The organism is Photobacterium proteolyticum (genome assembly GCF_001939735.1).
Classification (GTDB): Bacteria; Pseudomonadota; Gammaproteobacteria; order Enterobacterales; family Vibrionaceae; genus Photobacterium; species Photobacterium proteolyticum.
This window is the reverse complement of record NZ_MJIL01000076.1, coordinates 1-57,671: the sequence shown is the minus strand read 5'-3', so window position 1 is coordinate 57,671 and position 57,671 is coordinate 1. Positions and strand designations below refer to the sequence as shown.

The window sequence follows — 57,671 nt, the reverse complement described above, 5'->3', positions numbered from 1 at the left end:
CAGCAACGGCAGCTTTTTTCGGATCAGCCTCAGCTTCGGTCGCTGCAGGCTCAGGTGTTTCCTGAGCAGTTTCAGATGCTTGCGCGGCTTTACGAGCCTTGGCACGGGCGATGGCAGCAGCAACGGCAGCTTTCTTCGGATCAGCCTCAGCTTCGGTCGCTGCAGGCTCAGGTGTTTCCTGAGCAGTTTCAGATGCTTGCGCGGCTTTGCGGGCCTTGGCCCGTGCAATGGCAGCAGCTACTGCATCTTTTTTAGCATCGCCTGTTGTTTCCGATGCTGGTGTATCAGCGGTACTTTCTGTTTGTTTGACAGCTTTTCGCTCGCGAGCCAGACGCTTGCGTTCTTCGCGAAGTTTTGCCATCTCTGTATTGTCAGGCAAAGCTTCTTGAGAAACTTGGCTGTCACCGGACTGGGCTGCAGCCTGCTTGGCTTTTGCCCGGGCAATCGCTGCTGCAACTGCTGGTTTCTTGTCGGTGTCGGCATTGGTGCTGGCCGCTGCTTGTTTGGCTTTAACACGTGCTATAGCAGCAGCAACCGCATCATCGCCTCCGGAAGCTGCCATTTCTTTGCGGCGATCATCAGCTGCTTTCTTAAAGCGGTTCTCTCGCTCAGCCTTGTCCCGCTCTAAACGGGCTTTCTTGGCTTCAAAGCGTTGTTTGGCTCGCTCGGCATTCTCTTCATCTTGCTTACGCTGACGAATTTCTGCTTTGGCCTGGCGATAGTATTGAACCAGCGGGATTTCACTTGGGCAGACATACGCACAGGCTCCGCATTCAATACAGTCAAAGAGATTGTATTCCTCGCATTTGGCATAGTCCTGATCTTTGGCATACCACTGTAGCTGTTGCGGTAGCAGGGAGACCGGACAGGCCTCGGCACACGCTGTACAGCGGATGCAGGACATTTCATGGTTTGTCGGAGAAATTTCCTTGCGTGTCGGAGCCAGAATACAGTTGGCAATCTTGGTGATTGGAACATCACAGTGTGGCAGGGTAAAACCCATCATCGGGCCACCCATGATCACGCGTGGTAGTTTCTTATCGGCTTTATAGCCAAAACGCTCCAGCAGGAAATTTACCGGTGTTCCTAACAATGCCCAGGTGTTGCCAGGCTGTTTGAACGTTTTGCCGGTGACGGTAACAACACGCTGAATCAAGGGTTCGCCGTCAACTACGGCACGCTTGATTGCATGCGTGGTTCCCACATTGTGCATCATGATGCCAATGTCGGCAGGTATCCCTTTAGTCGGAACCTCTTTGCCTGTCAGCACCTTGATTAACTGCTTCTCGCCACCGGAAGGGTATTTGGTCGGGATTGCACGAATAACAATACCGTCATCTTCGCTGATACAGCGTTGAAGCGCCTCGATTGCTTCCGGCTTGTTATCTTCGATACCGATGATAGTGAGCTTGGGGACAAGGATATGATTCAGGATCCGAATGCCTTCAACGACATCGCGAGCGTTATCTTGCATCAGGCGATCGTCGGCAGTGATATATGGTTCGCACTCAGCAGCATTAATGATCAGGATATCTGTTTTTCCCAAACCACTTTGAAGTTTACGGCCGGCTGGAAAACCTGCACCGCCCATGCCGGAGATCCCTTGGAGGCGGATATGATCAATCAGATCTGCTGTTTCAGTCTGGCGATAGTCAGCGATGATTGTTTTCTCACCCCAGGTATCATTGCCATCCGGCTCAATAATGATACAAAGATCAGATAAGCCGGAAGGGTGGGCGATAGTATGAGGTTTTACCGCCTTAATTGTGCCTGAAGTCGGGGCGTGAACCGGTACACTCAGTGCTACATCGGCATGCGTCAGTGGCTGACCTTTGAGTACTTTGTCTCCGGCTGTGACCAATACATCACCAACGGCGCCGATGTGCTGTTTTAGGGGCAGCACCAGCTCACCAGGGATCTTGGCTTCGGCAATTTCAGAATGGCTGGACAGGGCTTTTTGCTCTGGTGGATGAATTCCGCCCGGGAAGTCCCATAGCTGACCCTGTTTTATTTGTTCGATGATTGACAGCATGGTTACTCTACCTTGTTGGCGCTTGTATCAGCAGGAATATTGACGACGGGGATTTTGTTAAGCTCCCACTTCCAGCTTTCCGGGGTCATTTCTACCGGAACCATTTCGATACAGTCGGTCGGACAAGGTGCGACACAAAGATCGCAACCGGTACACTCATCTTTGATGACGGTGTGTAGCGCCTTAGTGCCGCCGACGATCGCATCAACAGGACATGCCTGAATGCACTTGGTACAGCCGATGCACATGTCTTCATGGATAAACGCGACTTTTTTCAGGCCTTTGTCATCATCGTGAGCCGAGTCCTGAACATCTACCCCCATCAAATCAGCCAGCTTCTCTATGGTTTGCTGGCCGCCGGGAGGGCATTTGTTAATATCATCACCGTTGGCAATGGCTTCCGCGTAGGGACGGCAGCCAGGGTAACCGCACTGGCCGCACTGGGTTTGTGGCAAAATGCTATCGATTTGCTCGACAATCGGATCGGCTTCTACCTTGAAGCGGATCGAGGCAAAGCCAAGGACCAGGCCAAAAATCGCGGCAAGTACTGCGATTGCAATAACTGCAATTAATATTCCGCTCATTTTATAGTTTCACCAATCCAGTAAAGCCCATAAAGGCAAGAGACATCAGGCCGGCTGTGATCATGGCGATTGAGGCGCCTTTAAAAGGACTCGGAACATCCGCTGCGGCAATGCGCTCACGCATAGAAGCAAACAGCACCAAGACCAGCGAGAAGCCAATAGCAGCACCGAAGCCATACACCACAGATTCAATGAAATTGTGGCGTTCGTTGATATTCAGGAGTGCAACCCCCAAAACCGCACAGTTTGTCGTGATTAGTGGCAGGAATATCCCCAGTAGACGATAAAGCGTCGGGCTGGTTTTATGGACGACCATCTCGGTAAACTGAACCACGACAGCGATCACCAGAATGAAGCTAAGTGTTCGAAGGTATTGAATGCCAAGAGGGACGAGGATATAGGCTTCAACAAGATACGCGCATACGGATGCCAGGGTAAGTACAAACGTTGTCGCCAAACCCATGCCAATTGCTGTTTCCAGTTTTTTAGACACGCCCATGAACGGGCAAAGGCCTAAAAATTTCACTAGTACAAAGTTGTTAACCAACACTGTACCGACAAGTAGTAGTAGGTATTCAGTCATACCGTCTTAATTATAATTTGCTAGAGATCTGCATATTATCTTCCTTTGCACAAGCTATAACAACTCTTGTCTTGCAGGGTTTTTCAATATTGCTGATTTTTTCATCAGTTATTAATTGGTTAAGGCCGGATCAAGAAGAAAGCTCTATGGATGTCATGCACAAAACATGTGTATTGTCTGATTGAAATTCGCAGTGTGTCGACATGCACTCTGGGCTTCAAGAAATGGTTGTTGAGTATATGTATGACAATTGTGATTACCTGTTGAACATGTGTGCCTGCGGATGTAAGTGCGTTGTTTTCTTTCTATTATTGATGAACTGCGTTTTAGTGATATCTGTTGCATAAATTCAACCTTGCTAGTATAACGTCTGGTATATGTGCGTGAGTTCAAAAATATTCCACTAGTTGTTGGGCAGTATTGCCGAGCAATTTTTTGGAGAATTTTGATCTTATGGAATACTTATTCACCCTTGCTGTGGTTGGTTTGGTCGCATATTCAATGCTGAAGAAATTCAACCCGCAAGCAACATTAATTACAGCCGGTTTATTGTTACTCGCATTCGCGCAGCTTTCTGACATTTCTCCCGTACTGGCTGATGGGAAAACTCACGGCGCGTTATTTTTTGACTTATGGCAGCGCTTTACCGAAATCACCAATAGCCGGTTAGGCAAAGTGGGCTTGACGCTGGTTTCTATCGCAGGTGTCTCTACATATCTGAATCATATTGGCGCCTCTCAGGCACTGGTTCGTTCCACTTCCCGCCCTGTTATGGCGGTGAAGAGCCCATATGTCTTGCTGGCATTGGTGCTTGTCTTCGTGTCGATTATGTATGTGTTTATTACCGGTGCAACATCGCTCTCTTTGCTGCTGATGGGGACCTTGTATCCGGTACTCCGTAATGCCGGTGTGAGTGCCAAAACCGCTGTTGCCACGATTGTTATTCCCACTGCATGGGAATACGGGCCTGGGCAGATTAATGCGGTGATTGGTGCTAATGCCATCAATGTTGAGATCATGGATTTTGTAGTAAACCACCAGACTCTTTTCCAGGTACTGCTGCTGGCCGTTATCCCGTTTGCCAACATTGCCTGGCAACGCTACTGCGATAAGAAAGAAGGTTATGAACCTGCCCAGGATCGCGGGAAATACCTGGAAACCCTCGAAAAAAAACATGACGATAATGACAAGGTGCCGGGCTTTTACGCATTACTGCCTGTACTGCCGTTTGTCTTTTTGTTCGGCTTCTCAAGTATGGTGATGGAATCTATTACTATGACGATTCCAATTGCGATGATGTCGACCATTACTATCTGCATGGTGATTGAAGCGATCCGTTTCCGTTCAATTCAGCGCTCTTTCGATAACTTCGAAGCCTGGCTTAAAGGGACTGGAATGATTTTCGCCAGTGTTTTAACGCTGATGATAGCGGCTGAGTTCTTCTCTGCAGGCCTAAAAAATATCGGTGCGATTACCGCGCTGATTGATACTGCCAAGTCGTTTGACCTTGGCCCAAGTGGCATAGTGATTGTATTCTCAGGGTTTATTTTGTTAACGGCGTTTATTACAGGTTCCGGAAACGCACCGGTAATGGCGTTCATTCCGATTGTGCCGCAAATTGCGACTAACTTCGGCGTAAATCCTCTGTTGCCGCTTGTGCCTATTTTGTTTGCTGCCGGTATTGGCCGAACTATGTCGCCGGTTGCTGGTGTGATCATCACAGTGGCTGGTATGGCGAAAATCACGCCGATAGATGTCATTAAGCGGACATCGGTACCAATGTTCAGCAGTATGCTGGTGGTATTGGTGCTGGCCGTTATTAAGTATTCGTAAGGGGATTAGAGATGGATATTTTGATGTTGAGCAACGGCAAAATTGCCGGTAACGAACATGTCATGGGATTTGCCAGTGAAGCTATTATCGAGCAGGTTAAACGAACCGGCGCCAAAAAATGGGTACTGATCCCATATGCGGTTATCCGTTCAAGCCATGATGATCGTGTAGCCATGGTTCAGCAGACATTTGATGCTCTCGGGCTGGATTGCCAGGTTACAGGCCTTCATCAGGCCAAGGATCCTGTTGCGGCACTCAAGGCGGCAGATGGCATTTTGGTTAGCGGCGGAAATACCTGGGTACTGAACAAGACACTGCATGACTTGGGGCTTGTCGGTCCAATACGCAAAGCCGTGCTTGACCGTGGTGTTCCTTATATTGGCTGGAGCGCAGGTACGAATATTGCCTGTCCGACTATTCGGACTACCAACGATATGCCAATTATTACCGGTGCCGTCTTGCCGTCACTGAATTTGGTACCGTTCCAAATCAATCCGCATTATCTGGAAGCGAAAGTTGAAGGTCATAATGGCGAAACTCGAGATGAGCGTATTCAGGAATTTCTGGAAGTGAACCAGCACGAACCCGTTATCGGTATTCCTGAAGGAACCTGGTTGCATTTACATAACGACCAGCTTAGTTACCACAGTGCAAACGGCAAAGATCTCAAGCTCTTTAGCTATGGTAACGAGCCTTTATATTATTCTGAGCAGCAGAATATTCAGTTCCTGATGGCACATAGCTGCTAGATAGCTTTTAGGTATAAGAGAGCGGCAGGCTACGGCTTGCCGTTTTTTTGTCGAGGTGAGTGAATACCGATAATAACTGCACAAAACTGATTTCTAAAATTGCGATTAAAATTCACTTGATTTTGTTCGGCCCAGACTTGGCAAGGGGTTAGGCGAGTTATCCACGGAAACTGTGGATAAGTGTGTTGATGGATGTTTGGAAAATGCCACGACGGCGATAGGTAGACCGCTGTGGTTATATTTTGTACAACATGGTCGTAGAGAGAATAAATAGTTGTATTATAGCGATATAGGAATTTACGGCAGAATATATATGAATCAATTAGAATAAATACTTTAGAGAATGCCAAGTATACAGTTGCTTGTGAATTGATTTGAATCAATTGTGGGAAAAGCTGTGGATGATCGCTCTTGAGGAGAGTGTTTTTAAGGAATTTTATAGGCCTGCTATCAACAGCCTGAAGTATAGCTGAACAAAGACATTCTTGTTCGTGGGCGGTGATAATACGCCTAAGGTTAAAATTGTTCAATCCTTGATTTTAATTTTTTTAAGATTTTTCTCGATGCTAGCAAGCAGCACGTGAGTAACGGACAAGCGTGCGGAGTAGAGAAGGGGTGAACTGACAGTGATTATTGACAAGCCTTACCATAACAGCAAAATGTCCCATAACCCCTCTCTACTACGGAACGCAAGTATGAGCAAAACGTTTAACTTATCTTCCCGCTTTTCTCCTTCCGGCGATCAGCCCACAGCGATAAACCAGTTGCTGGAAGGCTTGGATGCGGGGCTTGCTCACCAGACATTGCTGGGTGTGACGGGCTCGGGGAAGACTTTTACTGTAGCCAATGTTATAGCAGAAGCGGATCGGCCCACCTTGATCCTTGCCCCTAATAAAACCCTGGCGGCCCAGCTCTATGGTGAAATGAAGGAGTTCTTTCCGAATAACGCCGTGGAATACTTTGTTTCGTACTATGATTATTACCAGCCGGAAGCCTATGTTCCGACGACCGATACCTTTATAGAGAAAGATGCGTCGGTGAATGCCCATATTGAGCAGATGCGCCTATCGGCAACTAAGGCACTGATGGAGCGACGTGACGTTATTATTATTGCTTCCGTCTCTGCGATTTATGGCCTGGGTGATCCGGATTCATACCTTAAGATGATGTTGCATGTTCGCCGTGGTGACATGCTGGATCAGCGTGATATTCTCCGTCGGCTGGCTGAACTGCAATATACGCGTAATGATGTCGCTTTTGAGCGAGGCACCTTCCGCGTCCGGGGGGAAGTCATTGATATTTTTCCGGCTGAATCGGAAAAAGATGCTGTACGGATTGAACTGTTCGATGATGAGGTGGACTGCATCAGCGCATTTGATCCGCTGACGGGAGCCGTGCTAAAGCGAGACCTGCCTCGCTGCACCATTTATCCTAAGACTCACTATGTCACACCGCGTGAACGTATCCTTGAGGCGGTAGAAAAAATCAAAGTAGAGCTCGAGGTTCGCAAAAAGCAGCTTTTAGAAAATAACAAGCTCGTGGAAGAGCAGCGCATAGCTCAGCGTACCCAGTTTGATATTGAAATGATGAATGAGTTGGGCTTTTGTTCTGGTATCGAAAACTACTCGCGTTATCTCAGCGGACGAGCTGAGGGTGAGCCGCCTCCGACATTGTTTGACTACCTGCCAGCCGATGGCCTGCTTATCATTGATGAGTCGCATGTTACCGTCTCGCAAATTGGCGCCATGTATCGCGGTGACCGCTCTCGTAAGGAAAATCTTGTCGAGTACGGCTTTCGATTGCCGTCTGCCCTCGACAACCGTCCGCTTAAGTTTGAGGAGTTTGAGTCGCTGGCACCGCAGACCCTCTACGTTTCAGCAACGCCGGGCAGCTATGAAATCGAGCAGTCGGGCGGTGATATTGCCGAGCAGGTTGTGCGCCCGACAGGGCTGCTTGATCCGCAGATTGAAGTTCGCCCGGTAGCGACCCAGGTTGATGACCTGTTGTCAGAGATTAGGATCCGCGAGGCCAAAGGCGAGCGGGTTCTGGTTACGACACTGACAAAGAGGATGGCAGAGGATCTGACTGAGTACCTGGATGAGCATGGTGTTAGGGTACGCTATCTTCATTCGGATATTGATACGGTTGAGCGGGTCGAGATCATCCGGGATCTGCGTCTGGGTGAGTTTGATGTACTGGTAGGGATAAACTTGCTGCGAGAAGGCCTTGATATGCCTGAGGTTTCTCTGGTGGCGATTCTTGATGCCGATAAAGAGGGGTTCCTTCGCTCGGAGCGCTCGTTGATCCAGACCATCGGACGTGCTGCCCGAAACCTTGAAGGTAAGGCAATATTGTATGCTGATCGCATTACGGGTTCGATGGAGCGGGCCATGAACGAAACCAATCGCCGCCGGGAAAAGCAGCAAGCCTATAATGAAGAGCGTGGCATTGTTCCTAAGGCGCTTAACAAAGCGGTATCTGATATCATGGAATTAGGTCAGCCGGGTAAGCGTAGCAGGCCAAATAAGGCGGCTCAGCTTCATCAGGTTGCCGAACAGAAAGGTACGTACACGACCATGTCACCGCAGCAGTTGGAGATTGAAATTCAGCAGTTGGAATCAGAAATGTATGACCTGGCGCAGAATCTGGAATTTGAGAAAGCCGCCGAGCTGCGCGATAAGATCCACTCGATGCGAGAGCAGTTCATTGTAAACAGCTAACGTCACAAGGGCCTGGTTAGGCTCTTGCGCTTCTCCCGCCCCTTCATAAAAAAAAAGCCAACCGAGAACAGATTCGGTTGGCGTCATTGTTTTAGTGAAAAAATTCCACAAACAACGTCAGTTGGCTAGGTTGACTCTCAGGAAAGAGTCAATGTAATCAATGCAGACTCCGTGCCAACTTTTTTGACCTTGATAATTGGACTTTTTTGCGACGCTTAACGAGTAATTTGTCACCGTTTTCTCTATCTATCGCGTTGTTATTTGCATTTTGCAAATCAATATGCGATTCATAATGGGAATTTAGAAAGTTTGAAATTTCTCATAACAGTTTTTTTTCTATTGATTACAATTAGTTTAGGAAGAAAGGCTTTGGAGGGGCAATGGACAGCAGGTCAACTCAGCGACAAGTTTTAATGGTAGAAGATACCGCCTCGGTTGCGGCCTTATACAAATCTTACTTAAATCCCCTGGGGTTAATGGTCAGTATTGTTGGAACCGGGACGGAAGCACTTAGCTTCGTCAAAGATATTACTCCTGACTTAATATTGCTTGATCTTCGACTGCCTGACATGACAGGCATGGAAGTGCTGGAATCTGTTCGACGAGATCATGGTAATATTCCGGTGGTGATCATGACCGCACATGGTTCCATCGACGTGGCCGTAGAAGCCATGCGCCATGGTGCTCAGGATTTTTTGATCAAGCCGTGTGAAGCGGACCGTTTGCGGATCACCGTTAACAACGCGCTTAAAGAAGAGAATAAAGCACCGAAAGAGCGCCAAAAGTCCAAACAGGGCGGGGCGCAGTACCAAGGGTTTATTGGTAACAGCCTTCCAATGCAGGCTGTGTATCGAGTGATTGAGTCTGCGGCTTCTAGTAAGGCAACGGTATTTATTACCGGAGAAAGCGGCACAGGTAAGGAAGTCTGTGCAGAAGCAGTGCATGCGGCAAGCCCGCGGAATGATCATCCTTTTGTGGCTTTGAACTGTGCGGCGATTCCGAAAGAGCTCATAGAAAGCGAACTGTTTGGCCATGTTAAAGGGGCGTTTACCGGAGCTTCGACCGAAAGGCAGGGAGCCGTTGAGCTTGCTAACAAAGGGACACTGTTTCTTGATGAGCTTTGTGAAATGGATTTGGATTTGCAAAGCAAGTTACTGCGCTTTATCCAGACCGGAACCTACCAGAAAGTCGGTTCATCCAAAACGAGTACAGTGGATGTTCGCTTTGTATGTGCAACTAACCGTAATCCATGGGTTGAGGTTCAGGAAGGGCGTTTTCGTGAAGACTTGTATTATCGCCTGCATGTGATTCCCGTCACCTTGCCGCCGCTTAGGGATCGTGGCGAGGATGTCATTGAAATTGCTCATGCTTTACTGGCTCTGATGTCAGTAGAAGAAGGCAAGAACTTTAGCCGCTTCTCTCCTCAGGTCATCAATCTGTTTCAGCGCCATAGCTGGCAGGGGAATGTCCGTGAACTGCAAAATGTGATCCGAAACATTGTGGTATTGAATACCGGTGAAGAGGTCACGCTGGACATGGTACCTCCGCCTATATCTGGTGGAGGTGGCGCAGAAATTGCACGTACTGTTCAGCTAACTGCTGAACCGCAAAATGATGCGGACGCTCGTGATGGGGTTTCTCACAATCATTCCATCGATAAATCGCAAATTGAACCCTTGTGGGTTGTTGAGAAACGCGCCATTCAGGCCGCGATTGATGCGTGTGAGGGAAATATTCCCCGAGCAGCGGGTTTGTTGGAAGTCAGCCCATCGACGATATACAGAAAATTACAGGCCTGGCAGGAAGCGGCAGGTAGTAACAGGGAGATAAAATAAATGGCAATGAGTATTAATGCATCTACAATCAAACGCTTATCTGAAGAAGTTGGTCAGGACACAGTAACATTGTTGCTAAACGTCTTCAGTGACGAGCTGGAGCAGTACTTACGTCAGTTATCAGATCAACCTACTATCAGTCAGGTCCGGGAAATTAGTCATGCGATAAAAAGCAGCGCTGCAAGTTTTGGTGCTGATGAACTAGCTGAAATGGCACAAGAGTGTGAATCTCGGGTTAAGCAAGGTCAGGATCAGTGGATGAATGACCACCTGTCTGAATTCACACAGATGGTCAAAGGGATGGCAATAGAATACAAGCAGTTAGCTAGCAACGATGAGCTTATTAATCGCATGCTTTAATTTCTCCCGATCATGGCGCCATTCGTGGTTGCTCGAGGCCAGATCTTCAATCACCTGGTGATATCGCGGATCTAATTCAGAGCGGTATTGATCCGACAGGACGCCATCAACCTGGCGTCCGCCCATTGCCCTTTCACACCAATGCAGCATCACATCAAGGGACATCATCCCGGCAGGTCCATTTTCTTTATCTAGGTTAGTGACAAAGACGATGTTGGCGTTGCAGTTCTTAAGAGCAAGTTCTATTTCTTTGAGTAATAGCGGTGGCATGACACTGGTTAAGAAGCTGCCCGGCCCCAGTAAAATCACATCTGCTTCCTCGATGGCGGTGACAGCTTCCTTTGTGGCTGGAACGGCTGGTTCGACATAGAGTCGCTGTGGCACTTCCTGTAACTCATCAACGCTGGTTTCGCCGCTGATTATTTCGCCACTTTGAATCATGGCTGCCAAATCGGCAGGGTGCTCAGACATAGGAACGATATGGGTTTTCACTTTGAGCATGTCACGGATCAGGTTGATAGCTTCTAGAGGACGAATAGAGAGGTTATCCAGAGCTTTAAGCATCAAGTTACCGAGATTATGACCACTTAACTCACCATTTCCTCGAAACCGGTATTCGAAGATCATTGAGCCTACTGAGGGCTCGGTAATGAGTTGGTTGATACAGTTTCGGGTATCTCCCCATGCAATTCCTCCCTGGCAAGCTCGAATACGGCCAGTAGAGCCCCCATTGTCGGTTGTTGTTACAATTCCTGTAACCTGAGAGCCATAGTCAGAGAGTGCAGACAGGATCCTGCCAAGGCCGTGTCCGCCGCCAATGGCAACAATTTTAGCATCAGCAATATTGGTTGTAGTCATAGCCGTAGTTGCATAAATCTGTTATCAAAATAGAACGGTCAGTGTATACAAATCGCTATGTGAATTACAAATAGGTCTGGACGAGATGGAGTATAAGTCACGTATGGTGCTAATTTGACAATAAAAAACCTCCCGTACCGGGGCACGAGAGGCGAACACACATAAAACGACAGTGTATTGGGATGAAACGCGGCTAGTGCGGTTTTTGCATAATACTCATCAGATAGTCGTAGGTATCCTGGCAGTTAGGCGTGTTAAGCAGCGCTTGCTTTTCGCTTGCAGGCACAGGCAGTATTTCTAGCCAGCGCTGACATAGCCAGCTTAAATTGTTGAATTCTTTATTTAAATTAAGTTGGTTGAGTTCAGGGTGCTTGTTGAACATCTGCTTGAGCTTGTCTGCCAGAACAATTTGGTCGTTGCGAATCTCGACTTCCGGCCACTGTGGGATAATGTCATATTCACCGGAGAAGACACCGCTATCGTCTTGTTCCAGAGCGTTGATTCGGAAGTTTTCATGGCCGTAAACAGTAACAATCAGTGAACCATCCAAGGCTGAAGTGTCTAAATCTTCAACAGTTACTCGAGTTCCGATATGGAAGAAGTGATGGCCATGTTCGGCTTCGTCAAACATACAGATACCAAAGCCAATATCAGAGGTTAGGGCAGCCTTGAATGCATCCATTTGTGGACCCGGGGCAACACGTATTGGCATTCTCCCACCGGGTAACACATGGCGCTGTTGAAAAAGTAGCGGTATAGACTGTTTCATAATCGGCTCCAACTGTCGTTATAGTTGTCAGGTAACTTAGACAATGCAATTGTGATGCCGGAATTTTATACCGCTATTTTGGCCGTACGGTGGTGCTTTAAAATTGATTTAATGCGTGCAATTGCATATTGCGAATCTCACTGCAATTTGCACTGTGCATTATGCGAATTATTTCTGATTCGCAATGATTTTCAGTGCATTGTCACTAGGCAATAACTCAAGATGGCTTTGTTCGTTGAAGTACCAGCCTTTAATGATCCCCTTTTCCATCATGTCGTTGAAGCCATCAATGACACGCATCGCCTGCTCATGGGCACGCTTCGCATCCAGTCCTTCTTCTCGCTGCAAATAGAGTGCAATATCGTCAACAGTCGCAGATTCAATAATGTTGGACATAATTCCCCCACTTTTTATGAGAATTTTTTACTATCTTCCCTTTAGTAGTATTGTCGTGAATTCTTACGAAAGGTAGAATGCAACACGTTTTTTTCAGAGATTTGTCAATAAAGCACTTTCTCTGATAGGTTATAATAATTAAGCCGCTGCACATGTCGCTAGGCGATATAATCATGTGTGCAGCAGCCATAACTCCGAGCTTTATTCACTAAGTTGCAGCCTTTCGGGGATGACAATAGGTGAATGAAGCCAGTGACAGAGTAGTCACCAGGGTCGACAAAGAAATGCATCGGCCTCCCGTATTTGGAAAGGTGTTCCGTGGCGAATCAATTTGAAGATAATTTTCATCGTAAGTTTTATTACTTACGACTCTCAGTGACAGATGTCTGTAATTTCAGATGTACATACTGCCTGCCAGACGGCTATCAACCTGCAGAAAGGAAGAAGCCTTCTTTTCTGACGCTTGATGAGATCAAGCGTGTAACAGGAGCGTTTGCTGACTGTGGTACGACGAAAGTGCGTATCACAGGTGGTGAACCAAGCCTGCGCCGTGATTTTACTGATATTATCGGTACAGTGGCTTCCCAGCCAGGTATCAGCAAAGTAGCAACCACCACTAACGGCTATCGTATGGCGAAGCACGTTGCTGAGTGGCGTGATGCCGGGCTGACCCACATCAACGTCAGTGTCGACAGTCTTGACCCGAAGATGTTTTACCAGATCACTGGTGAAAATATGTTCCATCAGGTGATGGCAGGTATCGATGCTGCGTTTGACGCTGGTTTTGAACAGGTAAAAATCAATACTGTCCTCCTAAAAGATCTTAATTCACAGGAGCTGCCTAAGTTCCTCGACTGGATTAAGACACGGCCAATCCAGCTTCGATTTATCGAGCTAATGCAAACAGGTGAAATGGACAACTTGTTCAAGAATCATCATGTTTCCGGTGTTAGTATCCGCAACCACCTTATCGCGAATGGTTGGCTTCTTAAAATAAGAAGTAACAATGACGGGCCGGCTCAGGTTTTTTGCCACCCAGATTACCAGGGCGAGATCGGTCTTATCATGCCGTATGAAAAAGACTTCTGCCAAAGCTGTAACCGTTTACGCATTTCGGCCAACGGTAAACTTCACCTTTGCCTGTTTGGCGATCATGGCGTTGATTTACGCGATTTGCTGGAAGCTGATACTCAGCGAGCAGATTTGATCGATCGTATCCAAAGTGGGTTGCAGCAAAAAGCCGTTGGGCATTTTCTTGATGACGGTAATACGGGTATGACGCCGCACCTTGCCTCAATCGGCGGATGATATTGAGCCCTGATCAGTATTGGATACTGGTCAGGCTGCCTACATTTCAACTTACTACTACTTCAGTTTGGGAATTACTGTAATGGGTCATGCAGAAACTGCGTTTGAACCAGCACATGTGGCTGTATTGACGGTGTCAGATACGCGCACCGAACACAATGATACTTCTGGCCAGTACCTTGCAGAGTCGCTGCAAGAAGCCGGTCATAAACTAGCCGATAAAAAAATCGTAATCGATGATGTTTACCAGATCCGTGCGATTGTCTCTCAGTGGATTGCTGATGAGAAGGTACAGGCGGTACTGATCACTGGCGGAACTGGCTTTACCTCAAGAGATAATACGCCAGAGGCGTTGATCCCGCTATTTGATAAACAGGTCGAGGGATTTGGCGAGATTTTCCGTATGGTGTCCTATCAGGAGATTGGTACTTCAACAATCCAATCCCGTGCCGTTGCTGGTATGGCCAATAAGACCGTTATCTTTGCTATGCCGGGCTCAACAGGTGCCTGTCGTACCGGCTGGACGAAAATTATCAAAGAACAGCTGGATGCCAGCCACCGTCCGTGCAATTTTATGCCTCACCTAGGGAAATAATACGATGAACCAATTTACTCATATCAATGCTTCCGGTGAGGCCAATATGGTCGATGTCTCTGGCAAAACGGAGACCGTGCGTGAAGCCCGGGCGGAAGCGTTTGTCCATATGGCACCGGAGACGCTTGCTCTGATTGTTTCCGGCAAGCATCATAAAGGCGATGTGTTCGCAACGGCACGTATTGCCGGTATTCAGGCGGCCAAAAAAACATGGGATTTGATCCCGCTATGCCATCCGCTGCTGCTATCGAAAGTCGAAGTGCAGCTGGAAGCGATAGAAGCCGAGAATATGGTACGTATCGAATCTTGCTGTAAGCTGGCGGGCAAAACCGGGGTTGAGATGGAGGCGCTGACCGCGGCTTCCGTTGCTGCGTTGACCATTTATGATATGTGCAAGGCTGTGCAAAAAGATATGGTTATCGGCCAGGTCCGATTGCTTGAGAAAACTGGCGGTAAATCAGGTCACTTTAAGGTAGAAGCATGATTAATGTACTTTTCTTCGCTCAGGTAAAAGAGCTGGTAGGCGTTGATCGCCTTGAAATGGATGCCGGGTTTACAACGGCTGAGGAACTGCGTACTCATCTGTGTGAGCGTGGTGACAAGTGGCAACTGGCATTGGAATCCGGCAAGTTGCTGGTCGCGGTCAATCAGACTATTTGTCCGTTAGATACTGTTATCAAGGATGGGGATGAGATTGCCTTCTTCCCGCCGGTTACCGGAGGCTAATTATGATCTCTGTTCAGTTTGAAGATTTCTCGGTTGCTGATGAGTATGCCAAGCTTGCCGAAGGCACTGATGCCGGTGCTGTTGTGACTTTTATCGGTAAGGTACGAGATTTTAATCAGGGCGATAGTGTCACTGGCTTGTCTCTAGAGCACTATCCGGGGATGACGGAAAAATCGTTGGAAGAGATCGTCGAGCAAGCCCGTGAGCGTTGGCCATTGCTGCAAACTCGGGTTATTCACCGGGTCGGTGATTTGGAACTGGGTGATCAGATTGTCTTTGTCGGCGTGTCGAGTGCCCATCGTGGCGCAGCTTTTCAGGCGTGTGAGTTTATTATGGACTACCTGAAAACACGTGCCCCGTTCTGGAAAAAAGAGCAGACACCCGAAGAGTCTCGCTGGGTCGATGCTCGTGAGACCGATACCTCTGCTGCTGACCGCTGGGTAACAGATCAGTAAAGCCATGCGGGTACTTGGTTTTCTTGCTCAGGGCAGAACTTAGGTTCTGCCCTGTTTGTATTGAGTGATTGTGCCTCCCTTCTTTCTTTTGTTGCATAACTCTTCGTTTTGGCATCTCGCCAGGATTGAATAACTACCGCCTTTGGCTATTTTGGTCGTTTGGCCACTCTTATATGGTTGTTTCTTGAACCACCGCCGGCTGGCAGCTTTGCCGCTGTGAATAATCTTTCTCTAATATTCTCATGTTCTTTCATCTTCTCCTGTGCTAATTTCAAATTAACGGAATAATTAACCTTTCAAAGTGAATGGTTATGGTTTTACACTGTTGCTCGGTGCAGCAGTTTGGCAATAGGGGGACGTAGTTATGATCAGGAGCGATCGATTACTCTATGAATTAGCACCAGATGGTTTTGGTAGTCGGCATTGTGAACCTTGGGAGCAATGGCGCGAAAGAGTACATGGTGTGTTACCCCAGTTTCCGGAAGAAGTGCTTGAGCAGTGGGTATATCGTCATTGGAAAGGCGTGCTTTGTAATTGGGGCTGGTTAGATTTTCAGGCCATGAGCTTTACAAAGGAGCGATGGAGTACCGATGACATTATTAACCAAATCAAGACACCGCATGATGATGTGGTTAGTAAGTTCTCCAGTCGAATGAATAATCCGTTGTTTCAGCGTAGCTGGCTTGTTCAGAATATGCAGGATAATGGGACCTGGCCTGTTGCCCCCATTGTACTGCAGTATGAAAGAGATCTATATGCGACGAACGGACGGATATTAAAGGCACCATTTAATTTGCTTGAGGGCCATCATCGCCTCGGATATTTAAAGTCAATTGCAGAAAATGGTGGGTATTTACAAGACCATCATAATATATGGTTGGTGCGTATTGCGCTTCATTAGAAAATAATCTATTCGTAATTAGAATATAGTGGCGTCCAATTATGGGACGCCATTTTTTATTTGGCGTTAACTATCGTTTTCTCTTTATTCTATATTAGTTAACTTTGTCCTAAAATTGACTCAGATTTAGATCTTTTTAGTTATTGATAAAAAATAATTTATATTTTTTTTCTTCTTTTGTTTATGTCCTATTCTATTTGGTTATCGATATAAAGTTCCTTTTTTTTCAAGTTTTGTGAATTAAATTTCAATACTTGGTGTTGTTTTATAAATTCACTGAATAATCATTCTCTGTATGGGCTTTATGTAATGGATCATGATGCTGCTGATGTGGCTATTTGTGGTGTTTTGTGGTGTTGCGGTGTTTTTTTGTTGTTGATATGTTTCTTTTCGACTCAGGAAGGGTTGGAAAATACAACAAAATATTACAGGAAAGTATAATGAAAAAAACACTATTAGCAGTAGCGGTTCCTGCCGTTATCTTTAGTAACGCTGTTAGCGCAGTAGAACTTCTTAAAACTGAAGAAGCCATGGTTGATTTTTATGGCCAGCTTCGTACTCAGATTGAAAAATATGAAGATAAAGATGTCACCTTAAACGCGGGATCTTCGCGTGCAGGTGTTAAGGCTGAATATACACTTACCGAGACAGTGGATGTATTTGGTAAAGTGGAGTTTGGCCTGAACTTTAAAGCTGATGGCTCTGACTACACGATGAAAAACCGCCTGCACTATGTCGGGTTAGATACCGATTTTGGTAAGTTTTCTATCGGTCGTCAATGGATTGTATCGGATGACATGTATGGTGCTGAATATTCATATTTCTTTGGAGGAAACGGAATTCTCCATGCCACGCTATCGAAAGCACGTCATGACTCGCTGGTTAAATATAATTATGAAGGCGAAAGCTTCCTACTCGCGGCTAACTACGGTTTGACAGAAGATGACAACAACCAGGAGCTGGCTGAATTGTTCGTCTCTTCGAGCGTCGGTAATTTTAACTTTCACTTCGGAGGCGGTGTTAACCGTGATAAGTCATTCAGTGTAGGTACTAAAACGGTAACGCCTAATCCGGCAGTGCCGGAGTTTACCAAAGAAGAGAAAATCACTGCCGATATCGAAAATACCTTCTTCGAAGGTACGCTTGAATACACGGTTGGACCGGTGCTACTGGGGTTCACCTACTATAATTCGGAACTGGCGAAAAAAGGGTCCAACGTTACTATCGACGGAGATGGCTTTAGCCTGGGAGCTACGTATAGCTGGGCAGATAATGCAACGGCGTACACTGGTGTTGGCTATGCTGCACAGGAGTCGAATGCACTTCAAGAAGACGGTGACGGAAAAACCTTTTATATAGGCACTGACTATAATTTCAATAGCTGGTCACGTATCTATGTGGAATATGGTTATGAAGACGGGGATACACTTGGCTACACCAATAAGGCAAGTGATAGCTTTGTCGGGGTTAAGTCAACTGACTCTGAAAGCAAATTTGCTATCGGTGCACGAGTTTACTGGTAATTGATACCATTTCCAGTGTTTAGCCCGGTCATTGCCGGGCTTTTTTGTATTGGATAAGCGTTTAATCGAATTTGGCGAGCTGCTGGTAACAGCTGCGCTCGGCTGAATTGAGCTCCATCATGACAGAGTGAATATCGGCTTGTTGTTGCTGTAGAAGGTTTTGCCGATGCTGGATGGTGTTCAGCATGGATTGAAGCTGTTTCTTGTTGCGCTTCTCAGAGTCGTAGAGATGAAATAGCTCGTGGATATCGGTAAGACTGAACCCTAGCCGTTTACCCCGTAATATCAACTTCAGGCGTGCTCGGTCCTGACGTGAAAAGATCCGTTGCTTTCCCTTTCTGGCTGGTTTTAGAAGGCCTTGATCTTCATAGAAGCGGATACTTCTGAGTGTCACCGAGAACTCTTGTGCCAACTGTGAGATGGTATAAGTCTCTGCATTATCACGCTTATCTTTTTTCATCCGTTGTCGTTCCATTTACTATCTAGATCCACGTCCCTGGATCGGCGAAAAGATCATTTCATACCGTGCTGAAATTGACAAGCCGATTTGCTGACGGGGTAGGAGATAAGAATGAAAATAGCCCCTATGAGAAGGGGCTAGGGTGGTGTTTTAAGCTTAAGACGTGGGCTTACTTGACACCGTTAGTGTCGCCTTTGGTCTTATGTGACGGTGGCACATAGCCGTGACGAACACGGGAAGGACTTGGACGTGAGAAACAACCAGCTGGTCTCATATATCAACTCTCAAGATAGAACGGAACGGGAACGGAATATTGAAGTACACACCTGATATCTCTGGCTTGGCGGGTCGCTTCAATAGAAACGATAGTAGCGTTATTGGCCTGTTATAGGTACTTGAAAATTGTTAATAAAAGCCTTTGTGAAAAGTTAATCTATCAGTGTTTTTTTTATTCTGTTTCGTTATTAAGTGTGTGCTACAGGCGCAGTTATCGCTTTTGTGCCATATTTAAAATCCGACTTGAAAGCTTTTCAGTGAAAGAGACTTTTTGTCGGGAATAATTATTCAATCTTACTATTTGCATCGATAGCATCTGTTAGCTATCGGCTTGCTTAGGTTTTATTGAATTTCTGTTATTGAGGTTAACAGCGGAGGGTTTTATGAAGCACAGACGCGTATCAAACCGACGAATTAAACAGATGCTGGGTGAGATTCTTTATGATGATATGCATACTGAGTCGCATAATGCTGAAAATGATCAAACATTAGTTGAAAAGAAAAAGCCATCAAATCGTGATATGAACCCAGGTTTAGATATAGACAGTGAAAATAAGTAAGTGTCAGTTTTTTCCGAAGCACCCTGTTTAGGGTGCTTTTTTATGTTTGTTTGTCAAGGTTTTGCAAAAATGTTATTGACTCAGGCTGGTTTTGTTGCCGGTTGAGTTTTTTATGCTGAATATTTATTCAATCTTACAATTATTCATTCAAAAAAGGCATTTTTTTGGCGTTTTTGGCGGAATTTTCTCTATAGTTAGGGTTTTGTGATAGATTGAACTGCAAGTAGGTTCATGTTTAGGGGGATGAACTGGCTTAGTGTTGTATATTAAGCATAATATCACTTTTTGTAATCAAAATGTGGCAAATTGCTTCAATGCCTGATAAGGTTTTGACCAATTCTTCGGTTTGCTCTGTATTGTTGAGGATTAATAATGCAGATATTGCTGACATTTTATGCGCCTGCTGAAGACCGTCATGGACGTATCGATAGAATGTATTGGAGTTAATGCATGTATAAGAACAAAATTACTCAGGCGCTATTGTTAAGCGCGGGTATGGCCGTAGCCGCGACCTCATTTTCTACTCTTGCGGCTGATGTACCAGCTGGCGTCAAGCTAGCAGCGAAACAAGAACTTGTTCGCGGTAACGGTACAGAAGTTGAATCTCTTGACCCTCAGAAAGTCTCTGGTGTTCCTGAATCCAATGTATTGCGTGATCTGCTAGAAGGTCTTGTTAACCAAGACGGCAATGGTGCGCTGGTTGGCGGTGTAGCAGAGTCATGGGAAACCGAAGACAATAAAACATGGATCTTCCATTTCCGTAAAGATGCGAAATGGTCAAACGGCGATCCTGTTGTCGCTGAAGACTTCGTCTATACCTGGCGTCGTCTGGCCGATCCTAAAACTGGTTCGCCTTATGCCTCTTACCTGGAAATGACCACCATGGCGAACGCCGGTGACATTATTCTTGGCAAGAAAAGCCCAGAAACTTTGGGGGTTGAGGCAGTCGATAAGCACACTCTTAAAGTTACCCTTGATAAGCCCGTTCCTTACTTTGCATCAATGACGGTTCACACCTCACTGAAGCCGGTAAACAAGAAAGTTGTCGAGTCACTCGGTGACAAGTGGACAAGCCCAGCTAATTATGTAGGTAATGGTGCTTATACACTGGATAAGTGGGTTGTTAACGAGCGTATCGTACTTGCCCGTAGTGAAACATATTGGGATAACGATAAAACTGTTCTGAACCAAGTTACCTATCTGCCAATCGAGAACCAAGTTGCCGAAATGAACCGCTTCCTGGCTGGTGAGGTAGACGTTACGTATGAAATGCCAAACGAGCACTTCAAGCGCTTGGTAAAAGAATATCCGGAAGATGTAAAAGTTACGCCTTACCTGTGTTCGTACTACTACGAATTCAATACAACCAGAGCGCCGTTTGATAACGAAGATGTGCGTAAAGCACTATCTTACGCAATTGACCGTGATGTGATTGCCAAGTTCATTGTGGGCAAGGGTGAGACACCAGCTTATAACTTTACTCCACTCGCGACTAACGGACTGGACGTTGAAATGCCTCAGTACTCAGAGCTGTCGCAGAAAGAACGTGTAGCCAAGGCGAAAGAACTACTTGCTAAGGCGGGTTATGGTTCTGACAACCCTCTGAAGTTCGACCTGTTATACAACACTAGTGAAAACCACAAGAAAGTTGCTGTCGCAATTGCCTCGATGTGGAAAAAATCACTGGGCGTTACAGCCGTTCTTGAAAACCAGGAGTGGAAGAGCTACCTAGACACCAAGCGTCAGGGTGATTTTGATGTATCACGTGCTGGCTGGTGTGGTGACTACAACGAAGCGTCGACCTTCCTGGCGATCCTGCGTGACGGCCACTCGCAGAACTATCCGAAATACTCGAGCAAGTCTTACGATGCTCAGCTAGACAAGGCACTGGCTGCTGCATCTGATGCAGACCGCTCGGCAGCCTATAAGGGTGCTGAAGCACTGCTGGCTAAAGACATGCCTATCATGCCTATCTACCACTATGTGAATGCTCGCCTGGTTAATCCTAAACTAGGTGGCTACCCAGAGAAAAACCCTGAAGATAATATCTTCAGCAAAGACATGTACATCATTGCTGACTAATAAACAGCAAGATAAATAATTAAGCGCTGCTCCGAGGTCGGGGCAGTGCTCATTGTTCGTATTTGATACTTGCAATTTCTTCAACTGTCACAGACTTAAATATACGGTGGAGTTTATGATTAAATTCATCGCTAAACGGATTTTTGAAGCAATACCAACCCTGTTGGTATTAATTACAATCTCGTTTTTCCTGATGCGTTTTGCACCAGGCAACCCTTTTTCAAGCGACCGTCCGCTTCCTCCTGAAGTGATGGCAAATATCGAAGCCAAATATGGCCTGGATAAACCTGTATTTGAACAATATACGACGTATCTTGGAAATATAGTTCAGGGTGATTTTGGCCCATCCTTTAAATATAAAGATTTTACGGTGAACGAGCTGGTCTCTAAGGCTCTGCCTGTCTCCGCTAAAATTGGTTTCTTTGCCTTCATCTTTGCACTGGTGATGGGGGTCACCGTCGGCACCATTGCCGCGTTGAAGCAAAATAGCTGGATAGACTATACGATAATGTCTACCGCCATGGCGGGGGTGGTCATGCCGTCCTTCATATTGGCGCCGGTGCTTATCTATATTTTCTCGATCAATCTTGGCTGGCTGCCGGCTGGTGGCTGGAATGATGGCTCAACCAAGTACATGCTGCTGCCAATGTTTGGTATGTCACTGCTGTATGTCGCCACTTTTGCTCGTATTACTCGCGGTAGCATGATTGAGACGTTGAACAGTAACTTTATTCGTACTGCTCGTGCCAAGGGCCTGAGCTACTCCTACATCATTATTAAGCATGCGCTGAAACCTGCGCTGCTACCGGTTGTTTCCTATATGGGCCCGGCCTTCGTCGGTATTATTACCGGTTCGGTTGTCATCGAGACCATCTTTGGTTTGCCTGGTATCGGAAAGCTCTTTGTTAACGCAGCCTTTAACCGTGACTATTCACTGGTATTGGGTATCACAATTCTAATCGGTACGCTGACTATTATCTTCAACGCCGTTGTCGATATTGTCCTTGCGTACATTGATCCGAAAATTCGTTACTAGAGGGCCGAACAAATGATGCTTACTAAAAAAGACAATGTAGAGGCCGTCGAGAAATTTTCCGAGCAGCTGGAAATTGAAGGTCGTAGTTTATGGCAGGATGCCCGTATTCGCTTTATGCGAAACAAAGCGGCGATGATCAGCCTTGCCATTCTCTTCTGTATATCGCTGGCGGTTATTTTCGGCCCGATGTTCAGTTCGTATGCTTTCGATGATACCGATTGGTACGCGCTGCATGCCGCTCCTAGTCTTGGTGCAGAGGGTCACTTCTTTGGTACAGATAGCCTTGGTCGTGACTTGTACACCCGAACATTGATCGGCGGGCGCATCTCCCTGATGGTGGGGATTCTGGGCGCCTTGGTGGCAGTTGTGATAGGTACGCTTTACGGTGCAGCTTCCGGCTTCATCGGCGGCCGTACCGACCGCATTATGATGCGTCTTTTGGAAATCTTGTACTCGATTCCGTTCATGTTCTTCGTGATCGTATTGGTTACTTTCTTCGGTCGAAATATCATGCTGATTTTTGTGGCGATCGGGGCGATTTCCTGGCTTGATATGGCTCGTATTGTCCGAGGGCAAACCTTGTCCCTGCGAAGCAAGGAGTTCATCGAGGCGGCACATGTTTCGGGCGTTAGCCGTTGGAGAATCATCACCCGCCATATCGTGCCGAATGTTCTAGGTATTGTTGCTGTGTACTCAACCCTACTGGTACCGGCGATGATCCTGACTGAATCATTCTTAAGTTTTCTGGGCCTGGGTGTCCAGGAGCCAATGACGAGCTGGGGTGCCTTGCTACAGGAAGGCTCACAAACGATGGAGGTTGCCATTTGGCAGTTGATGTTCCCGGCGGCGTTTATGGTTGTAACTTTGTTCTGCTTTAACTATGTGGGTGACGGCTTGCGTGACGCACTGGATCCAAAAGACAGATAAGAATGAATCGCTCTTTGGCTCATGAAAGATGTTCGTGAGCCAAAAGCGAGAGAGTATAAGGAAGTATTATGAGCTTATTAGATGTCAAAGATCTACGCGTAGAATTTACAACACAAGACGGTATCGTCACCGCGGTTAACGATCTTAACTTTTCTCTGAAACAGGGTGAAACCCTGGGTATTGTTGGCGAGTCCGGTTCGGGTAAAAGCCAGACTGTTTTCGCCATCATGGGTTTGCTGGCCAAAAACGGCATCATCGGCGGTAGTGCAAAATTTGAAGGCCGCGAGATTCTTAACCTGCCCGAGAGCAAGCTGAATAAGCTTCGTGCCGAACAGATTGCGATGATTTTCCAGGATCCGATGACATCGCTTAACCCTTATATGAAAGTCAGTGATCAGCTGATGGAAGTATTGATGCTGCATAAAGGGATGGGTAAGGCCGAAGCTTTTGAAGAAAGCGTACGTATGCTGGAAGCGGTTAAAATTCCGGAAGCGCGTAAGCGTATTACCATGTATCCGCATGAGTTTTCGGGCGGTATGCGTCAGCGTGTTATGATCGCCATGGCGCTGTTATGTCGACCTAAGCTATTGATTGCCGATGAACCGACAACGGCTCTGGATGTAACCGTTCAGGCCCAGATAATGGAGCTTCTGAACGAGCTAAAGAGCGATTTCAATACCGCGATCATTATGATCACCCACGATCTTGGCGTTGTTGCCGGTAGCTGTGACAAAGTACTGGTAATGTACGCAGGCCGTACGATGGAATACGGCAAGATCAATGAAATCTTCTACAAACCATCGCACCCGTATACAGAAGGTTTGCTCAAAGCGATCCCTCGCCTTGATACGGACGGCGAGGAGTTACCAACGATTCCGGGTAACCCGCCTAACTTACTTCGTCTGCCGGTTGGCTGCCCTTATCAGGAGCGTTGCCACAGGGTGTCAAGTCGCTGTACGCAGGAAGCTCCTGCGTTGAAAGACTTTGCCGAAGGTCGTTTACGTGCGTGTTTTTCTGATATGGGGACGTGGTAATGGAAGCACAAAAGAACCTGCTGTTAGATATTAAAGATCTTAAAGTACATTTTGATATTGCCCCTAAGTCGGCATGGCCGTGGAGCAAGCCGTCAAAGCTAAAAGCGGTCGATGGTGTTGGTATTCGTCTCTATGAAGGTGAAACGCTGGGTGTGGTTGGCGAATCCGGCTGTGGTAAGTCGACGTTTGCTCGTGCTGTGATTGGTCTGGTTGAGGCTACTGCGGGTAATGTTGTCTGGCTGGGGCAGGATCTGACCAAGCTAGATCAGGTCCGTATGCGTGAAAAGCGTAAAGAGATCCAGATGATTTTCCAGGATCCGCTTGCATCACTGAACCCTCGGATGACTGTTGGCGAGATCATTGCCGAACCACTGAAGGCGTTCTATCCGGACTTGCCAGTTGACGATGTGAAGCAGCAAGTCAAGGCAATGATGGCTAAAGTTGGTCTGCTGCCAAACGTGATTAACCGCTATCCGCACGAATTCTCAGGTGGTCAGTGTCAGCGTATCGGTATTGCCCGTGCACTTATCCTCAAACCTAAACTCATCATTTGTGACGAGCCGGTATCGGCCCTTGATGTGTCGATTCAGGCACAGGTTGTTAACTTGCTGAAGTCGCTACAGAAAGAGATGGGCTTGAGCCTGATCTTCATTGCTCATGACCTGTCAGTCGTCAAGCATATCTCGGATCGCGTGCTGGTGATGTATCTGGGGAACGCAGTTGAGATGGGAGAAGGAGAGGCATTGTTTGCCGAGCCTAAGCATCCTTACACGAAGGCGCTAATGTCTGCGGTACCAATCCCGGATCCTGATCTGGAGCGTAATAAACATATTGAATTGTTGGAGGGAGAGCTTCCTTCACCAATGAATCCACCTTCAGGCTGTGTGTTCCGGACCCGTTGCCCTCAGGCAACGGCGTCCTGTGCTGATAGTAAGCCTCAGTTGGAAGGGGGAGACGTTCATGCGGTAGCCTGCCTGAATGTCCATTAATTCAAGCCTGTGACAGGCTTTAAGCGCGGTGTCAAAGCCGCGCTTTTTTTCGCCTGTCGGTTTGTCAAAAAATTGTTGCTGGCGGTCAAATTTATGACATCGCCTGCATGTTATAAAATATTGATAAAAATGTAGTTTACCATTACATTTTCGACTGAGTAGTACGAACAAGGATTGTTTATATGCGGTCACTATCGGTGCAGTGGAAGATCACCCTGATGGCAGGGGTTGGGCTGTTGATAACAGTCTTGGTCTTAACCAGCCTATCATTTTATTTCTCTGGCCAGAGCCAGCAGCTAGTGAGTGAGCAGTCATTCACTTCCCTTCGTAACAAATCCCAGGATGTTGTTCAGGCTCAGGCAGAGCGTCAGGCGATATCTGTTCAGCAGTATTTCGATGAAGCCATTTACCGTGCTGAAATGCTGGCCCAGAGCGTGTTGTTCCTCAAATACAATGCCGAGGAAAATTTTACCAATAGTTCTGAGCTTCGAGGCTCGATCAATGAACTGCTGCGGCGCTCCGTGAATGAATTTTCTAATATCTACGGTGCTTTCGTTGTATTTATCCCTGACGGGTTGGATGCCGAAGACAGTAACTATCATGGGGCGGACTATGTCGGTGCCAATGGCAATGGGCGTTTTGCTCCATATTGGTCGAAGGCAGGAGCGGATGAAGCCGAGCAATTTATTATCGCTGAACAAGAAATTGTAGATAGCGGCTCAAACCAATGGTTCAACTGTAGTCTGGATACTAAGCAGATCTGTGTTCTTGATCCTCAAATAGCTAAAAGGGGAATCGGCGGGCAGCTGGTGAGTACGATTACCATACCGCTAAGCGTCGATGGCGAAGCCGTCGGTGTGATGGGAATCGATATCCGTCTAGATGCGCTGCAGGCTGTCATCAGCGAAGTTGATAAAAATCTATATCGTGGGGCTGGTAAGGTATCTTTGCTAAGCAAAGACGGAACCATCGTTGCGTGGGATCAGGCAAGTAATCGCCCCGGTAGTCAGTTTACCAACAGCGATGGCCTACCGGCTGAGCTAAGTAGCTGGCTATCGACGGGAAACGATTATGCCGGCTGGAGCCAGAATCAACAATGGCTTCAGGCTTATACGCCGGTCGAACTTGGCCAGGTGAGCTGGGGAGTTGTTATTCAGCTTCCGAGCGAGCAGGTATTGGCAGAAGCTATCGCTTTGGATAAGACAATAGCGCTTCAACGTGATGAATCATCCAGGATTCAGGTTATCGCCAGTGTATTGATCGCCTTTGTCGGCCTGCTGGTCGTCCTGTTGGCTGCCTCCCGTCTGGTTGCGCCTATTAAGCAGGTGGCTGAGCGGCTGAAAGATATCGCTTCCGGTGAAGGTGACTTGACCCAAAGGCTCCATGTTGCACAGCAAGACGAGGTGGGGGAGCTTGCTCTCTGGTTCAACCGCTTCCTGGATAAGCTGCAAAATACCATTAGCCAGGTTGTTGTTGCCGTGGACGAAGTGAGTAAAACGGCGACAGAAGCGGCTGATGTGGCCAGTCAAACCCGGGATGGCAGTCAGTCTCAGTTCAAAGAGGTTGATATGGTTGCAACGGCAGCCGAGGAAATGGCCCAGACTGCCGAGCAGGTTGTACATCATACGGAAACGGCGGTGGTTGCTGCTAGCCAGGCTGATATCTCGGCCCAGGATGGCCAGACTGTTATTCAGGCATCCGCCCAGTCGATGGGGACACTGGTCTCGCAGATGGAGGCGGCTGTACCTGTTGCCAAGGATCTGGAAAACAACAGTGAAGACATCAATCAAATTTTGCAGGTGATCGAGGGTATTTCCGAGCAGACAAACCTGCTGGCGCTGAATGCCGCAATAGAGGCTGCCCGAGCCGGTGAGCAAGGGCGTGGATTTGCGGTTGTTGCAGATGAAGTACGCCAGCTGGCGAGCCGCACACAGGACTCGGTAGGGCAGATACGTACTGTCATTGAGGTACTGCAGCAAGGTACACGGGATGTGGTTGGTGCTATCGAGCAGGGTAATCAGCTGGCCGGAGATACGGCACAACAGGTTGGTCAGGCTGTTGATAGTCTCAAGCAAATTACGGATGCGGTAAAAGCAATTCAGTCAATGAACGAACAAATCATGCATGCGGCTCAGGAGCAACAGACTGTTTCGGCTGAAGTAAACAGCAACGTCGCCAATATTCGTCAGTTGAGTGAGAATATCTTAGATCAGGCTGAGAGCTCTGCCGGTATTGGCAATCGGCTGACCAGCCTCGCCAAGCATCAGCAAGAGCTGGCCGGGCAGTTTAAGGTTTAGTCGCGCTCTTTATTACCATTGCTGAGATGATGGCAAGATAGTGCAGCTAGCCAATTCCTTTGGCAGCTGCGCCTGTTTTTATTCCGGATACTACTCGACAGGATACCAGTAGCCTAAATTAACCAGCTGGGTTAGTAGGGCAATAAAGGCGGGGTGGTCGAGCTGCTTACCCAATGAAGCACTGGTGACCTGTTCACTGTCGCAAAGGTAAGTGGCGGCAAAGCTGCATTCTTCGGGAAGCTCAAACCGTTCGCCGTTGATGTAGAGAATGTATGGCTGTTCCGGGTAGTAAAATGCCCGCAGGCCGCCTAGGCGTTTCATGGTCTCGCCGTTTTCAAGAAACTGGTACGTTTCGCTATTTTGCCAAGGTGGCTCGGCCGAAATGATATCCAATTCATGGCGGCTGTTGCTCAGGTGCTCTCCTATCCACTGTTTCATTAAGTGGGGATGTGCGAGTAAGCTGCGCATCATGGCTTCCAGATCCTGATATTCTTCGTTAAGGATCGCACCACTATTCGTTCGTGTTGGTAGATCAGGGTTATGGTAATGAACATCACCCATTTCGTTGGCAATGACAAAGTCGGCTAAGCTGCTTAGAAGCTCTTGCTTTTTAGGGGAGCGGAAGCCGACAGAGTAGCTCATTGACGTGTCGATGGCATAACCGTCATGGGGGTAGCCCGGTGGGATATATAAGATATCGCCAGGCTCCAGGATCTCATCAATGATTGGTTCGAACCCTTTGATCTGGCGTAGTGCCGGATGACCGAATTCTTCTTCATAATCGTCTTTTTTGGGGCCGACGCGCCAATGTCGTTTGCCGGAGCCTTGGATAATAAAGACATCGTATTGGTCGATATGCGGACCGACACCGCCCCCCGGGGTGGAGTAGCTGATCATCAGGTCGTCAAATAGCCAACTAGGCAGCTGGCGAAACGGAGTGACAAGTTTCGCAGCCCCTTCATGCCAGTGGTTTGCTGCCTGAACAACAAAAGACCAGTTGTCCCCCGGCATATTGTCGAAGCTGAGTGGGCCATGGGAAACCTCCCACTTATTACCGCGTTTGGCAATATATCGCGAGTCTACCTCTTCTTCCATTGCTAGCCCGGCTAGCTCATCAGGGCTGATTGGGTCAACAAAGTCTTTGAAGCCCCCTTTTATTACAGTGGGTTTCTTCTGCCAGTACTCGGACATAAACGCTTCAAAAGAGAAAGTCAGCTGGTACATAGTGCCATTTAATCGAGGTGCATTTGTCGCGATTATAGCGCATTCCGCATCACAGGGTGACGGGGAATGCGCAGCTGAAGTCAGTTTAGTTCGGGATGATAGGCTGCAAATCTATTGCTGCTACTCGACAGGCAGTTGACGAAGCAGTGGGAAAGCGGCCTTTTGCTGCTCGTGGCTAACAATGAAGCCGACAAGTTTCTCCGTGCCTTTTTCAAATGCCTTGGCAATATAGCCATCGCTATCTCGAGTGATTTCCCAACTCACATCAGAACGCGCTGTTTGCCCCGACAGATTAAGCGGGAACCACGGGGTTTTGGCTTTGACCAGGCTTGCAGGTAATTTTACCGGTGTTGGGTTGCTTGAAAGGGTTTTCGCCAATGCCATGGCCGAGAGCATAGTAGGCTGCAGGAATGCCCTGATTTTTCCACCCAGCTCGGCACAATCACCCAGTGCGTAGACGCTATCTGCCGATGTTTTAAGGAACTCATCAATCACAATTCCCTGGTTGACAGTAATGTTAGCCTGCTCGGCCAAGACAGTGTTCGGCTTTAGCCCCATGGCAGCAATCACAACATCGGCTTCGACGATGTTGTTGTCATCAACTTGGACAAGCAGCTGCTGGTGGTGACGGTTAACCCCTGTCACGGCAGCAGATAGTTTCACGTCGATACCTTTTTGCGTCATGGTTTGAAACAGCTCGGCCCCCAGAAATGCGGGAAGCAGTGTTGGCATTATACTGCGGGCCCGGTCGCAGATGGTGACTTGTTTACCGGCTTCGGCAAGGTCCATCGCGATCTCCGTACCAATCAGACCTGCACCTAGTATGAGTACAGATTTGGCTGTGGCAATTCTGTCCTGGTGGCTGGCATATTCCCCCAGGCTGTTAAGCGTCACGATTTCATCGGTTGCATTACCGTCAAAAGGTGGGACAAATGATGAAGCACCTGTGGCCAATACCAGCTCTGAGTAGCTGACCTTTTTATCTGACAGCTGGACTGTTTTTGCCTCTGTGTCTATGGACTGAACCCGGGTGTAGGCAAGCAGTTCGATACTGTGCGTGCTGGCAAAATCTTTAGCCGATTGCTTGATCAAGTCACTCGCATTCTGACTTCGGGAAAAGACATGGCTCAACTCAGGTTTGGAGTAGTCGTCACCACTTTCCGCTGTAATGACGGTGACCGGCGTCTCGGCATCAAGTTTACGAAGTGATTTCACCAGCTGGTAAGCAGCAAAGCCGCTACCAATAACAACTATATGTTTATCCATCAGTCATGTTCTCAGGCAATAGGTTCAAAGACTTCTTTTCCGATACCGCAATCCGGGCACAGGAAGTAGTCCGGTACGTCATTCCAGGCGGTTCCCGGTGCAACGTCTTGGTTCGGTTCACCTAGCTCAGGGTCGTAAACCCATTGGCATACAGTGCAAATCTGCTTTTCAGTGCTGGCGCCAGTTGTGGCCTTTTCTGCCTGTGTGTCGTTATTGCTTTTCACTGTTGCAGGCTGAGCAATAGAGACTTCCGCTTTTGCGCTTTCTTCAGGTTGTGCAGTGTTCGCTTCAGTTGCAGCGATAGGCTGTAGTGCCCACTCCCGTGCAATTTTACGTCCGTGCTCGCGGCATTCTTCTAACGCTTTGCCATCAGGACGCCATTTGGTTTTCATGCCTACGGTTGTGAAGAAGCCAGCGTCCGTCAGGCGGGCGTGGATACGGTCAACAGCGCCGCCGTTCCAGCCATAGCTGCCAAATGCTCCAGCTTTCTTCCCCTTGAAGCGCAAGCCTGTGATTTCTTCTAGCATGCCGGCGATTTTAGGCATCATGACGTTATTCATTGTTGATGAGCCAACCAGAATACCTTTCGAGCAGAATACATTGGCCAGGATCTCATTTTTGTCGTGGCGAGATACGTTGAAGATCTTAACCGCAACATTTGGATCGGCCTCAGTCATACCTTGCGCAATAGCATCAGCCATCATACGGGTATTGTTTGACATAGAGTCATAGAAGATCGTGATCTTGTCTTCTTTATATTCATCGGCCCATTCCAGGTACTTTTCGATGATCTGCGTTGGGTTATCACGCCAGATCACGCCGTGGGAGGTCGCTACCATATCAACCGGCAAGTTGAAGCCTAGCACTTCATGGATCTTAGCGGTTACCAGTGGGCTAAACGGTGTCAGGATGTTGGAGTAGTAGCGTAGGCACTGCTCCATCAGTTCATTGTACTCAACTTCGTCGTTGAATAGGCGCTCATCGCAGTAGTGCTGACCGAAGGCGTCGTTACTGAAGAGTACTGCGTCTTCAGTCATGTAAGTCATCATGCTGTCTGGCCAGTGAAGCATCGGTGTTTCGATAAATACCAGTGACTTGCCGTTACCGATATCAATGCTGTCACCTGTTTTCACGGTGTTGAAGTTCCACTCTGGATGGTGATGATGACCGGTAATAGAATCAACAGCATTTTCTGTACAGTAAATTGGTGTATTGGGGATCTTCGACATCAGAAGAGATAATGCACCGGCGTGATCCTCTTCGGCATGGTTAATAACAATCAGATCGATATCGTTAAGGTCGATTTCTTGCTCCAGCTTCTGAACGAAGTCGTAGCTGAATTTATGGTCGACGGTGTCAATTAGCACGTTTTTGCCTTCACGGATCAGGTAGCTGTTGTAGCTGGTACCTTTCAGTGTTTTGTATTCTGTGCCGTGAAAATCACGAATTTCCCAGTCGCGCTGACCAACCCAGTGAATATTGTTCTTAACGTGAATAGACATACAACTTACCTATAGAATGCTTAACATGTATTTTGAATGCATGTTAAGTCGCAATGTGATTTTGGTCAAGTGTAAAGTTGCCTCAAAAATACATCTTTAATTTATGTTGTTGAAACTAAAGGAAATAAAGTCTTTTTTTAGAGGGTGGTGAGGATGGGTAAAAATTTTGAATATAAAAAAGGCCAGCAAAAATGCTGGCCCTTGAAAACAGGTTGAAAGCGATTAAAGCTTGTCAGTTAGCTTGACTGCATCACCGATGTAGTTAGCTGGTGTCATCTCTTTCAGGCGTGCTTTCTCGTGCTCAGGAAGCTCAAGGCCGTCAATGAAGTTACGCATGCCTTCGCCGTCTACACGCTTACCACGAGTCAACTCTTTCAGCTTTTCGTACGGCTTTTCGATGCCGTAGCGACGCATCACTGTTTGTACTGGTTCAGCCAATACTTCCCAGTTCTTGTCTAGCTCAGCCTCAAGCGCCGCCTGGTTGACTTCCAGCTTGCTAATACCTTTCAGGGTTGAAGTATATGCAATAATCGCGTAGCCACAACCAACACCTAGATTACGAAGCACTGTCGAGTCGGTCAGGTCACGCTGCCAGCGTGAAACAGGAAGTTTCTGCGCCAGGTGAGTAAAGATAGCGTTCGCCAGGCCTAGGTTACCCTCGGAGTTTTCGAAGTCGATTGGGTTGACTTTGTGCGGCATAGTCGACGAGCCGATTTCACCGGCAATTGTCTTCTGCTTGAAGTGACCCAGTGCAATGTAACCCCAGACATCACGGTCGAAGTCAAGAAGGATAGTGTTGAAGCGTGCAATTGCGTCAAACAGCTCGGCGATGTAGTCGTGCGGCTCGATTTGTGTTGTGTATGGGTTCCAGGTTACGCCAAGCGATTCAGTGATGAATTCTTCGCTGAACTGGTGCCAGTCAACTTCTGGATAAGCTGAAAGGTGTGCGTTGTAGTTGCCTACAGCACCATTGATTTTCGCAAGAATTTCAATGCTTTCGATTTGCTTGTACTGGCGCTCCATACGGTATGCCACGTTTGCCATCTCTTTACCCATGGTTGACGGGGAAGCTGGCTGGCCGTGGGTACGAGAAAGCAGAGGCACTTCACGGTATTCGTTGGCAAGGCCTTTGATCGCATCAATAACGTTGCGAATTTCAGGAAGAATGACTGTCTCACGTGCTTCATGAAGCATAAGGGCGTGAGAAGTATTGTTGATATCTTCAGACGTACATGCGAAGTGAATGAATTCGTTCACTGCGTGCAGTTCTGGTACTTCAGCTACTTTTTCTTTCAGGAAGTATTCAACAGCTTTTACATCGTGGTTAGTTGTGCGCTCGATAGTCTTGATTCGTAGTGCATCTTCTTCACTAAACTCAGCAGCAACGCGATCTAGGAATGCGTTTGCTTCGTCGCTGAATGCAGGAACTTCCACGATAGCGTCAGTAGCAGCCAGTTTTTGTAACCAACGGATTTCAACGATTGTGCGATACTTTAGCAGACCATATTCACTGAAAATGCTGCGCAGTACACTAGTTTTACTTCCGTAGCGGCCGTCTACCGGGGAAACAGCAGTCAATGCTGACAGTTCCATGTTGCTCTCTCCTGATTAATTAGGGGTTAAACAATGTGTTGCTGTAACCGCTCGTTAATTGTAAGTGCTTGTAGGCGCTTACAATTAACGAAGCCGTTATTGTTCGAAGGTCTATACCGGTAGGCCCGGTACATACCCTGTATTGATTTAGCTGCGCGCAAGTAAGATTTTTGCCTGCTCGACCATCTGTTTGCGGCCAAAAATCAGGTGGCGGCGTTTACCGCCTACCTGGCGCCAGAGGACAGCTCCGCGTACCGCAGCAAGCAGCAAGGCCCGTACTTTATGCTGTACGTTTTGTTGCTGCAGGTGAGCCGGTGTACCGGTTACCTGGATCCGCGGCCCGAGTGGGCTGATGATATCCAGGTAAATATTGGCTAAGTTGCTCACCATTTGATCATCGAGCAATTCGAAATGATCAATCTGGCGCTTGGCGGTATCAATGCGATCGCCTAATTGTGCCATGCTGTCACGACGACTCGATAGCTTACGCTCCAATGCCATGACACTGACTAGATAACGGGTGATCTCGTTTCCAGACGGTGTGCTGTCAATCTCGGCAGATAGTGTTTCAAGGCCAATACGCAGATTGGACTCACAGCCGAAGATTTCAATCGTGTTGGAAGGGTCTGTAACGACGATACTGTTTAAACAGGCTTCCAATGCATCGCGATCGCAAGTGCCGTCACGGGCAGTCTGCTGAACTAGTTTCACAGCCTGGCAAATGCCGGCAAACGCGATAGTACGGTCATATAAAGTTTGTGCCACGTGCGACAACTCCCTTAGATTCGCTGCTCAATAATACCGCCACCCAGACATACATCGCCGCTGTAGAATACAGCTGACTGGCCCGGCGTAACGGCAATTTGAGGTTCATCAAAGATTACTTTGATGTTCTCATCATCGATAGGAATGATGGTACAAGGAATATCTTGCTGACGGTAACGAGTTTTTACTGTACATGTGAGCGGTTCACGGATTGGTTGACGATCAACCCAGTGAAGTTGTGCCGCAATCAGCCCGTTTGATTTAAGACGAGGGTGATCTTTACCCTGGCCGACGATAAGTACGTTACGTTTCACATCTTTATCAACAACGTACCAAGCTTCTTCGTTGCCGCCGCCACCTTTCTGGCCACCAATGTGCAGGCCTTTACGCTGGCCCAGAGTGTGGTACATCAGGCCCTGATGTTCGCCGATCACTTTGCCGTCTTCAGCTGTTTCGATATTGCCTGGCTGCGCTGGCAGGTATTTGCCAAGGAATTCGGTAAATTTACGCTCACCGATAAAACAAATACCTGTCGAGTCTTTCTTCTTCGCCGTTACCAGTCCCTGTTCTTCAGCAATACGGCGTACTTCTGGTTTCTCCAGTTCGCCAACCGGGAATAAACTGCGCGCGATCTGCTCATGGCTAAGGGTATACAGGAAATAACTCTGATCTTTATTGTTATCTACGCCGCGCAGCATCTGAGGCTTCTCGCCCTCGGCAGAAGGAAAGCTGCGGCGGGTGTAGTGACCCATAGCAATGTAGTCCGCTTCCAGAACTTCATCGGCAAATTCCAGAAACGCTTTGAATTTAATTTCTTTGTTGCAAAGAATATCCGGGTTCGGGGTACGGCCTGCTTTGTACTCCGCAAGGAAGTATTCAAACACGTTGTCCCAGTATTCAGCTGCAAAGTTGATGGTATGCAGGTGGATACCCAGTTTGTCACATACAGCTTGTGCATCAGCGAGATCTTCTGCGGCAGAGCAGTATTCTTCGTTATCATCTTCTTCCCAGTTCTTCATGAACAGGCCTTCAACTTGGTAGCCCTGTTGAAGTAGCAAGTAAGCTGATACAGAGGAATCAACGCCGCCGGACATACCGACAATGACTTTTTTCTGGCTGTTATCTGACATATTTCTCTTCAGTCGTTAATAGTGTTAAGGGCGCAATTCTAACAGAAACCTTTTTCGCGAAACAGAGCGAGAGCAGAATCACACTTTAATAATTTTATCGTCTTTTTAAATTACCGACCAGATATCCGGAAATGGATTCAAAAAGAACGTTATAAACGACAATATCATTGCAAAATTGTGCTGCTGCCAGCCGTTTGACCTCCGACTTGAGATGTTGACGCAAACGTTTGCTTTGTGGTGCGTATCATAGATGAACCCGGGGGGAATGTGTAGCTTTTTCGGTGTCGTTTTTTGTGGGGAAGCCTGAGAAAGTGTTTTAGGCCGGCAGTTGTGGTTCCGACTGCCGGCAAAGCTATGGTTAGGCGGTTTGCGAAAGCTTGACCTCTCGCCACTCGCCCGGGGCGAGGCCTTCGACAGTCCAGCTGGCCATTTTGTGGCGGATGAGTCGCAGGGTCGGAAAACCGATATGTGCCGTCATACGGCGTACCTGGCGATTTCGCCCCTCTTTTAAGGTGATAGCCAGCCAGGTGGTCGGAATATTTTTCCGCTCACGGATTGGCGGATTGCGGTCCCAGATGTCGGGGTGCTCAATACGCTCAACCTGCGCCGGCAAGGTCGGGCCGTCTTTTAGCGTAACGCCTTTTCGGAGCTGGTCTAGCTGTTCTTCGTTTGGATCGCCTTCGACCTGTACCCAGTATATTTTTGGTTGCTTGGACTTTGGCTGCGTGAGGCGGGCCTGGAGTACGCCGTCATTGGTCAGAACCAATAAACCTTCGCTGTCTTTATCAAGTCTTCCTGCGGGGTAAACGTCCTTCACCGGGACGTAATCAGACAGTGTTTTATCTCCCGGTTCGCCACTAAACTGGGTCAAAACGTTATAAGGTTTGTTAAATAATATGATCTTTTGCGGGCCGCGAGGGCGTTTGGGTTTATTATATTTTCTTGATGCTCTACGCTCATTATTAGAACGTGTCGGTTGACGTGACGAGGTGTTTGGCTTCATAAATAGCGTGCTGTGCTGGGGGTGACTAAATTGACCCGCCTATTATACGCTAAAAACAACCCGAGTGGCGTATCGATAAAATTTCAAGTATGATTTGCCCGCATCTTACAAAAAGATAACAAATGGACGCTAGGAGATTTAAATGGATAGTAAAGTAGTTGTACCAGTTGAAGGTCAGAAGATTACTCTTGACGCAGAAGGTAAACTGGTCGTTCCTAACAACCCGGTAATTCCATACATCGAAGGCGATGGTATCGGTGTTGATGTAAGCCCTGCTATGATCAAAGTTGTCGATGCGGCGGTAGAAAAAGCCTATGCAGGTGACCGTAAAATTGAGTGGATGGAAATCTACACAGGTGAGAAATCAACTCAGGTATACGGCGAAGACGCATGGTTACCGCAAGAAACTTTAGATTTCATTCGCGAATATAAAGTGGCCATCAAAGGCCCGCTAACCACTCCTGTAGGTGGTGGTATTCGTTCACTTAACGTTGCTCTACGCCAAGAACTAGACCTGTACATCTGTGCGCGTCCTGTTCGCTATTTTGACGGCGTACCAAGTCCTCTTAAACGCCCAGATCTAACGGATATGGTTATCTACCGTGAAAACTCGGAAGATATCTATGCCGGTGTTGAATTCCAGGCGGGTACCGATGAAGCAGACAAAGTTATCAAGTTCCTGCAAGACGAAATGGGTGCTACTAAGATCCGTTTCCCACAGCAGTGTGGTGTAGGTATCAAACCTGTCTCTGAAGAAGGTACTAAACGTCTTGTCCGTGCAGCACTGCAGTACACTATCGATAACGATCGTGACTCTCTGACGCTGGTTCACAAAGGTAACATCATGAAGTTCACCGAAGGTGCCTTCAAAGATTGGGGTTACGAAGTGGCAGCGGAATTCGGTGCTGAGCTACTAGATGGCGGCCCTTGGATGACTCTGAAGAACCCTAATACGGGCAAAGAGATCGTTATCAAGGACAGCATCGCTGATGCCTTCCTGCAGCAAATCCTGCTTCGTCCTGCGGAGTATGATGTGATTGCAACGATGAACCTAAACGGTGACTACGTTTCTGATGCATTAGCCGCTCAGGTTGGTGGTATCGGTATTGCTCCGGGTGCAAACATCGGTGATGGTGTGGCGCTGTTCGAAGCTACTCACGGTACTGCACCTAAGTATGCCGGTCAGGATAAAGTTAACCCAGGTTCACTGATCTTGTCTGCAGAAATGATGCTTCGCCACCTAGGTTGGACTGAAGCGGCAGATCTGATTATCAGCTCAATGGAAGCGGCAATCAGTAATAAGACTGTGACTTACGATTTTGAGCGCCAGATGGAAGGTGCAACACTGCGTAAGTGTTCTGAGTTTGCCGATGACATGATCGAGCAGATGAAGTAATCAAATATATCCATACGGATAGGACAAAGGCTCAGCTTCGGCTGAGCCTTTTTTATTGGAGCCGTTTAGCTATTTTGTGACGGTTAGCCGCTTTGTTTGTAACTCCCTGAAACAGCTGTCGAGCTCCTCATTTCTGGTATAGGGTTATCGGCGCAAGATGTTCGTCAGCGTTTTTTTAGCTTATGATAGAAGATAAGGCTGCAAAGAACGTGTGATTGTTAATAGAAATGTTAATAGTGGTGAGGTTGCTTTATTCAGTAACTATTCACTTTAGGCATGAGCTAAACAGGCCCGGATAAGATGGCGTAGTATGAAAAGTGAGCGGCGGAGTAGCAGGTTTGAGGCGACAATAAAAAAGGCGAGCCTCGGCTCACCTTAGAAATTGATGTACAAAGTTGAGCGTGGGTTATTTCACCACTTCACCTTCGACAGGGACTATCTCTCTGGCATGGAAACCCTTAGGACCCGTCTCGACAGTGTAGTTGACCTGCTGGCCAGCCTTGAGAGTGCGGTATCCATCCATTTGGATAGTTGAATAGTGTGCAAAAATATCGCCTTCGCCACTTTCAGGGCAAATGAAACCGAAGCCTTTTGCGTTATTGAACCATTTAACTGTACCTGTTGCCATGCTTTACATCCCTCTTTGCATTCAAGATCCATTTTGCATTAGTATGCCGTTCCTTTTTACCACGACTTGCATACTAATGCTATTTTGATGCAGTTATTATCTACTACAGGTTACACTTTAGTAAAAAGAGCTAGACAGTCAAGTGCATACTATAACATTTTCATAAAATCCTTGTTTCTATGCAGATGATGTAGCAAGCCCTTGAACAAATGACTAAGATGAGATTATGAGCAAGTTATATGAATGGATTATTCCTGAGTCTGACGTACTAGACGAGGAGGATACTCAGGTTAAGCCACCATCGATGTATAAAGTTATTTTAAACAATGATGATTACACTCCGATGGATTTTGTGATAGAAGTGTTACAGAAGTTCTTCTCCATGGATCTGGAGAAAGCCACACAGTTGATGCTTACTGTGCATTACGAAGGGAAAGCAGTATGTGGAACCTTTACCGCTGAAGTCGCCGAGACGAAGGTGGCACAAGTGATGATGTATGCGAGGGAGCATGAACATCCGCTACTGTGTACGAAGGAAAAAGCTTGAACTTTTTCCGGCACACCATTTTGAGTGGTATTTAGGGGAGGTGCCTTATGCTAAACAAAGAACTTGAAGCAAGTCTGAACGGTGCATTCGCAAGAGCAAGGGAAAAACGCCATGAGTTTATGACTGTTGAGCATCTGCTCTTGGCATTGTTAGATAATGCGGCAGCGCAAGAGGCGTTGCTGGCTTGTCGAGCTGATTTGGATACATTGCGTAAAGAGCTCGATTCGTTTATTGAACAAACGACACCGCTGATCCCGGCTGATGATGAAAGCCGCGAGACACAGCCTACACTGAGTTTCCAGCGCGTGCTGCAGCGTGCCGTGTTCCACGTCCAATCCTCCGGCCGCAGTGAAGTTACCGGTGCCAATGTGCTGGTTGCCATTTTCAGCGAGCAGGAGTCCCACGCAGCCTACTTACTTAAGAAGAGTGATATTAGCCGCCTTGACGTGGTTAACTTTATTTCTCATGGCACAGTCAAAGACAGCGATAACGATGACCTGAACGGTTCTGATGTGGGCGGGGATGAACCGCGTGCCGAGCAGAATTCCGAAGATAAGCTAGAAAACTTTGCGACCAACCTGAACCAACTGGCCCGTGCTGGCGGAATCGACCCGTTGATTGGCCGAGACCACGAGCTTGAGCGTACCGTACAGGTTCTGTGCCGCCGCCGTAAAAACAATCCGTTGCTGGTAGGTGAAGCTGGGGTCGGTAAGACTGCCATCGCCGAAGGGCTGGCATGGCGTATTGTTGAAGGCCAGGTGCCGGACATTATCAAAGACTGCGTCATTTACTCGCTGGATATTGGTTCCCTGCTTGCCGGTACCAAATACCGGGGTGACTTCGAGAAGCGCTTCAAAGGCATTTTGAAGCAGCTGGAAAAAGAAGACCACGCGGTGCTCTTCATTGACGAGATCCACACCATTATCGGTGCTGGTGCTGCCTCTGGTGGCCAGGTTGATGCCGCTAACCTCATCAAGCCATTGCTGAGCAGTGGTAAAATTCGCTGCATGGGGTCGACGACCTATCAGGAATACAGCAATATCTTCGAGAAGGAGCGGGCACTCTCACGTCGCTTCCAGAAGATTGATATTGTCGAGCCGTCGCTGGACGATACCACCAAGATCCTGATGGGGTTGAAACCTAAATACGAAGCGCACCATGAGGTACGCTTTACCAATAAGGCCATTCGTGCGGCCGTTGAGCTGTCGGCGAAATACATTAATGAACGTCATCTGCCGGACAAGGCCATTGATGTGATTGACGAGGCGGGTGCGCGTTGTCGCTTGGCTCCGGCCAGCCGTCGTAAGAAAACCGTCAATGTCAGTGATATCGAGGCAATGATTGCCAAGATGGCGCGTATTCCCGAGAAGTCGGTATCATCAAGTGATCGTGATGTCTTGCAGAAACTTGATAACAAGCTAAAAATGCTGGTGTTCGGCCAGGATCCTGCTATCGACGTGTTGACGGAAGCTATCAAGTTGAGCCGTGCAGGTCTGGGTGCTGATAATAAGCCTGTGGGTTCCTTCCTGTTTGCTGGCCCGACAGGGGTCGGTAAAACCGAGGTAACGGTACAGTTGGCACGAACGCTCGGCATCGAGTTACTGCGCTTTGATATGTCCGAGTACATGGAGCGCCATACGGTAAGCCGTTTGATCGGTGCACCTCCGGGCTACGTAGGGTATGACCAGGGTGGTTTACTGACCGATGCCGTTATCAAGAACCCGCATGCTGTCGTCCTGCTGGACGAGATCGAGAAGGCGCACCCGGATGTGTTCAACCTGCTGTTGCAGGTGATGGATAACGGTACGCTGACTGATAACAATGGTCGCAAGGCGGACTTCCGTAATGTGATTTTGGTGATGACAACCAATGCCGGTGTGAAAGAGACAGTACGTAAGTCAATTGGCCTGATTCAGCAGGATCACAGCCTGGATGCGATGTCGGAAATCAAGCGTATCTTTACCCCTGAGTTCCGTAACCGTCTTGATGGCATTATCTGGTTCAATCATCTTGAGAAAGATGTTATCTCGCAAGTGGTTGATAAATTCATCGTTGAGCTGCAGGCCCAGTTGGATGCCCGTGGCGTATCGATGGAAGTGTCGTCCGAAGCCCGTGAGTGGCTGGCGAACAAAGGGTATGACAAAGCAATGGGCGCCCGCCCGATGGCCCGTGTTATTCAGGATAACCTGAAGAAACCGATGGCAAACGAGTTGCTGTTTGGTTGCCTGGTAAACGGCGGCTCGGTACGAGTTGATATCGTCAATGACGAATTGGACTTCCAGTTCAGCAGTGAAATGGAACCAGCCCACTAAGTGCTAGCGTTCTTTGTACAAAATAACCGCCATCAGGCGGTTATTTTTTATCTGGCAGAAAAATAAAACCCGACACACAGGCCGGGTTTTATTTGCATTCTTTAATCTTGGATTAAGATTAACGCGCGCGGAAGACGATGCGGCCTTTAGTCAGGTCGTATGGAGTCAGTTCCACAGTTACCTTATCACCAGTAAGAATACGGATGTAGTTCTTGCGCATTTTACCAGAGATGTGAGCGGTAACTACGTGACCGTTTTCCAGCTCAACGCGGAACATTGTGTTAGGTAGTGTATCTAGTACAGTACCTTGCATTTCAATTACGTCTTCTTTTGCCATTGAATCCTCTTAGGCTACCAGCCGTGCTTCTGATCGGGCCGGATAATGCCTTGAAACTGTTTGAGTGTAAAGTTTAGGCCGCAATTTTACCCTTGCCGTTACCCTTTGTCAGCTATTGTGACGTATTAAAACGTATTTTCTCGTTTTTTTATCAGATTCTGAGACGAATCAGAGCGCTAATATAGATAATCGATGGCCTATTGCCAGCAACCATCGATCAGCTTCTGGTAGGGCTTGAAGCGAACTTTGTAGTTCATGGCCTTGCAGCGATCTATCTGATAACCGGGGTAGAGCCACTTTCTGCCGGTTTGTCTGCCGTATTGGATCTGGTACAGCACGCAGAGTGTACCGAGTGAGAGTGAAGATTCCGGCTCAAAGAAACTGTAGACGGCGCTGAGTGCATCATCAAAGACATCTGTGATGGCGACGGCAATTAACTTGTTGTCCTCATAGACGTGTAAAAACAAGGTATCCATCCAGGCGGCGGTGCAAAAGTCAAAGAATTGCTCTTTGTTGGCCGGGTACATAGTTCCCCCGGCATGCCGCAGACGGATATATCGTTCGTAAAGAGCAAACCAGTCGGGGTCAAGGTTGGGCTTAAACTCCCAACGTAGCTTCTTCATCTGGTTCAGCTGGCGCTTTTGACTTTTCGACGGAGCAAACTGCTCACAGTCGACACGTAGCGGCGTACAAGCCTGACAGGATTGGCACATCGGCCGGTATAGTGCATTACCACTGCGTCGATAGCCTGAGGCAATAAGCACACCATAACCTAATGGTGTCATCCACTGGTGATCCATGACCACGCCTAGCTGCTCCTGTTCTCCGGGCAGGTAGTTACAATCTGAAGTCGGGGTCAGACCGATTCTTAGTGACAGTTTGTTATAGCTGGTCATGAGTTTACTGATGCAGCTCCCGAGGTTGGTAACAGCTTTCTTCTAGTATGGCATCTCTTTGCTGTTGCAAAAATTGCATAAATGGAGAACGTTCTATCTCAACCGCCCCTAGCGAAGCTAAGTGATCATTCATGATCTGACAGTCAATCAGCGTGCCGCCGTGAGCGTGAAAATGCTGACAGAAGAGCCACAAGGCAATTTTAGATGCATTATCGGCCAGGGAAAACATTGACTCGCCGCAGAACACAGTACCAATCTGAATTCCGTAGAGTCCGCCTACGAGGGTGCTGTCCTGCCATACTTCTACTGAATGACAGTAGCCGAGGTTATGCATGACCTGGTATGCCTGCATCATATCGGCAGTGATCCAGGTTTCTTCCGGGCCACGGCTGTCGGCGCACAGGCGAATCACATCGTGACAGGCTTTGTTCAGGGTGACTTGGTACCCTGATTTTCGGAAAAACTTGCGTAAGCTTTTGCTTGGCCTGAATTTATCGGGAAGGAAGACGGCACGCGGGGCCGGGCTCCACCAGAGGATGGGCTCACCTTCTGAATACCAGGGAAAAATACCCTGGCGATAGGCAGAGAGCAGGCGCTCAGGTCTCAGGTCGCCGCCAAATGCCAGCAGTCCGTTGGGGTCGTCCAGGGCGGTTTCCGCCACCGGAAACTGTGTATTGACCGGATCGAGTTCCGGCAGATAGATAGCCATAAGTACTGTAGTCGTTGGTGCTTAATACAAGAATAAATAATATAGGTAGCTAGAGATACAGTTACCCCCACTGAGGAAATTATATGATGAGAAAGTTCTTAATGTTACTGCTATTGCTTCCTCTTGTTGCGACAGCTGCGCCATATAACCGAAACGAGGCCCGTACAGTTAATAAAATCGTGTTCGGTGATGTCGATTCGGTACGTTATATCTCTCATCAGGAGGTCATTAACTCCCAGCGCAACGGGTGGGAAACCCTGCTTGGCGGTGTTGTTGGAGGATTGATTGGTAATCAGTTCGGTGGTGGCACCGGGCGTGAAGTAGCTACCGCAGTGGGTGTTGTCGCCGGGGCCGGTATTGCCCATAACCGCCAACCGGTCCAGAAGGTAGTTGATTATCGATTGGTTGAGCTGTTGATTAAAGCGGAGGATGGCAGGCTCATCGATGTGATTCAGGATGTCGACAGGCAAATGATATTCCAGCGCGGAGACAGTGTGCGGATCCTTTATTTTGACGAAGGGGTCAGGGTAGATAAGGTTCTGTAACTTAAGGCTCAAAACGAAAAAAGCGAGGGACCTGCATCCCTCGCTTAATCTTTTCTAGTTTCTAGTTTCTAGTTTCTAGTTTCTAGTTTCTAGATCCGGTTGCACAGCTCGGCATAGCGGCCGCCTTCGGCCAAGAGCTTATCATGCTGCCCGCTCTCAATGATCTTCCCTTCATCCATCAGGCAAATCTGATCCATCTGATCCAATCCGACAAGGCGGTGGGTGATGAATAACACGGTTTTGTCTTTAGCATGATCAAGCAGCAGCTTGATGATCTGCTGCTCTGTACGGCGATCCAGCCCTTCGGTTGGTTCGTCCATCAGCAGGATGGGCGCATCATGCAGTAGCGCGCGGGCAATACCGATCCGGCGGCGTTCGCCCCCCGAAATCTGACGGCCACCTTCTCCCAGCCAGGTATCCAGCCCCTTGCCTTCAAGCAGGGCCTCAAGACCTACTTTTGCCAGTGCGTCCCTGAATTCATCATCAGAGCCATCCGGCTTGGCAAGAACAAGGTTTTCACGCAGCGAGCCATTGAAGACATCCACTCGCTGGCTAACGACCGTGATCGCCTGGCGCAGTGAGTCTTCGTGCCATGCTGGCAGGGCGATACCATCAATACTGATGTCGCCTTGCTGCGGATCCCAATTACGGGTCAGCAGTTGCAGCAGTGTCGATTTGCCACAGCCTGTACGGCCAAGCAGAGCCAGTTTTTCACCCTGTTTCAGTTCAAGAGAGACATCTTTCAGTACCGGCTCGTCGCTACCGTAGTAGGTGTAGCTGATATTGCGAATACTGATATCACCGTTGACCTGCGCTTGATGACCGTTCGGATCAAACGGTGTGTCCGGTGTCGCCTCAATAATCTCATTCAGGCGGCGGGCAGAGGTCAATGTCTGACCCAGGTATTGGAAAGCACCGGCAACTGGCATCATGATCTCGAAGCTTGCCATGGTGGCAAAGGCAACCATGGCAACAAACGGATCGGGGGCTGCACCGCCAATACCGTCAGCAGCAATCCAGGTGATCAGGACCAGTGTCCAGCCTGTTGCTGCCATCAGGATCGCATTAGCAAGACCGGTAAGACTTGCCATCTTGCGCTGTGCAGCAAGTAAGGCGTCTTGTTCGGCAATAGCCTGTTCACGGTAACGCTCTTCGGCATTGAACAGCAGCAGTTCGGCATGGCCCTGGATCCAGTCGAGTAGTTTTACCCGATAGTTGGCCTTGGCATAGGTCAGTGCCTCGCCATTGGTTTTACCTAACCGATAAAAGATAACTGGCAGGGTGAACATCAGCGCCAATAGAATGAAGCCCAGTGTCAGGCCGATAACAAGATCAAACCAGGCCAGAAAGCCAGTGATCGCCAGCAGGGCAATGACGCCGATCACCAGCGGGCTGACAAGACGCAGGTACACATGGTCCATAGCATCTACGTCGGCAACCAGGCGGTTGAGCAAATCGGCATCCCGCAGGTTTGCCTGGCGACCGGGGATCAGCGGCGTTAGTTTGCGAAAGAAGAACAGACGCAGATCGGCAAGTAGCTTGAAGGTGGCGTTGTGGCTGACTACGCGTTCGCCCCAGCGACCGGCAGTACGTGCCATCGAGAATCCCCGTACACCGGCTCCCGGTAGCATGTAGTTAAAGGTTTCCCGGGCAATAGTCAGTCCGGCTACGGCAGAAGCGGCGATAAACCAGCCTGAGAGCGTCAGCAGGCTGAGGGCTGACAGCAGGGTTGCCAATCCAAGCAGCATGCCGAGTGTCAGGCCAAACCAGTGTTTGCGATAGAGTTTGAGGTAAGGGATTAAATCACGCATCGAGATCCCTCTTGTCTGTGTGGGCGAGCATATCGGCGAGCAGGCCGTGCTGGCGGATGTGATCGAAATGACCGTTCTGAACCAGTTTGCCGTTTTCCAGCACCAGTACACGATCCATAGCCGCTAATTGGTCAAGGCGGTGGCTGACCATTAGGGTTGTCTGGCCTTTAACGGCCATTGTCAGGCTTTCCAGTACCAGGTGTTCACTGTTGGCATCCAAGCTGGCTGTTGGTTCGTCCAGCAACCAGAAGGCACCGTTTTGCAACATGGCTCGTGCGACAGCGATACGCTGCGCCTGACCAACAGATAGGCCACCGGAGCGATCGCCAACCTGGTGACTGTAACCTTTCTCTAGGCGACTGATAAATTCATCGGCATAGGCCTGCTGCGCAACCTGAGTAACATGCTCATCGGTGGCCAGTGGGTTGCCGAGAGTAATATTGTCACGCACGGTACCATGCACCAGCAGCGGGTTTTGCCCCACCCAGCTGATTGTCTGGCGCCATTCGCTATGGTCTAGCTGCTTGAGCTCGATGCCATTAATTTTCAGGCTGCCACGATATGGCAGGAAGCCCAGAAGAGCATTGAGCAGGCTGGTTTTACCGGCACCGCTCGGGCCGACAAGGGCAACTTGCTCATGGGCCTGAATATCAAAGCTTAGCGGGCCTGCCAGAACCTGACCTTGCGGACTCAGCACCTCCAGATCCTGAACGCTGATCCGGATGGTTTCAGGGGACGGTAGCTCCTCGTCACCTTGGGTCATCTCGTCGGCTTCTGCATTGAGAAATTCGACAATCGACTCTGCGGCACCAATGGCCTGGGCCTTGGCATGGTAGAAAGTGCCCAAATCACGCAGTGGTTGATAAAACTCAGGGGCCAGTACCAGCACAAACAAACCGGTAAATAGCGATAGCGGGACACCGTAGTTACCGAAGTTCAGCTCGCCGATGAAGGCAAAGCCAAAGTAGACGGCAACGATGGCCACCGAAATGGCAGAGAAAAACTCCAGCACCGCCGAGGAAAGGAAGGCGAGTCGCAACACTTCCATCGTACGCTTGCGCAGTACATGGGAGGCAGCGTGTAAGTTCTCTGCTTCGGCTTCTGCGCGGTTAAACAAACGAAGTGTCGATAACCCCTGCAGGCGGTCGTAGAAATGGCCAGACAGGCGCTGTAGGGCCTTAAAGTTGCGCCTGTTAGCATCAGCCGCACCTAAACCAACCAGTGCCATGAAAATAGGGACCAGTGGGGCAGTGATCAGGAAAATTAGACCGGCAGCCCAGTTTAGCGGAAAGACGGCAAACAGGATAACCAGCGGAACCAGCACCGCAATAGACATCTGTGGGATATAGCGCGAGAAGAAATCCTGCATTTCCTCAACCTGCTCCAGCACCAGACTGGCCCAGGTACCTGCCGGTTTGCCCTTGATGTAGGCCGGGCCAAGGTTGTGCAGGCGGTTAAGGATAAGCTGTCGTATATGAAGCCGGATTTGTTCGCCGCAGCGGTAACCGTATATTTCACGTCCCCAGCTGCAGCCTGCGCGGAGTCCGACAATCAGGATCAGGCCGAGAAAACTGTTTACCAGCTCATATTTATCAGTCTGTTCGATAATAAGTTGATGGAGAATGTGGGCAAGCAGCGCAGCTTGGCCGACAAGTAGCACCCCGGAAAGAAATCCAAGCCCGACACTGAACATCAGCCAGCGTTTGGCGAGCTTGCTTTGTGACTTTAACCACTTGGTCAAGTCTCGTTGTAATTGTTTGTCCATAAGATATCTTGTGCCGTAAATGGCAGCGAGCAGAAAGGTAGAAGGCTAAAAGCAGCCGCTACAGGGGTAGCGGCCGATTTTGATTATTTTTGTTCTTCTAGTGCGTCCAGGAAGCGCTCTGCGTCAAGGGCAGCCATACATCCGGTACCTGCCGAGGTGATAGCCTGACGGTAGGTGTGATCCATGACGTCACCGGCAGCAAATACCCCTTCGACACTGGTTTGGGTTGCATTGCCCTCGGTGCCAGATTGTACCTTGATGTAGCCGTTGGCCATATCAAGCTGACCTTCGAAGATCCCGGTGTTTGGCTGGTGGCCAATGGCAATGAAGGCACCCATGACATCGATGGTCTCAGTGGCATCAGATTTGGTGTCCTTAATGCGAACAGCCGTCACCCCCATATCATCACCCAGTACTTCGTCCAGAGTGCGATCAGTATGAAGAATGATATTGCCGTTCTCTACCTTGTCCATCAGGCGTTTGATAAGAATCTTCTCTGAACGGAATGAGTCGCGGCGGTGAATAAGGTGGACTTCCGACGCAATGTTTGACAGGTACAGTGCTTCTTCGACTGCGGTATTACCACCGCCAACAACGGCCACTTTCTGGTTGCGGTAGAAAAATCCGTCACAGGTCGCACAGGCGGAAACGCCACGGCCCTTGAAGTTTTCTTCTGATTCCAGACCGAGGTACTTGGCTGAAGCTCCGGTGGCAATGATCAAAGCGTCGCAGGTGTATTCGCCGCTGTCGCCTTTCAGGCGGAACGGGCGCTGGCTAAAATCGGTCTCGTTGATATGGTCAAAAATGATCTCTGTCTCGAACTTTTCAGCGTGCTCTTTCATTCGATCCATTAGCGCAGGGCCGGTCAGGCCTTCTGCATCACCTGGCCAGTTTTCTACTTCGGTTGTCGTCGTCAGCTGACCGCCTTGCTGCATGCCGGTTACCATTACAGGATTTAGGTTAGCACGTGCGGCATAGACAGCGGCAGTATAGCCAGCAGGACCAGAACCAAGGATGAGCAGTTTACAATGTCTTACGTTACTCATTACTTCTCCAGGCTGAAATGAGATTATTATCATGTAGAAGGGTGATTGTAGGTAAATTGAGGACGTAAGGAAAGTGTCCCGGTGACGTTGCCCCAAGATAACCTGTACGGGGGAAGTCCGTAGCCTTGAATTGAAGATCGTTTGAACAGGGAAGCACTTAGTCAGGCTTCCCGCGGGCAAGTCACAACACCTTAGTATTGTTCCGACTCACTTATTTCTAGTGGTTCTAATAAGTGAGTCGCATATTTTAATGCATACTGATTGCAACCTCTGGGTCGGTATAGTGCAAATCGAACGCTTCGGCGACTTCTTTGCAGGTGATTTTGCCATGGATCACGTTCAGTCCGGCAAGGAATCCCGGATCGTCCAGCAATGCTTTCTTGTAACCGCTACTGGCAAGTTTGATCACGTAGGGCAAGGTTGCATTATTGAGGGCAAACGCCGAGGTGCGGGCAACAGCGCCGGGCATATTGGCAACGCAGTAGTGAACGACATCGTCGACAATATAGGTCGGATCGGTATGGGTCGTCGGATGCGATGTTTCAAAGCAGCCGCCCTGGTCGATGGCCACATCAACCAGCGCCGAGCCTGGCTTCATCTGCTTCACGTGCTCGGCGGTGATCAGTTTCGGTGCGGCTGCCCCCGGGATCAGTACGGCGCCGATAATCACGTCTGCATCGGGAACCAGCCGGTCAATCGCTTCGTGGGTAGAGTAGATGACTTTGGCCTTGCCCTGAAATTCGACATCGAGGGCACGAAGGGTATCGAGGTTACGGTCAAGGATCGTGACATCGGCTCGCATGCCAATGGCCATTCTTGCCGCGTTAGAGCCGACGACACCACCACCGAGGACGACAACTTTAGCAGGCTCTACGCCGGGAACTCCGCTGAGTAACAACCCGCGTCCACCATTAGAATTCTCTAGAGTTTGTGCTCCTGCCTGGATAGACATTCTGCCGGCAACTTCAGACATTGGTGCCAATAATGGTAGTCTTCCTAGATGATCTGTGACCGTTTCATAAGCTATACAGATAGCTTTGCTGTCAATTAGGTCTTTTGTTTGTGGAAAATCTGGGGCAAGATGGAGATAAGTGAATAAAATTTGTCCTTCATTCAGCATGGCTCTTTCTGCTGCTTGAGGCTCTTTTACTTTGACAATCATCTCTGATCTGGTAAAAACTTCTTTAGCAGTTGAAATAATTGAAGCGCCAGCAGCTTGATAGTCTGAATCAGATAGACCAATTCCACTACCGGCATTGGTTTCGATGAGAACCTGATGGCCTAATGAGACCAGTTCACGAACGCTGCTGGTAACCAGCCCGACGCGATATTCGTGGTTTTTGATTTCTTTGGGTACACCAATGATCATCCTGCTTCTCCCTTGGCATCATAGTACGATTGGCTATTGACAAGGTTGTAAATGCGGATCTATTGGCAGTATAGTTTGACTATCAGAGTATTTGATTCTAAATATTAGAAAGTTGTAGTATATTTTTTTGCAAGGAAGTAAGAAGGTGGAATAAAAAATGGTAGATACCAAAAAGAAACCATCCAAGGAATTGGATAGAATTGACCGTAACATATTGAATGAACTGCAAAAAGACGGTCGTATCTCAAATGTTGAGTTATCAAAACGTGTAGGCTTATCTCCAACTCCGTGTCTCGAACGTGTTCGTCGACTGGAGCGTCAAGGGTACATTAGCGGCTATACGGCTCTGCTAAATCCCCAATTTCTTGATGCATCACTGCTGGTTTTCGTTGAAATTACGCTTAACCGCGGTGCGCCAGATGTATTTGAACAGTTCAACAAGTCTGTTCAAGAGCTGGAAGACATTCAGGAATGTCACTTGGTATCTGGTGATTTCGACTACCTGTTGAAAACTCGCGTATCAGATATGTCAGCGTACCGTAAGCTGCTGGGTGAAACCCTGCTACGCTTGCCTGGCGTAAATGACACCCGTACCTATGTCGTTATGGAAGAAGTGAAGCAGACCAATAACCTGGTTATCAAAACTCGCTAATTCTGCACGACATTGCCGTTCTGACGGTCATAAATTAAGCGGCCTAGGCCGCTTGATTTGTTTTACCCCCTAGAAAATTCACCGTATGCACAATAATTCGCCACCTGCCGCGCTGAATTAACACTCTGATGAATCTTTCCTTTCGACAAATGTTTACAATGGCATTTGCTTTTCTGCGCGACAGAGAAATCTCGTGAGTTTAGTGCTTTGCTCCCACTTTTCTTGTAATAGTCAAAAAAAGACGACAAGTGGTATAAGATAGGGCACTAGATTTAAATTGACCTGACCGACAGCCTTTTGCACCAGTTAATCACCATAATCAATAGTGCAAAGCCTTGCGCATCGGCTGATAGGGAACCAGGCGACAACAATTGTTACACCGGAGTGTTTTTTGAGGAAAGTTAAAGGCACACAGCAGCCAAAAATACGCCTTTCTGGGGGACAGCGTCTGCTAGAAAGCTTTCTGATCATAGGCATATTGGCCGCGATATTTATCATGGTTGCCCTGGTAAGTTTTGATCCCGCCGATCCTTCGTGGTCACAAACGGCCTGGGAAGGGCCCGTGCAAAATAAAGCCGGTGCGTTGGGTGCACTGGTGGCGGATACATTTCTGTTTACCCTTGGCTCGCTCGCTTACCCATTGCCTGCGGCGATTGTGCTGGGGGCATGGGTTATTTTTCGTCGGCGCGGTGAGCGCGAGACCATAGACTTTATGATTTACGGTACCCGGCTGCTGGGCCTGCTACTGTTGTTTCTGACCAGCTGCGGACTGGCTGATCTTAACTTCGATGATATCTGGTACTTTTCCTCCGGTGGGGTAATAGGCGATGTCGTCTCGAATATGGCCCTGCCGATGCTGAATTTGCTTGGAACGACATTGGTGCTGATGTTTATCTGGGCGGTGGGCTTTACGCTGTTTACCGGCATTTCCTGGCTGACCATTGTCGATACCTTGGGGGAGACGACCCTTGGGGCATTGGCCTGGCTGCTTAACAAGGTGCGCTCGGATAAATCAGAGGTGCTGACGCCATTTGCCGCCGATATTCCGGATGAGCAACAGACTGCGTACGCTGCTCAACTTGCCCAGGAAAGCCAGGCTGAAGCGCCGGATGCCGATGATGTTCTGCTGGCGTCATCGAGCAAGCCAAGTGCTGCAGAGAGTACTGCTGAGCGCAGAGAACCACACCGAGAGTCTCGTACAGAGCCGCAGTTATCCGAACAAGCGTGGAGCGATGCGCCGTCCTCGCCCAAGATTGTTATGCCAGAGCGCTTAAAGCCTAGCCCGGTCGTTCACTCTGATGCAATTACCGTCGAGGATGTGCTGGTCGACGGTCAGGTAGAAGAACTTGTCGAGCTGACTGCGGCGCATTCGGAGCTGGACAGCATTGAATCGCCAGCACAGCCAGATTCTTTGCTATCAGAGAATAGGCTACCTGAGCCGATAACGAGCAGGCAGCCGCAAAAGGCCAAGGGACTCACGATTGCTGAGCTTGAGCGAGAACTCGATAAGGACGAAAATTTCACGGTCTATGTGGATGAGCAGGATACCTTGCCGACCATTGACACGGACGCTATGCAAAACGGTGTTGCTGATGACAGCCCCACTTTCGCTGAGCCTTTGCCAGAGACCGCAGTTAAGACAACTTCGCAGCCTGTAACAGTGCAGTCTGTTACATCGGAGACTGCTATAACAGACTCCGAGTTTGATGAACCCGAAGCCTTGCAGCCACAGCCTGCGGTTATTGAGTTGGCAGCTACCGAGCCAGGTTCACATTCAGTTCAGATGGGATCCGTAGTATCGGAAGAGAGTCAGCCGTTATCGAGTGTTGCAGACTCGCAGCCTGAAGCTGTGATGTCTGAGATGATGCCTGTCTCCGATGATATCGAGATTGGTGTCCATGACGGCATGTCTGAACTGGAGCGTGCCGAGCAGGAAAGCGGTGTTGCTGATGATAGCGATGTCAGTGACGAGGAAGCATTCTTGCAGAAGATCCGCGATGCCCAGAAGGCACAGGCTCATGCGGCAGGGTTGGATAATCCGTTCTTGATGAAGAAAGAAGCAGATTTACCGGTGCCGACAACACCGATGCCGACCCTTGATTTGCTGGCACCGGCGCGACAGACCGTCGAACCGGCCAGTGAAGAGGAACTGAAACAAACGGCCATGCTGGTCGAATCAAAATTGGCTGACTATAAAATTAAAGCTAAGGTCGTGGGAGTCTACCCGGGGCCGGTTATTACCCGTTATGAGCTGGATTTGGCGCCGGGTGTGAAGGTCAGCCGGATTTCCGGTTTGGCGAAAGACTTGGCCAGGGCACTGTCGGCTTCTGCCGTACGAGTGGTCGAAGTGATTCCGGGCAAGCCTTATATTGGTCTGGAGCTGCCAAACGTCAATCGCGAAACTGTCTACATGTCGGAAGTGGTGGGCAGCGAGCGGTTCCAGGACATGAAGGCAGCCCTGCCGATTGTGCTTGGCTATGATATTGCCGGTGAAGCGATTGTCGCCGACCTGAGCAAGATGCCGCACTTATTGGTAGCCGGTACCACGGGCTCGGGTAAGTCGGTGGGCGTGAACGTAATGATCGTCAGCTTGCTGTATAAGTGTAAGCCTGAAGACTGTCGTTTCATCATGATTGACCCGAAAATGTTGGAGCTTTCCATTTACGAAGGTATCCCGCACTTGCTGACCGAAGTGGTTACTGACATGAAAGATGCCGGTAATGCCCTGCGCTGGTGTGTCGGGGAAATGGAGCGCCGATATAAACTGATGGCCGCAGTCGGGGTACGTAATCTGGCCGGTTACAACGCCAAACTGGCAGAAGCGGCGGCGGCTGGTCACCCGATCCACGATCCGCTGTGGAAACCGGGAGACAGTATGGATGAATATCCGCCAATGCTTGAGAAAATGCCAAGCATTGTGGTTATTGTCGATGAGTTCGCTGATTTGATGATGGTTGTCGGCAAGAAGGTTGAAGAGCTGATTGCCCGTTTGGCCCAGAAGGCACGTGCGGCCGGCATCCACTTGGTACTGGCGACTCAGCGTCCGTCAGTTGATGTGATAACAGGCTTGATCAAGGCGAATATTCCAAGCCGGATGGCCTTTACGGTATCGACCAAGACGGACTCGAGAACCATTTTGGATCAGGGCGGGGCGGAATCCTTGCTGGGCATGGGTGATATGCTGTACCTGCCTGCAGGTAAAAACCATCCTGTCCGGGTTCATGGCGCATTTGCCTCTGATGATGACGTCCATAATGTGGTTAATGACTGGAAAGCTCGCGGGAAGCCGCAGTATATCGACGGTATTCTGAATGCTGATCAGGGGGCTGAAGGTTTGCTACCGGGTGAAGCGGCTGGTGGCGGCGACGATGATCTCGACCAGTTGTTTGATCAGGTGGCGGCGTTTGTTGCCGAATCTCGCCGAGGCTCTGTATCGGGCGTGCAGCGTAAATTTAAGATTGGTTACAACCGCGCGGCGCGAATTGTCGAACAACTGGAAGCGCACGGTATCGTCAGTGCCCCGGGGCATAATGGCAACCGTGAAGTATTGGCGCCACCGCCACCCCCACAAGATTAGGCTATATCAGGGAGTCACCTGAGAAAGCCGGGCCTGCGTGGTAACCGAAGTCAATAACTGTTCCCGAGCGGTTTTGGGGACAGTTAACAAACGATTTGAACTGTTTTGAACCGAAAAGGTTAAGTCATAATGATAAAAAAAGTATTAGTAAGTCTGCTTGTTGCAGCCCCTGTTTTCTTATCTTCCGTTGCATGGGCAACGCCGCAGCAGGAGCTGAGTACAAGGTTGGGCAAAGTGAATGCTTTCAGTGCCGAATTTAAGCAAAAAGTCATTAGTCCGGAAGGTGATTTGCTGGTGGAAGGGGAAGGAGATGTTGCGATTCAGCGTCCGAACCTGTTTCGTTGGAATACGGTGATGCCGGATGAAAACCTGCTGATCTCGGATGGCAAGACACTTTGGTACTACAGTCCGTTTATCGAGCAGGTGACGGCGATGTGGCTTGCCGATGCAACTGAACAAACTCCGTTTGTACTGCTAACTCGAAACAACACGGCTGACTGGGCGAAATACAATGTTGCCCAGACAGCCGATACTTTTACCCTGACACCGAAAGATCGCACCTCTTCGATGGGTAAGTTCGTAGTGACGGTTGCCAAGAGTGGTGAAGTACGTAGTTTCTCGGTGGTTGAGCAGGATGGCCAGCGTAGCAACTTCTCGTTCAGTAAGTTCAGCGGCAAAGCGCAACCGAGTGGTCTGTTTAAGTTCACACCCCCAAAAGGTGTAGAGCTTGACGATCAGCGTAATTAACGCCGGAACTGCCGTTCGTACTTTTCTTAGGTGGCACCCTTGTGCCGCCTAATTTTGTTTTAAGGAGCTGTTATTTTGAATAACTTCAGCCTCGATTTCTCGTCAGATTTTCGCCCGCTGGCCGCACGTATGCGGCCACGTACGGTTGAGGAATATATCGGCCAGCGCCATATTCTGGGCGAGGGAAAGCCGCTCAGGCGTGCGCTTGAAGCCGGTCATCTCCACTCGATGATCCTCTGGGGGCCGCCGGGGACAGGCAAGACGACATTGGCCGAAGTGGCTGCTAACTATGCCAATGCCGAAGTCGAGCGTGTGTCGGCCGTCACCTCCGGGGTAAAAGATATCCGGGCCGCCATCGACAAAGCCCGCGATAACAAAATGGCCGGACGACGGACCATCTTGTTTGTCGACGAGGTGCACCGTTTCAATAAAAGTCAGCAAGATGCGTTTTTGCCGCATATTGAAGATGGCACCGTGACGTTTATCGGTGCAACGACAGAAAACCCATCGTTTGAGCTCAACAACGCACTGTTGTCACGAGCCCGGGTCTATAAGCTCAAGTCGCTGGAGTCAACAGACATTCTCGAGGTTATTGAACAGGCCCTAACGGATACTGAACGCGGGATCAGCGAAGCCAACCTTGAGTTTGTCGATGATGTGAAGGAAAGGCTGGCTGATCTTGTTTGCGGCGATGCGCGTATGTCGCTGAACTATCTCGAGCAGCTCATCGACATGGCAGAAGAGAACGAAAAAGGCATCAAGCCGATCACCCTGTCGCTGCTTGCAGAAGTTGCAGGCGAAAAAATAGCCCGTTTCGACAATAAGGGTGATCTTTGGTACGACATGATCTCCGCCGTGCATAAGTCGATCCGTGGTTCCAGTCCTGACGGAGCCCTGTATTGGTTTGCCCGTATGTTGCAGGCCGGTTGCGATCCGCTTTACGTAGCCCGTCGCCTGCTGGCAATTGCTTCCGAGGATATCGGCAATGCCGATCCGCGGGCGATGCAGGTGGCTATATCGGCCTGGGATTGTTTTACCCGGGTTGGTGCCTACGAAGGGGAGCGCGCCATTGCACAGGCAATTATCTACCTTGCCAGTGCGCCGAAAAGCAATGCGGTCTATACAGCGTTCAAGCAGGCGAAGGCTGATGCGATGAACCATCCTGACTACGAGGTCCCGAATCATTTGCGTAATGCCCCTACGCGGCTAATGAAGGATCTGGGCTATGGTGCCGAATACCGCTATGCCCATGATGAGCCGGGTGCCTATGCGGCCGGTGAGTGTTACTTCCCGCCGGAAATGGAAGGGACACGCTACTATCACCCAACAAATCGCGGTTTGGAAACTAAAATTACCGAAAAGTTGGATTATCTTGCTTCTTTAGATGCAAAAAGCGCATTAAAGCGCTACCAATAATAAGGCTTTTTGGGTATCGTTGAACAATTGACGCCAGAATGACTGGTGTTCCGTAAACCTAAGATTATTTTGACAAGAATTGTCTAAATAACGTGCATTTCAGAATATTAAGAGCACAGGATTAGCATGCTAGATTCTAAATTACTTCGAACTGAGCTGGATGAAACAGCTGCAAAACTCGCACGTCGTGGTTTTACCCTTGACGTAGAAAAATTACGCAACCTAGAAGAGCAACGTAAGTCCCTTCAAGTTAAGACTGAAGAGCTACAGGCTTTGCGTAACTCGCGATCGAAGTCGATTGGTCAAGCTAAAGCTAAAGGCGATCACGAAGCTGCTGAAAAGATTCTGGCTGAAGTTGCCAACCTTGGCGGTGAGCTGGACGAAGCAAAAAAGGCGCTAGCTGAGCTTCAAACTGAGCTTCAGGATATCACGCTTTCTGTGCCTAACCTGCCGGATGACAGTGTTCCTGCGGGTAAAGACGAAGACGAGAATGTTGAAGTATCTCGTTGGGGCCAGCCTAAGACTTATGACTTCGAAGTCAAAGATCACGTTGATCTAGGTGAACTGGCCGACGGTCTTGACTTTGCAAGTGCAGTTAAGATTTCTGGTTCACGCTTTATTGTCATGAAAGGTAAATTTGCTCGCCTGCACCGTGCGATTGCCCAGTTTATGCTGGATCTTCACACCGACGAGCACGGCTACACCGAGATGTATGTGCCGTACCTGGTGAACAAAGACAGCCTGTTCGGTACTGGTCAGCTGCCGAAATTTGGCGAAGACCTGTTCCACACCAAGCCGGCGACTGAAGAAGGCGTAGGTATGTCACTGATCCCGACTGCGGAAGTACCAGTGACAAACATGGTTCGCGATACCATTACAGATGAAGCTGAGCTACCGCTTAAGATGACGGCACATACGCCGTGTTTCCGTTCTGAAGCGGGCTCTTACGGTCGTGATACCCGTGGCCTGATCCGTATGCACCAGTTCGACAAAGTAGAGCTGGTACAGATCACCAAGCCTGAAGATTCAATGGCGGCACTGGAAGAGCTGACTGGCCATGCTGAGAAAGTTCTTCAACTGCTAGAACTTCCTTACCGTAAAGTGGTTCTTTGTACTGGTGACATGGGCTTTGGTGCTGCGAAAACATACGATCTTGAAGTATGGGTTCCTGCTCAAGAAACTTACCGTGAAATCTCTTCTTGTTCAAACATGTGGGATTTCCAGGCTCGCCGTATGCAGGCTCGTTTCCGTCGTAAGGGCGAGAAGAAGCCAGAGCTTGTTCATACACTGAACGGTTCAGGTCTGGCTGTAGGCCGTACTATGGTGGCGATTCTTGAAAACAATCAGGAAGCAGATGGCCGTATTATGATCCCTGAAGTACTGCGCAAGTACATGAACGGTGAAACACATATCGGTTAATTGCCGCTTTTGTTTAATAAAAACCCAGCCTAGGCTGGGTTTTTTTGTTTGTGCGCCGAGCATGGCGTTGTTCTAGGAGGTGAAAGTCCTCTACGGGCTCAGTCGAGCGAGAACCGTTAGCCTATGCA

The 57,671-nt window shown here is 48.7% G+C and carries 51 protein-coding genes and 1 riboswitch (1 of these 52 running past the window's edge); of the genes, 28 read left to right on the top strand and 23 right to left on the bottom strand.

Annotation, left to right across the window (positions count from 1 at the left end):
* The 3 genes in view from rsxC to rsxA are tightly spaced (at most 2 nt apart) and all read right to left on the bottom strand, a layout consistent with a single transcriptional unit that may run on beyond the window.
* On the bottom strand, positions 1 to 2,032 hold the 5' portion of the coding sequence (rsxC, locus tag BIT28_RS14215) for an electron transport complex subunit RsxC (RefSeq protein WP_075764793.1). It extends 1,205 nt beyond the left edge of the window; the window shows 2,032 of its 3,237 coding nt (coding positions 1-2,032); it begins with the start codon at positions 2,030 to 2,032; its stop codon lies beyond the left edge, outside the window.
* A 2-nt stretch (positions 2,033 to 2,034) separates the two neighbouring features.
* A complete protein-coding gene (gene rsxB, locus BIT28_RS14210) occupies positions 2,035 to 2,616 on the bottom strand; it encodes an electron transport complex subunit RsxB (protein ID WP_075764791.1) in 582 nt (193 codons plus the stop codon).
* A gap of 1 nt (position 2,617) precedes the next feature.
* Positions 2,618 to 3,199: an electron transport complex subunit RsxA gene (gene rsxA, locus BIT28_RS14205; protein WP_075764789.1), complete on the bottom strand. Its 582-nt coding sequence runs from the start codon at positions 3,197 to 3,199 to the stop codon at positions 2,618 to 2,620.
* A 453-nt stretch (positions 3,200 to 3,652) separates the two neighbouring features.
* Between rsxA and dcuC the strand changes: the two genes are divergently transcribed.
* The 5 genes from dcuC (at position 3,653) to BIT28_RS14180 (ending at position 10,696) form a co-directional block, all read left to right on the top strand.
* Positions 3,653 to 5,032, top strand: a complete 1,380-nt coding sequence (dcuC, locus tag BIT28_RS14200; protein ID WP_075764787.1) for a C4-dicarboxylate transporter DcuC — start codon at positions 3,653 to 3,655, stop codon at positions 5,030 to 5,032.
* Positions 5,033 to 5,043: 11 nt separating this feature from the next.
* The gene (pepE, locus tag BIT28_RS14195; RefSeq protein ID WP_075764785.1) at positions 5,044 to 5,781 is read left to right on the top strand and encodes a dipeptidase PepE; all 738 of its coding nucleotides are present in this window, start codon (positions 5,044 to 5,046) and stop codon (positions 5,779 to 5,781) included.
* A gap of 695 nt (positions 5,782 to 6,476) precedes the next feature.
* On the top strand, positions 6,477 to 8,501 hold the full coding sequence (gene uvrB, locus BIT28_RS14190; RefSeq protein WP_075764783.1) for an excinuclease ABC subunit UvrB: 2,025 nt from the start codon (positions 6,477 to 6,479) through the stop codon (positions 8,499 to 8,501).
* A gap of 380 nt (positions 8,502 to 8,881) precedes the next feature.
* Complete coding sequence (gene luxO, locus BIT28_RS14185; RefSeq protein ID WP_075764781.1) at positions 8,882 to 10,336, top strand: quorum-sensing sigma-54 dependent transcriptional regulator LuxO; 1,455 nt, start codon at positions 8,882 to 8,884, stop codon at positions 10,334 to 10,336.
* Positions 10,337 to 10,696 (top strand): Hpt domain-containing protein, encoded by a 360-nt coding sequence (locus BIT28_RS14180; RefSeq protein WP_075764779.1) that lies wholly within the window; start codon positions 10,337 to 10,339, stop codon positions 10,694 to 10,696.
* Here the strand turns inward: BIT28_RS14180 and yvcK are convergent.
* The 3 genes from yvcK to BIT28_RS14165 form a co-directional block, all read right to left on the bottom strand.
* On the bottom strand, positions 10,658 to 11,554 hold the full coding sequence (yvcK, locus tag BIT28_RS14175) for a uridine diphosphate-N-acetylglucosamine-binding protein YvcK (RefSeq protein ID WP_075764777.1): 897 nt from the start codon (positions 11,552 to 11,554) through the stop codon (positions 10,658 to 10,660). The genes BIT28_RS14180 and yvcK overlap by 39 nt on opposite strands.
* 193 nt (positions 11,555 to 11,747) lie before the next feature.
* Complete coding sequence (locus BIT28_RS14170; protein ID WP_075764775.1) at positions 11,748 to 12,323, bottom strand: LON peptidase substrate-binding domain-containing protein; 576 nt, start codon at positions 12,321 to 12,323, stop codon at positions 11,748 to 11,750.
* Positions 12,324 to 12,491: 168 nt separating this feature from the next.
* Entirely contained in the window at positions 12,492 to 12,719 is a 228-nt protein-coding gene (locus BIT28_RS14165) for a hypothetical protein (protein ID WP_075764773.1), read from the bottom strand.
* A 180-nt stretch (positions 12,720 to 12,899) separates the two neighbouring features.
* Positions 12,900 to 13,049: riboswitch (molybdenum cofactor riboswitch) on the top strand.
* Here BIT28_RS14165 and moaA point away from each other — a divergent pair.
* From moaA to BIT28_RS14130, 7 genes are all read left to right on the top strand, one after another.
* The gene (gene moaA, locus BIT28_RS14160; protein ID WP_075764928.1) at positions 13,038 to 14,027 is read left to right on the top strand and encodes a GTP 3',8-cyclase MoaA; all 990 of its coding nucleotides are present in this window, start codon (positions 13,038 to 13,040) and stop codon (positions 14,025 to 14,027) included. Its footprint overlaps the riboswitch before it by 12 nt.
* 82 nt (positions 14,028 to 14,109) lie before the next feature.
* On the top strand, positions 14,110 to 14,622 hold the full coding sequence (gene moaB / locus BIT28_RS14155; protein WP_075764771.1) for a molybdenum cofactor biosynthesis protein B: 513 nt from the start codon (positions 14,110 to 14,112) through the stop codon (positions 14,620 to 14,622).
* 4 nt (positions 14,623 to 14,626) lie between these two features.
* Entirely contained in the window at positions 14,627 to 15,106 is a 480-nt protein-coding gene (gene moaC, locus BIT28_RS14150; protein WP_075764769.1) for a cyclic pyranopterin monophosphate synthase MoaC, read from the top strand.
* Positions 15,103 to 15,348, top strand: coding sequence for a molybdopterin synthase sulfur carrier subunit (moaD, locus tag BIT28_RS14145; RefSeq protein ID WP_075764767.1), 246 nt, complete (start codon positions 15,103 to 15,105; stop codon positions 15,346 to 15,348). The genes moaC and moaD overlap by 4 nt, the downstream gene beginning before the upstream one ends.
* 2 nt (positions 15,349 to 15,350) lie before the next feature.
* Positions 15,351 to 15,803 (top strand): molybdopterin synthase catalytic subunit MoaE, encoded by a 453-nt coding sequence (moaE, locus tag BIT28_RS14140; RefSeq protein WP_075764765.1) that lies wholly within the window; start codon positions 15,351 to 15,353, stop codon positions 15,801 to 15,803.
* Between the two features lie 364 nt (positions 15,804 to 16,167).
* A complete protein-coding gene (locus tag BIT28_RS14135) occupies positions 16,168 to 16,704 on the top strand; it encodes a hypothetical protein (protein ID WP_083651861.1) in 537 nt (178 codons plus the stop codon).
* A 440-nt stretch (positions 16,705 to 17,144) separates the two neighbouring features.
* Entirely contained in the window at positions 17,145 to 18,227 is a 1,083-nt protein-coding gene (locus BIT28_RS14130) for a porin (protein ID WP_075764763.1), read from the top strand.
* 61 nt (positions 18,228 to 18,288) lie between these two features.
* Here BIT28_RS14130 and BIT28_RS14125 read toward each other — a convergent pair whose 3' ends face one another.
* Complete coding sequence (locus BIT28_RS14125) at positions 18,289 to 18,687, bottom strand: MerR family transcriptional regulator (protein WP_075764761.1); 399 nt, start codon at positions 18,685 to 18,687, stop codon at positions 18,289 to 18,291.
* A 659-nt stretch (positions 18,688 to 19,346) separates the two neighbouring features.
* On the opposite strand from BIT28_RS14125, the gene BIT28_RS29580 reads away from it, so the two are divergent.
* The gene (locus BIT28_RS29580; protein ID WP_175577538.1) at positions 19,347 to 19,523 is read left to right on the top strand and encodes a hypothetical protein; all 177 of its coding nucleotides are present in this window, start codon (positions 19,347 to 19,349) and stop codon (positions 19,521 to 19,523) included.
* Between the two features lie 253 nt (positions 19,524 to 19,776).
* On the opposite strand, the gene BIT28_RS29575 is transcribed toward BIT28_RS29580, so the two are convergent.
* Positions 19,777 to 19,914: a hypothetical protein gene (locus tag BIT28_RS29575; protein ID WP_175577537.1), complete on the bottom strand. Its 138-nt coding sequence runs from the start codon at positions 19,912 to 19,914 to the stop codon at positions 19,777 to 19,779.
* A 59-nt stretch (positions 19,915 to 19,973) separates the two neighbouring features.
* On the opposite strand from BIT28_RS29575, the gene BIT28_RS14120 reads away from it, so the two are divergent.
* The 6 genes from BIT28_RS14120 to BIT28_RS14095 all read left to right on the top strand — a co-directional run bounded on the left by BIT28_RS14120 (position 19,974) and on the right by BIT28_RS14095 (position 27,888).
* Positions 19,974 to 21,605 carry an ABC transporter substrate-binding protein gene (locus BIT28_RS14120; protein ID WP_075764759.1) on the top strand — a complete coding sequence of 544 codons (1,632 nt, stop codon included), beginning with the start codon at positions 19,974 to 19,976 and terminating at the stop codon, positions 21,603 to 21,605.
* Between the two features lie 115 nt (positions 21,606 to 21,720).
* Positions 21,721 to 22,641, top strand: coding sequence for an oligopeptide ABC transporter permease OppB (gene oppB, locus BIT28_RS14115; RefSeq protein ID WP_075764757.1), 921 nt, complete (start codon positions 21,721 to 21,723; stop codon positions 22,639 to 22,641).
* 15 nt (positions 22,642 to 22,656) lie between these two features.
* Complete coding sequence (gene oppC / locus BIT28_RS14110; protein WP_075764924.1) at positions 22,657 to 23,568, top strand: oligopeptide ABC transporter permease OppC; 912 nt, start codon at positions 22,657 to 22,659, stop codon at positions 23,566 to 23,568.
* A 68-nt stretch (positions 23,569 to 23,636) separates the two neighbouring features.
* A complete protein-coding gene (oppD, locus tag BIT28_RS14105) occupies positions 23,637 to 24,602 on the top strand; it encodes an ABC transporter ATP-binding protein (protein WP_075764754.1) in 966 nt (321 codons plus the stop codon).
* Positions 24,602 to 25,591 carry a murein tripeptide/oligopeptide ABC transporter ATP binding protein OppF gene (gene oppF / locus BIT28_RS14100; protein ID WP_075764752.1) on the top strand — a complete coding sequence of 330 codons (990 nt, stop codon included), beginning with the start codon at positions 24,602 to 24,604 and terminating at the stop codon, positions 25,589 to 25,591. Before oppD ends, oppF begins: the two co-directional genes overlap by 1 nt.
* 182 nt (positions 25,592 to 25,773) lie before the next feature.
* On the top strand, positions 25,774 to 27,888 hold the full coding sequence (locus tag BIT28_RS14095) for a methyl-accepting chemotaxis protein (RefSeq protein ID WP_075764750.1): 2,115 nt from the start codon (positions 25,774 to 25,776) through the stop codon (positions 27,886 to 27,888).
* A gap of 90 nt (positions 27,889 to 27,978) precedes the next feature.
* Here the strand turns inward: BIT28_RS14095 and BIT28_RS14090 are convergent, their stop codons facing one another.
* The 7 genes from BIT28_RS14090 to BIT28_RS14060 form a co-directional block, all read right to left on the bottom strand.
* A complete protein-coding gene (locus tag BIT28_RS14090; RefSeq protein WP_075764748.1) occupies positions 27,979 to 29,112 on the bottom strand; it encodes a ribosomal protein uL16 3-hydroxylase in 1,134 nt (377 codons plus the stop codon).
* Positions 29,113 to 29,232: 120 nt separating this feature from the next.
* The gene (gene norW, locus BIT28_RS14085) at positions 29,233 to 30,378 is read right to left on the bottom strand and encodes an NADH:flavorubredoxin reductase NorW (protein ID WP_075764746.1); all 1,146 of its coding nucleotides are present in this window, start codon (positions 30,376 to 30,378) and stop codon (positions 29,233 to 29,235) included.
* A gap of 11 nt (positions 30,379 to 30,389) precedes the next feature.
* The gene (gene norV, locus BIT28_RS14080) at positions 30,390 to 31,880 is read right to left on the bottom strand and encodes an anaerobic nitric oxide reductase flavorubredoxin (RefSeq protein WP_075764744.1); all 1,491 of its coding nucleotides are present in this window, start codon (positions 31,878 to 31,880) and stop codon (positions 30,390 to 30,392) included.
* A gap of 222 nt (positions 31,881 to 32,102) precedes the next feature.
* The gene (gene purB, locus BIT28_RS14075; protein WP_075764742.1) at positions 32,103 to 33,473 is read right to left on the bottom strand and encodes an adenylosuccinate lyase; all 1,371 of its coding nucleotides are present in this window, start codon (positions 33,471 to 33,473) and stop codon (positions 32,103 to 32,105) included.
* Between the two features lie 147 nt (positions 33,474 to 33,620).
* Positions 33,621 to 34,238, bottom strand: a complete 618-nt coding sequence (gene hflD, locus BIT28_RS14070) for a high frequency lysogenization protein HflD (protein WP_075764740.1) — start codon at positions 34,236 to 34,238, stop codon at positions 33,621 to 33,623.
* A 14-nt stretch (positions 34,239 to 34,252) separates the two neighbouring features.
* Entirely contained in the window at positions 34,253 to 35,368 is a 1,116-nt protein-coding gene (gene mnmA, locus BIT28_RS14065; RefSeq protein ID WP_075764738.1) for a tRNA 2-thiouridine(34) synthase MnmA, read from the bottom strand.
* A 358-nt stretch (positions 35,369 to 35,726) separates the two neighbouring features.
* Positions 35,727 to 36,371, bottom strand: a complete 645-nt coding sequence (locus BIT28_RS14060) for a pseudouridine synthase (protein WP_075764736.1) — start codon at positions 36,369 to 36,371, stop codon at positions 35,727 to 35,729.
* A gap of 142 nt (positions 36,372 to 36,513) precedes the next feature.
* Between BIT28_RS14060 and icd the strand changes: the two genes are divergently transcribed.
* Entirely contained in the window at positions 36,514 to 37,767 is a 1,254-nt protein-coding gene (gene icd / locus BIT28_RS14055; protein ID WP_075764734.1) for an NADP-dependent isocitrate dehydrogenase, read from the top strand.
* A 406-nt stretch (positions 37,768 to 38,173) separates the two neighbouring features.
* Here icd and cspD read toward each other — a convergent pair whose 3' ends face one another.
* Positions 38,174 to 38,395, bottom strand: coding sequence for a cold shock domain-containing protein CspD (gene cspD / locus BIT28_RS14050; protein WP_075764732.1), 222 nt, complete (start codon positions 38,393 to 38,395; stop codon positions 38,174 to 38,176).
* Positions 38,396 to 38,621: 226 nt separating this feature from the next.
* Here cspD and clpS point away from each other — a divergent pair, with 226 nt between their 5' ends.
* Both clpS and clpA read left to right on the top strand, forming a co-directional pair.
* Positions 38,622 to 38,942, top strand: a complete 321-nt coding sequence (clpS, locus tag BIT28_RS14045; protein WP_075764730.1) for an ATP-dependent Clp protease adapter ClpS — start codon at positions 38,622 to 38,624, stop codon at positions 38,940 to 38,942.
* 47 nt (positions 38,943 to 38,989) lie between these two features.
* Positions 38,990 to 41,254, top strand: coding sequence for an ATP-dependent Clp protease ATP-binding subunit ClpA (gene clpA, locus BIT28_RS14040; protein WP_075764728.1), 2,265 nt, complete (start codon positions 38,990 to 38,992; stop codon positions 41,252 to 41,254).
* Positions 41,255 to 41,372: 118 nt separating this feature from the next.
* Here clpA and infA read toward each other — a convergent pair whose 3' ends face one another.
* From infA to aat, 3 genes are all read right to left on the bottom strand, one after another.
* Positions 41,373 to 41,591 (bottom strand): translation initiation factor IF-1, encoded by a 219-nt coding sequence (gene infA, locus BIT28_RS14035; RefSeq protein ID WP_005298441.1) that lies wholly within the window; start codon positions 41,589 to 41,591, stop codon positions 41,373 to 41,375.
* A 197-nt stretch (positions 41,592 to 41,788) separates the two neighbouring features.
* Positions 41,789 to 42,487 carry an arginyltransferase gene (locus tag BIT28_RS14030; RefSeq protein ID WP_075764726.1) on the bottom strand — a complete coding sequence of 233 codons (699 nt, stop codon included), beginning with the start codon at positions 42,485 to 42,487 and terminating at the stop codon, positions 41,789 to 41,791.
* 4 nt (positions 42,488 to 42,491) lie between these two features.
* The gene (aat, locus tag BIT28_RS14025; RefSeq protein ID WP_075764724.1) at positions 42,492 to 43,196 is read right to left on the bottom strand and encodes a leucyl/phenylalanyl-tRNA--protein transferase; all 705 of its coding nucleotides are present in this window, start codon (positions 43,194 to 43,196) and stop codon (positions 42,492 to 42,494) included.
* A gap of 86 nt (positions 43,197 to 43,282) precedes the next feature.
* Between aat and BIT28_RS14020 the strand changes: the two genes are divergently transcribed.
* Positions 43,283 to 43,741, top strand: coding sequence for an outer membrane lipoprotein (locus BIT28_RS14020; protein ID WP_075764922.1), 459 nt, complete (start codon positions 43,283 to 43,285; stop codon positions 43,739 to 43,741).
* A gap of 89 nt (positions 43,742 to 43,830) precedes the next feature.
* On the opposite strand, the gene cydC is transcribed toward BIT28_RS14020, so the two are convergent.
* The 4 genes from cydC to ald all read right to left on the bottom strand — a co-directional run bounded on the left by cydC (position 43,831) and on the right by ald (position 49,732).
* Positions 43,831 to 45,552, bottom strand: a complete 1,722-nt coding sequence (gene cydC, locus BIT28_RS14015; RefSeq protein WP_075764722.1) for a heme ABC transporter ATP-binding protein/permease CydC — start codon at positions 45,550 to 45,552, stop codon at positions 43,831 to 43,833.
* Complete coding sequence (gene cydD / locus BIT28_RS14010) at positions 45,545 to 47,317, bottom strand: heme ABC transporter permease/ATP-binding protein CydD (RefSeq protein ID WP_075764720.1); 1,773 nt, start codon at positions 47,315 to 47,317, stop codon at positions 45,545 to 45,547. Before cydD ends, cydC begins: the two co-directional genes overlap by 8 nt.
* 83 nt (positions 47,318 to 47,400) lie before the next feature.
* Positions 47,401 to 48,363 carry a thioredoxin-disulfide reductase gene (trxB, locus tag BIT28_RS14005; RefSeq protein ID WP_075764718.1) on the bottom strand — a complete coding sequence of 321 codons (963 nt, stop codon included), beginning with the start codon at positions 48,361 to 48,363 and terminating at the stop codon, positions 47,401 to 47,403.
* Between the two features lie 247 nt (positions 48,364 to 48,610).
* On the bottom strand, positions 48,611 to 49,732 hold the full coding sequence (gene ald / locus BIT28_RS14000) for an alanine dehydrogenase (RefSeq protein ID WP_075764716.1): 1,122 nt from the start codon (positions 49,730 to 49,732) through the stop codon (positions 48,611 to 48,613).
* Positions 49,733 to 49,889: 157 nt separating this feature from the next.
* Between ald and lrp the strand changes: the two genes are divergently transcribed.
* The 5 genes from lrp to serS all read left to right on the top strand — a co-directional run bounded on the left by lrp (position 49,890) and on the right by serS (position 57,543).
* Entirely contained in the window at positions 49,890 to 50,384 is a 495-nt protein-coding gene (lrp, locus tag BIT28_RS13995; protein WP_007467256.1) for a leucine-responsive transcriptional regulator Lrp, read from the top strand.
* A gap of 391 nt (positions 50,385 to 50,775) precedes the next feature.
* Entirely contained in the window at positions 50,776 to 53,961 is a 3,186-nt protein-coding gene (locus BIT28_RS13990) for a DNA translocase FtsK 4TM domain-containing protein (protein WP_075764714.1), read from the top strand.
* Positions 53,962 to 54,093: 132 nt separating this feature from the next.
* Complete coding sequence (gene lolA, locus BIT28_RS13985; RefSeq protein WP_075764920.1) at positions 54,094 to 54,708, top strand: outer membrane lipoprotein periplasmic chaperone LolA; 615 nt, start codon at positions 54,094 to 54,096, stop codon at positions 54,706 to 54,708.
* Between the two features lie 75 nt (positions 54,709 to 54,783).
* Positions 54,784 to 56,124, top strand: coding sequence for a replication-associated recombination protein A (locus BIT28_RS13980; RefSeq protein ID WP_075764712.1), 1,341 nt, complete (start codon positions 54,784 to 54,786; stop codon positions 56,122 to 56,124).
* Between the two features lie 126 nt (positions 56,125 to 56,250).
* Complete coding sequence (gene serS, locus BIT28_RS13975; protein WP_075764710.1) at positions 56,251 to 57,543, top strand: serine--tRNA ligase; 1,293 nt, start codon at positions 56,251 to 56,253, stop codon at positions 57,541 to 57,543.
* Positions 57,544 to 57,671 lie beyond the last annotated feature (128 nt).

Coding starts and splice junctions, on each gene's coding strand:
- rsxB (WP_075764791.1), bottom strand. CDS start 2,616: ATGAGCGGAATATTAATTGCAGTTATTGCAATCGCAGTACTTGCCGCG.
- rsxA (WP_075764789.1), bottom strand. CDS start 3,199: ATGACTGAATACCTACTACTACTTGTCGGTACAGTGTTGGTTAACAAC.
- dcuC (WP_075764787.1), top strand. CDS start 3,653: ATGGAATACTTATTCACCCTTGCTGTGGTTGGTTTGGTCGCATATTCA.
- pepE (WP_075764785.1), top strand. CDS start 5,044: ATGGATATTTTGATGTTGAGCAACGGCAAAATTGCCGGTAACGAACAT.
- uvrB (WP_075764783.1), top strand. CDS start 6,477: ATGAGCAAAACGTTTAACTTATCTTCCCGCTTTTCTCCTTCCGGCGAT.
- luxO (WP_075764781.1), top strand. CDS start 8,882: ATGGACAGCAGGTCAACTCAGCGACAAGTTTTAATGGTAGAAGATACC.
- BIT28_RS14180 (WP_075764779.1), top strand. CDS start 10,337: ATGGCAATGAGTATTAATGCATCTACAATCAAACGCTTATCTGAAGAA.
- yvcK (WP_075764777.1), bottom strand. CDS start 11,554: ATGACTACAACCAATATTGCTGATGCTAAAATTGTTGCCATTGGCGGC.
- BIT28_RS14170 (WP_075764775.1), bottom strand. CDS start 12,323: ATGAAACAGTCTATACCGCTACTTTTTCAACAGCGCCATGTGTTACCC.
- BIT28_RS14165 (WP_075764773.1), bottom strand. CDS start 12,719: ATGTCCAACATTATTGAATCTGCGACTGTTGACGATATTGCACTCTAT.
- moaB (WP_075764771.1), top strand. CDS start 14,110: ATGGGTCATGCAGAAACTGCGTTTGAACCAGCACATGTGGCTGTATTG.
- moaC (WP_075764769.1), top strand. CDS start 14,627: ATGAACCAATTTACTCATATCAATGCTTCCGGTGAGGCCAATATGGTC.
- moaD (WP_075764767.1), top strand. CDS start 15,103: ATGATTAATGTACTTTTCTTCGCTCAGGTAAAAGAGCTGGTAGGCGTT.
- moaE (WP_075764765.1), top strand. CDS start 15,351: ATGATCTCTGTTCAGTTTGAAGATTTCTCGGTTGCTGATGAGTATGCC.
- BIT28_RS14135 (WP_083651861.1), top strand. CDS start 16,168: ATGATCAGGAGCGATCGATTACTCTATGAATTAGCACCAGATGGTTTT.
- BIT28_RS14130 (WP_075764763.1), top strand. CDS start 17,145: ATGAAAAAAACACTATTAGCAGTAGCGGTTCCTGCCGTTATCTTTAGT.
- BIT28_RS14125 (WP_075764761.1), bottom strand. CDS start 18,687: ATGAAAAAAGATAAGCGTGATAATGCAGAGACTTATACCATCTCACAG.
- BIT28_RS29580 (WP_175577538.1), top strand. CDS start 19,347: ATGAAGCACAGACGCGTATCAAACCGACGAATTAAACAGATGCTGGGT.
- BIT28_RS29575 (WP_175577537.1), bottom strand. CDS start 19,914: ATGTCAGCAATATCTGCATTATTAATCCTCAACAATACAGAGCAAACC.
- BIT28_RS14120 (WP_075764759.1), top strand. CDS start 19,974: ATGTATAAGAACAAAATTACTCAGGCGCTATTGTTAAGCGCGGGTATG.
- oppB (WP_075764757.1), top strand. CDS start 21,721: ATGATTAAATTCATCGCTAAACGGATTTTTGAAGCAATACCAACCCTG.
- oppC (WP_075764924.1), top strand. CDS start 22,657: ATGCTTACTAAAAAAGACAATGTAGAGGCCGTCGAGAAATTTTCCGAG.
- oppD (WP_075764754.1), top strand. CDS start 23,637: ATGAGCTTATTAGATGTCAAAGATCTACGCGTAGAATTTACAACACAA.
- oppF (WP_075764752.1), top strand. CDS start 24,602: ATGGAAGCACAAAAGAACCTGCTGTTAGATATTAAAGATCTTAAAGTA.
- BIT28_RS14095 (WP_075764750.1), top strand. CDS start 25,774: ATGCGGTCACTATCGGTGCAGTGGAAGATCACCCTGATGGCAGGGGTT.
- BIT28_RS14090 (WP_075764748.1), bottom strand. CDS start 29,112: ATGTACCAGCTGACTTTCTCTTTTGAAGCGTTTATGTCCGAGTACTGG.
- norW (WP_075764746.1), bottom strand. CDS start 30,378: ATGGATAAACATATAGTTGTTATTGGTAGCGGCTTTGCTGCTTACCAG.
- norV (WP_075764744.1), bottom strand. CDS start 31,880: ATGTCTATTCACGTTAAGAACAATATTCACTGGGTTGGTCAGCGCGAC.
- purB (WP_075764742.1), bottom strand. CDS start 33,473: ATGGAACTGTCAGCATTGACTGCTGTTTCCCCGGTAGACGGCCGCTAC.
- mnmA (WP_075764738.1), bottom strand. CDS start 35,368: ATGTCAGATAACAGCCAGAAAAAAGTCATTGTCGGTATGTCCGGCGGC.
- BIT28_RS14060 (WP_075764736.1), bottom strand. CDS start 36,371: ATGAAGCCAAACACCTCGTCACGTCAACCGACACGTTCTAATAATGAG.
- icd (WP_075764734.1), top strand. CDS start 36,514: ATGGATAGTAAAGTAGTTGTACCAGTTGAAGGTCAGAAGATTACTCTT.
- cspD (WP_075764732.1), bottom strand. CDS start 38,395: ATGGCAACAGGTACAGTTAAATGGTTCAATAACGCAAAAGGCTTCGGT.
- clpS (WP_075764730.1), top strand. CDS start 38,622: ATGAGCAAGTTATATGAATGGATTATTCCTGAGTCTGACGTACTAGAC.
- clpA (WP_075764728.1), top strand. CDS start 38,990: ATGCTAAACAAAGAACTTGAAGCAAGTCTGAACGGTGCATTCGCAAGA.
- infA (WP_005298441.1), bottom strand. CDS start 41,591: ATGGCAAAAGAAGACGTAATTGAAATGCAAGGTACTGTACTAGATACA.
- BIT28_RS14030 (WP_075764726.1), bottom strand. CDS start 42,487: ATGACCAGCTATAACAAACTGTCACTAAGAATCGGTCTGACCCCGACT.
- aat (WP_075764724.1), bottom strand. CDS start 43,196: ATGGCTATCTATCTGCCGGAACTCGATCCGGTCAATACACAGTTTCCG.
- BIT28_RS14020 (WP_075764922.1), top strand. CDS start 43,283: ATGAGAAAGTTCTTAATGTTACTGCTATTGCTTCCTCTTGTTGCGACA.
- cydC (WP_075764722.1), bottom strand. CDS start 45,552: ATGCGTGATTTAATCCCTTACCTCAAACTCTATCGCAAACACTGGTTT.
- cydD (WP_075764720.1), bottom strand. CDS start 47,317: ATGGACAAACAATTACAACGAGACTTGACCAAGTGGTTAAAGTCACAA.
- trxB (WP_075764718.1), bottom strand. CDS start 48,363: ATGAGTAACGTAAGACATTGTAAACTGCTCATCCTTGGTTCTGGTCCT.
- ald (WP_075764716.1), bottom strand. CDS start 49,732: ATGATCATTGGTGTACCCAAAGAAATCAAAAACCACGAATATCGCGTC.
- lrp (WP_007467256.1), top strand. CDS start 49,890: ATGGTAGATACCAAAAAGAAACCATCCAAGGAATTGGATAGAATTGAC.
- serS (WP_075764710.1), top strand. CDS start 56,251: ATGCTAGATTCTAAATTACTTCGAACTGAGCTGGATGAAACAGCTGCA.